45 protein-coding genes and 1 riboswitch (1 of these 46 running past the window's edge) are annotated in these 57,671 nt (G+C 66.2%); of the genes, 18 read left to right on the top strand and 27 right to left on the bottom strand.

Annotated features, from left to right (window positions below; all coding sequences use genetic code 11):
• On the bottom strand, nt 1-431 hold the 5' portion of the coding sequence (locus tag J8I33_RS28825; RefSeq protein ID WP_050016245.1) for a response regulator. 310 nt of this gene lie to the left of the window's left edge; the window shows 431 of its 741 coding nt (coding positions 1-431); it begins with the start codon at nt 429-431; the stop codon falls past the left edge of the window.
• Nucleotides 432-657: 226 nt separating this feature from the next.
• Between J8I33_RS28825 and J8I33_RS28820 the strand changes: the two genes are divergently transcribed.
• Entirely contained in the window at nt 658-1,239 is a 582-nt protein-coding gene (locus tag J8I33_RS28820) for a thioredoxin family protein (RefSeq protein WP_050016247.1), read from the top strand.
• 53 nt (nt 1,240-1,292) lie between these two features.
• Here the strand turns inward: J8I33_RS28820 and J8I33_RS28815 are convergent, their stop codons facing one another.
• The gene (locus J8I33_RS28815) at nt 1,293-1,931 is read right to left on the bottom strand and encodes an FMN-binding negative transcriptional regulator (protein ID WP_050016249.1); all 639 of its coding nucleotides are present in this window, start codon (nt 1,929-1,931) and stop codon (nt 1,293-1,295) included.
• Between the two features lie 123 nt (nt 1,932-2,054).
• Here J8I33_RS28815 and J8I33_RS28810 point away from each other — a divergent pair, with 123 nt between their 5' ends.
• A complete protein-coding gene (locus J8I33_RS28810) occupies nt 2,055-3,545 on the top strand; it encodes a PLP-dependent aminotransferase family protein (RefSeq protein ID WP_209939564.1) in 1,491 nt (496 codons plus the stop codon).
• Nucleotides 3,546-3,687: 142 nt separating this feature from the next.
• Nucleotides 3,688-5,919, top strand: a complete 2,232-nt coding sequence (locus J8I33_RS28805) for a transglycosylase domain-containing protein (protein WP_209939563.1) — start codon at nt 3,688-3,690, stop codon at nt 5,917-5,919.
• 21 nt (nt 5,920-5,940) lie between these two features.
• Here J8I33_RS28805 and J8I33_RS34625 read toward each other — a convergent pair whose 3' ends face one another.
• The 4 genes from J8I33_RS34625 to J8I33_RS28790 all read right to left on the bottom strand — a co-directional run bounded on the left by J8I33_RS34625 (nt 5,941) and on the right by J8I33_RS28790 (nt 10,571).
• On the bottom strand, nt 5,941-6,912 hold the full coding sequence (locus J8I33_RS34625; protein ID WP_348636031.1) for a WG repeat-containing protein: 972 nt from the start codon (nt 6,910-6,912) through the stop codon (nt 5,941-5,943).
• Nucleotides 6,828-7,901 (bottom strand): hypothetical protein, encoded by a 1,074-nt coding sequence (locus J8I33_RS34890; RefSeq protein ID WP_348636030.1) that lies wholly within the window; start codon nt 7,899-7,901, stop codon nt 6,828-6,830. The genes J8I33_RS34625 and J8I33_RS34890 overlap by 85 nt, the downstream gene beginning before the upstream one ends.
• 173 nt (nt 7,902-8,074) lie before the next feature.
• Complete coding sequence (gene add / locus J8I33_RS28795; protein ID WP_209939562.1) at nt 8,075-9,175, bottom strand: adenosine deaminase; 1,101 nt, start codon at nt 9,173-9,175, stop codon at nt 8,075-8,077.
• A 46-nt stretch (nt 9,176-9,221) separates the two neighbouring features.
• Nucleotides 9,222-10,571, bottom strand: coding sequence for an NCS2 family permease (locus tag J8I33_RS28790; RefSeq protein WP_089489677.1), 1,350 nt, complete (start codon nt 10,569-10,571; stop codon nt 9,222-9,224).
• Between the two features lie 94 nt (nt 10,572-10,665).
• On the opposite strand from J8I33_RS28790, the gene J8I33_RS28785 reads away from it, so the two are divergent.
• On the top strand, nt 10,666-11,574 hold the full coding sequence (locus J8I33_RS28785) for a LysR family transcriptional regulator (protein ID WP_209939561.1): 909 nt from the start codon (nt 10,666-10,668) through the stop codon (nt 11,572-11,574).
• 29 nt (nt 11,575-11,603) lie between these two features.
• On the opposite strand, the gene J8I33_RS28780 is transcribed toward J8I33_RS28785, so the two are convergent.
• The 10 genes from J8I33_RS28780 to J8I33_RS28735 form a co-directional block, all read right to left on the bottom strand.
• Nucleotides 11,604-12,656 carry a nucleoside hydrolase gene (locus J8I33_RS28780; protein WP_124631660.1) on the bottom strand — a complete coding sequence of 351 codons (1,053 nt, stop codon included), beginning with the start codon at nt 12,654-12,656 and terminating at the stop codon, nt 11,604-11,606.
• 14 nt (nt 12,657-12,670) lie between these two features.
• On the bottom strand, nt 12,671-13,783 hold the full coding sequence (locus J8I33_RS28775) for a porin (protein WP_050016275.1): 1,113 nt from the start codon (nt 13,781-13,783) through the stop codon (nt 12,671-12,673).
• 161 nt (nt 13,784-13,944) lie between these two features.
• A complete protein-coding gene (locus J8I33_RS28770) occupies nt 13,945-15,231 on the bottom strand; it encodes a L,D-transpeptidase (RefSeq protein ID WP_209939560.1) in 1,287 nt (428 codons plus the stop codon).
• Nucleotides 15,232-15,605: 374 nt separating this feature from the next.
• On the bottom strand, nt 15,606-17,033 hold the full coding sequence (locus J8I33_RS28765) for an MFS transporter (RefSeq protein ID WP_209939559.1): 1,428 nt from the start codon (nt 17,031-17,033) through the stop codon (nt 15,606-15,608).
• 215 nt (nt 17,034-17,248) lie between these two features.
• Nucleotides 17,249-17,704, bottom strand: coding sequence for a hypothetical protein (locus J8I33_RS28760; protein ID WP_209928854.1), 456 nt, complete (start codon nt 17,702-17,704; stop codon nt 17,249-17,251).
• 432 nt (nt 17,705-18,136) lie between these two features.
• On the bottom strand, nt 18,137-18,364 hold the full coding sequence (locus tag J8I33_RS28755; protein WP_124681250.1) for a hypothetical protein: 228 nt from the start codon (nt 18,362-18,364) through the stop codon (nt 18,137-18,139).
• Nucleotides 18,365-18,480: 116 nt separating this feature from the next.
• Entirely contained in the window at nt 18,481-18,873 is a 393-nt protein-coding gene (locus tag J8I33_RS28750; protein WP_209928873.1) for an RHS repeat-associated core domain-containing protein, read from the bottom strand.
• 111 nt (nt 18,874-18,984) lie between these two features.
• Nucleotides 18,985-19,515 carry a DUF1629 domain-containing protein gene (locus J8I33_RS28745; protein ID WP_235356268.1) on the bottom strand — a complete coding sequence of 177 codons (531 nt, stop codon included), beginning with the start codon at nt 19,513-19,515 and terminating at the stop codon, nt 18,985-18,987.
• Nucleotides 19,516-19,662: 147 nt separating this feature from the next.
• The gene (locus tag J8I33_RS28740; protein WP_209928853.1) at nt 19,663-20,061 is read right to left on the bottom strand and encodes an SMI1/KNR4 family protein; all 399 of its coding nucleotides are present in this window, start codon (nt 20,059-20,061) and stop codon (nt 19,663-19,665) included.
• Nucleotides 20,051-24,721: an RHS repeat-associated core domain-containing protein gene (locus tag J8I33_RS28735; protein ID WP_209939558.1), complete on the bottom strand. Its 4,671-nt coding sequence runs from the start codon at nt 24,719-24,721 to the stop codon at nt 20,051-20,053. The genes J8I33_RS28740 and J8I33_RS28735 overlap by 11 nt, the downstream gene beginning before the upstream one ends.
• A 466-nt stretch (nt 24,722-25,187) precedes the next feature.
• On the opposite strand from J8I33_RS28735, the gene J8I33_RS28730 reads away from it, so the two are divergent.
• Nucleotides 25,188-27,650, top strand: a complete 2,463-nt coding sequence (locus J8I33_RS28730; protein ID WP_209939557.1) for a DUF3772 domain-containing protein — start codon at nt 25,188-25,190, stop codon at nt 27,648-27,650.
• A 139-nt stretch (nt 27,651-27,789) separates the two neighbouring features.
• On the opposite strand, the gene J8I33_RS28725 is transcribed toward J8I33_RS28730, so the two are convergent.
• Entirely contained in the window at nt 27,790-29,301 is a 1,512-nt protein-coding gene (locus tag J8I33_RS28725) for an aldehyde dehydrogenase family protein (RefSeq protein WP_124631666.1), read from the bottom strand.
• A 731-nt stretch (nt 29,302-30,032) separates the two neighbouring features.
• On the opposite strand from J8I33_RS28725, the gene J8I33_RS28720 reads away from it, so the two are divergent.
• The 3 genes from J8I33_RS28720 (at nt 30,033) to J8I33_RS28710 (ending at nt 33,701) form a co-directional block, all read left to right on the top strand.
• Nucleotides 30,033-31,517, top strand: a complete 1,485-nt coding sequence (locus tag J8I33_RS28720) for an amino acid permease (protein WP_348636033.1) — start codon at nt 30,033-30,035, stop codon at nt 31,515-31,517.
• Nucleotides 31,518-31,652: 135 nt separating this feature from the next.
• On the top strand, nt 31,653-32,921 hold the full coding sequence (locus J8I33_RS28715) for an FAD-binding oxidoreductase (protein WP_176016384.1): 1,269 nt from the start codon (nt 31,653-31,655) through the stop codon (nt 32,919-32,921).
• A 105-nt stretch (nt 32,922-33,026) separates the two neighbouring features.
• Nucleotides 33,027-33,701 carry a TetR family transcriptional regulator gene (locus tag J8I33_RS28710; RefSeq protein ID WP_012339399.1) on the top strand — a complete coding sequence of 225 codons (675 nt, stop codon included), beginning with the start codon at nt 33,027-33,029 and terminating at the stop codon, nt 33,699-33,701.
• Between the two features lie 69 nt (nt 33,702-33,770).
• Here J8I33_RS28710 and J8I33_RS28705 read toward each other — a convergent pair whose 3' ends face one another.
• Together J8I33_RS28705 and J8I33_RS28700 are read right to left on the bottom strand one after the other, a co-directional pair.
• Nucleotides 33,771-35,555: a phospholipase D-like domain-containing protein gene (locus J8I33_RS28705; RefSeq protein WP_209928845.1), complete on the bottom strand. Its 1,785-nt coding sequence runs from the start codon at nt 35,553-35,555 to the stop codon at nt 33,771-33,773.
• Nucleotides 35,556-35,660: 105 nt separating this feature from the next.
• Nucleotides 35,661-36,419, bottom strand: a complete 759-nt coding sequence (locus J8I33_RS28700; protein ID WP_050016302.1) for a DeoR/GlpR family DNA-binding transcription regulator — start codon at nt 36,417-36,419, stop codon at nt 35,661-35,663.
• Between the two features lie 228 nt (nt 36,420-36,647).
• Here J8I33_RS28700 and J8I33_RS28695 point away from each other — a divergent pair, with 228 nt between their 5' ends.
• From J8I33_RS28695 to nadE, 3 genes are all read left to right on the top strand, one after another.
• Nucleotides 36,648-36,833 (top strand): hypothetical protein, encoded by a 186-nt coding sequence (locus J8I33_RS28695; protein WP_006480515.1) that lies wholly within the window; start codon nt 36,648-36,650, stop codon nt 36,831-36,833.
• Between the two features lie 193 nt (nt 36,834-37,026).
• Nucleotides 37,027-37,896 (top strand): DMT family transporter, encoded by an 870-nt coding sequence (locus J8I33_RS28690; protein ID WP_209939555.1) that lies wholly within the window; start codon nt 37,027-37,029, stop codon nt 37,894-37,896.
• A 249-nt stretch (nt 37,897-38,145) separates the two neighbouring features.
• Nucleotides 38,146-38,994, top strand: coding sequence for an ammonia-dependent NAD(+) synthetase (gene nadE / locus J8I33_RS28685; RefSeq protein WP_089489686.1), 849 nt, complete (start codon nt 38,146-38,148; stop codon nt 38,992-38,994).
• Between the two features lie 75 nt (nt 38,995-39,069).
• On the opposite strand, the gene J8I33_RS28680 is transcribed toward nadE, so the two are convergent.
• The 3 genes from J8I33_RS28680 to J8I33_RS28670 form a co-directional block, all read right to left on the bottom strand.
• Nucleotides 39,070-40,746 carry a peptidase S1 gene (locus J8I33_RS28680; protein WP_089492755.1) on the bottom strand — a complete coding sequence of 559 codons (1,677 nt, stop codon included), beginning with the start codon at nt 40,744-40,746 and terminating at the stop codon, nt 39,070-39,072.
• Between the two features lie 73 nt (nt 40,747-40,819).
• A complete protein-coding gene (locus J8I33_RS28675) occupies nt 40,820-42,409 on the bottom strand; it encodes a S53 family peptidase (RefSeq protein WP_124556279.1) in 1,590 nt (529 codons plus the stop codon).
• Between the two features lie 243 nt (nt 42,410-42,652).
• Nucleotides 42,653-43,273: a LysE family translocator gene (locus J8I33_RS28670; RefSeq protein WP_209939554.1), complete on the bottom strand. Its 621-nt coding sequence runs from the start codon at nt 43,271-43,273 to the stop codon at nt 42,653-42,655.
• 134 nt (nt 43,274-43,407) lie between these two features.
• Here J8I33_RS28670 and J8I33_RS28665 point away from each other — a divergent pair, with 134 nt between their 5' ends.
• The gene (locus J8I33_RS28665; RefSeq protein ID WP_050016315.1) at nt 43,408-43,872 is read left to right on the top strand and encodes an Lrp/AsnC family transcriptional regulator; all 465 of its coding nucleotides are present in this window, start codon (nt 43,408-43,410) and stop codon (nt 43,870-43,872) included.
• 61 nt (nt 43,873-43,933) lie between these two features.
• On the opposite strand, the gene J8I33_RS28660 is transcribed toward J8I33_RS28665, so the two are convergent.
• Nucleotides 43,934-44,851 carry a LysR family transcriptional regulator gene (locus J8I33_RS28660; protein WP_209928835.1) on the bottom strand — a complete coding sequence of 306 codons (918 nt, stop codon included), beginning with the start codon at nt 44,849-44,851 and terminating at the stop codon, nt 43,934-43,936.
• A gap of 134 nt (nt 44,852-44,985) precedes the next feature.
• On the opposite strand from J8I33_RS28660, the gene speB reads away from it, so the two are divergent.
• Nucleotides 44,986-45,942 (top strand): agmatinase, encoded by a 957-nt coding sequence (gene speB, locus J8I33_RS28655; RefSeq protein ID WP_209939553.1) that lies wholly within the window; start codon nt 44,986-44,988, stop codon nt 45,940-45,942.
• A 61-nt stretch (nt 45,943-46,003) separates the two neighbouring features.
• The gene (locus tag J8I33_RS28650) at nt 46,004-47,329 is read left to right on the top strand and encodes an MFS transporter (protein ID WP_176016388.1); all 1,326 of its coding nucleotides are present in this window, start codon (nt 46,004-46,006) and stop codon (nt 47,327-47,329) included.
• 138 nt (nt 47,330-47,467) lie between these two features.
• On the opposite strand, the gene metE is transcribed toward J8I33_RS28650, so the two are convergent.
• Nucleotides 47,468-49,762 (bottom strand): 5-methyltetrahydropteroyltriglutamate--homocysteine S-methyltransferase, encoded by a 2,295-nt coding sequence (gene metE / locus J8I33_RS28645; protein ID WP_209939552.1) that lies wholly within the window; start codon nt 49,760-49,762, stop codon nt 47,468-47,470.
• A gap of 127 nt (nt 49,763-49,889) precedes the next feature.
• Between metE and J8I33_RS28640 the strand changes: the two genes are divergently transcribed.
• Nucleotides 49,890-50,798, top strand: coding sequence for a LysR family transcriptional regulator (locus tag J8I33_RS28640; protein ID WP_050016323.1), 909 nt, complete (start codon nt 49,890-49,892; stop codon nt 50,796-50,798).
• Between the two features lie 22 nt (nt 50,799-50,820).
• Here J8I33_RS28640 and J8I33_RS28635 read toward each other — a convergent pair whose 3' ends face one another.
• Both J8I33_RS28635 and J8I33_RS28630 read right to left on the bottom strand, forming a co-directional pair.
• The gene (locus J8I33_RS28635; RefSeq protein WP_050016325.1) at nt 50,821-51,543 is read right to left on the bottom strand and encodes a CbtA family protein; all 723 of its coding nucleotides are present in this window, start codon (nt 51,541-51,543) and stop codon (nt 50,821-50,823) included.
• A gap of 13 nt (nt 51,544-51,556) precedes the next feature.
• A complete protein-coding gene (locus J8I33_RS28630; RefSeq protein WP_006488502.1) occupies nt 51,557-51,766 on the bottom strand; it encodes a CbtB-domain containing protein in 210 nt (69 codons plus the stop codon).
• Between the two features lie 32 nt (nt 51,767-51,798).
• A riboswitch (cobalamin riboswitch) is annotated at nt 51,799-51,942 on the bottom strand.
• Nucleotides 51,943-51,988: 46 nt separating this feature from the next.
• On the opposite strand from J8I33_RS28630, the gene J8I33_RS28625 reads away from it, so the two are divergent.
• The 3 genes from J8I33_RS28625 to J8I33_RS28615 all read left to right on the top strand — a co-directional run bounded on the left by J8I33_RS28625 (nt 51,989) and on the right by J8I33_RS28615 (nt 55,382).
• On the top strand, nt 51,989-52,579 hold the full coding sequence (locus J8I33_RS28625) for a histidine phosphatase family protein (RefSeq protein ID WP_209939551.1): 591 nt from the start codon (nt 51,989-51,991) through the stop codon (nt 52,577-52,579).
• 165 nt (nt 52,580-52,744) lie between these two features.
• On the top strand, nt 52,745-54,337 hold the full coding sequence (locus J8I33_RS28620; protein WP_050016329.1) for an inorganic phosphate transporter: 1,593 nt from the start codon (nt 52,745-52,747) through the stop codon (nt 54,335-54,337).
• Nucleotides 54,338-54,620: 283 nt separating this feature from the next.
• Nucleotides 54,621-55,382, top strand: a complete 762-nt coding sequence (locus tag J8I33_RS28615; RefSeq protein ID WP_209939550.1) for a 2OG-Fe(II) oxygenase — start codon at nt 54,621-54,623, stop codon at nt 55,380-55,382.
• A 257-nt stretch (nt 55,383-55,639) separates the two neighbouring features.
• Here J8I33_RS28615 and J8I33_RS28610 read toward each other — a convergent pair whose 3' ends face one another.
• Nucleotides 55,640-57,064 (bottom strand): DHA2 family efflux MFS transporter permease subunit, encoded by a 1,425-nt coding sequence (locus J8I33_RS28610; protein ID WP_089489693.1) that lies wholly within the window; start codon nt 57,062-57,064, stop codon nt 55,640-55,642.
• Nucleotides 57,065-57,671: the final 607 nt, after the last annotated feature.

Here is a 57,671-nt window from a genome sequence, read left to right as displayed (position 1 = left end):
TCGCCGAACGCGAGCAGCGCGGCCGTTTCCGTCACCTGCATGCCGGGCGGCAGCATGCGCGCGCGGCGCAGCACCGAGCGGATCCGCGCGAGCAGCTCGCGCACCGCGAACGGCTTGGCCAGGTAGTCGTCGGCGCCCATCTCGAGGCCGATGATGCGGTCGGTTTCCTCGCCGCGTGCGGTCAGCATCAGCACCGGCACCGTGCGGAACTTGCCGGCGCGCAGGTCGCGGCACAGCGTCAGGCCGTCCTCGCCGGGCAGCATCAGGTCGAGCACGATCAGGTCGGGCGCGCCGTCGTCCAGCACGTTGCGCATCTCTCGGCCGTTCGCGGCGAGCGACACGCGCATGCCGTTTTTCTCGAGGTAGTCCGCGATCAGTTCGCGGATCGCGCGATCGTCGTCGACGATCAGCACGTGGTCGATCTTGTCCATGAGTCGGGGGCGGTATCGGGGTTCGGGCGGGCGATGTCCGCTTTTATACCGCACGGCGGGCACGCGTTTGTATCCCAATGTATCGCGCAACCGCGACGACACACAACATTGCACACGCGCGACGGGCCGGACACATCGCAGATACGTCGGCGCCGCCTAATGGGGCCTGTCGAAACACGTCGGGCCGCCGCCCTCGCGCCGCGGCCCCAAAGATCAGGAGAACGCCATGCTGCCCCGACTCAAGACCGCCGCCCTCGTCCTCGCCCTCGCCGCCACGGCCGGGCTCGCCGCGTTCGCCGGCACCCGCGACGACGCAGGCATCCAGGCGTCGCCGGCCGGCATGGCGGCGCCCGCTTTCACCGGCATCGACCGCTGGCACAACAGCCCGCCGCTGACGCTCGACCAGTTGCGCGGCAAGGTCGTGCTCGTCGATTTCTGGACGTACTCGTGCATCAACTGCATTCATACGATCCCGTACGTGAACGACTGGTATCGGAAATATCGCGACCAGGGGCTCGTCGTGGTCGGCGTGCATACGCCGGAATACCCGTTCGAACGCGACGCGAAGAACGTCGCCGATGCGATCAAGCGCTTCGACATCCGCTATCCGGTCGCGCAGGACAACCACTACGACACGTGGCGCGCGTACGGCAACCAGTACTGGCCCGCGCTGTACCTGATCGATGCGAACGGCAAGATCGTCTATACGCGGTATGGCGAGGGCGGATACGACAAGACGGAGGCAGCGATTCGGAGCGCCCTCGCGCAGGCGGGCGAAGAGGCGAAGGGTTCGACGCGCACGCAGTGACCGGTGCGGCGTGCGGGCGCGATGCTCGCCCGCACGCCGTGGCTCTCATACGCTCAAGTGCGCTTCGCGTCGGCTTCGGCCAGCATCGCTTCCCCGATCGCGCGCTTCCCGTCCGCGACCAGCGCTTCGCCGGCGCCGCGGATATCGGCCTCGGCCTTGTTCTGCCCGAGCTTGCGCTTGCCGACGAACCGCGTGATCTCGATCTGCAGCCCGACGATCGATTGCAGCATCGTGTCGATATAGTCCTTCGGCGCGTCGCCCATCTTCCACGGCACCGGCTGCGACGCCTCGTGCGTGCGCGTCAGCCGTGCGACCACGCCGCGCACGAACTTCTCGTCGTCGCGCACCGTGATGCGGCCGTACGCATGCACGACGCGGTAGTTCCACGTCGGCACCTGCCGGTGCGCGACGTGCTTGCTCGGATACCCGTTCGGCGAAATGTACGCGTCGCCGGCGCGGAAGATCACGAGCACCTCGTCGCCGTCCGCGACGTCCTGCCAGACCGGATTCGCGCGCGCGACGTGCGCATGCAGTTCGCCGAGCCCGCCGTCGTCGGGCATCAGCTCGAACGGAAGGTGGTTCGCGTCGAGCCCGCTCCTGCCGTGCGTGATCAGGCTGCCGAACGGGTGCTGCACGATCAGTTCGCGCAGCACGTCGGGATTGGGTTCGTTGAAATCGGCGGGGACGTACATGTCGGCTCCACAGTCGTGCGGGGTGGGAATGGGTGCGGGCGTTGGCCCGTCATGCGTCGATTGTGAGCCGAAACTGGTTTATTCTGTAGAGCCGGTTTGACACAATTTTAGAAGACCAGAATCATGGCAAGAACGGCCCGGATCGTCGAAATCCCGTCGCTCGGCGCGCTCGACCGCGCGGCCGGCGACCTGAGCCGCCAGCTCGCGCAGGCGCTGCGCGACGCGGTGCGCCGCGGCGACGTCCGGCCCGGCGACGCGCTGCCGTCCACGCGGTTGCTGGCGGCATCGCTGCAGGTCGCCCGCGGTACCGTCGTCGACGCGTATGCGCAACTCATCGCCGAAGGCTTTCTCGAATCGCGCGGCGGCGCGGGCACGCGGGTCGCGAACGCACTCGCGGAACCGCCGCCCGTCGACGAACCCGCTCCCGCTGACAGCCGCCAGCACCCGGCGCGCAACGGCCTGCCCGAGCCGGCCGCCACCTTCGCGCGGATCGCCCGCGAATTCAGTCCGCTGCCGGCCATGCCGTTCGCGATCTCGGTGCCGGTCGGCCTCACCGCGCCCGACGACATCTGGCGCCGGCTCGGCAATCGCCTGCGCGCCCGCGGCGCCGGCGCGCCGTCCGGCTATGCCGACCCGCAAGGCGCGCTGCCGCTGCGCGAAGCGATCGCCGATTACGTGCGCCGGTCGCGCTCGGTGCGCTGCGATGCGAGCCAGGTCGTGATCACGAGCGGCACGCAGCAAGGGCTGCATCTCGCGAGCCAGGTGCTGCTCGGCGCACACGACCGCGCGTGGGTCGAGAATCCGGCCTATCGCGGCATCACCGCGCTGCTCGACAGCACCGGGCGGCGCGATGCGATGGTGCGCGTGCCGGTCGACGCGGACGGCCTCGACGTCGACGCCGGCATCCGCGTCGCCCCCGATGCGCGCGCCGCATTCGTCACGCCGTCGCACCAGTACCCGCTCGGCATGCCGTTGAGCATGGCGCGGCGCAATGCGCTGCTGGCATGGGCGCGCGCGCATCGCGCCTGGGTCGTCGAAGACGACTACGACAGCGAATTGCGCTACGAAGGCTATCCGTTCCCGTCGCTGCAAGGTCTCGCGCCCGACCGCGTGATCTATCTCGGCACCTTCAGCAAGATCCTGTTTCCGTCGCTGCGGCTCGGCTACGTGATCGCCCCCGACGATCTCGTACCCGCGTTCTGCGGCGCGCGCGTGCTGATGGACCGCCATGCGCCCACCGCCGACCAGCACGTGCTCGCCGCGTTCATCGCCGAAGGTCATCTCGATCGCCACATCCGTCGCGTGCGCGGCGTCTATGCGGAACAGCGCGCGCTGCTGATCGACACGCTCGGCGCGCGCCTGCCGCGCGAACGCGCGTGGGTACAGCCGGGCGACCAGGGGATGCACGTCGTCCTGTGGCTCGCGCAAGGGATCGACGATCTCGACGTGGTCGCGCGCGCCGCCCGGGCCGGTGTCGCGGTGCGTGCGGTGTCGCCGATGTTCGCGCCCGGCACGGCGCGCGCCGGGCTCGTGCTCGGCTTCGGCGGGTTCGACCGTGCGCAGATGGAAGCGGCCGCGCAGCGGCTCGCGGACGTCGTTTCGTCGGCGGAATAGCGGCCCCGCGCGCGGTAAAAGGTTCGCGGCGGGCAACAAACGTAATCGTCTGTAAATCCTGCAAGCAAACGGCCGTTTCGGGCACCGGCGCCCGGGTTCCGTTTGCTAGGATCGCGCGTCTTCCCTCCGCGCTCCTGCCGCCTTGAATCGCTTCGTGCCGTTTCTCCGAGATGCGTGGCTTCGTTGCCGCGCCCGTGTCGCGCCGCTCGCCGCCGCGTGCCGCACGCGCGTCCGCGCGCTGGGCGCGGGCGCGCTGCATCGCCTGCGCCATCCGACCCGGCGCGGCGTCGCGCTGACGCTCGCCGCGATCCCGGTGCTCGGCCTGCTGGTGCTGCTCGCGTTCGTTCCGTTCACGCCGAGCATCGGCGACATCCGCAAGGCGCGCATCGACCGCCCCGCGCGCGTGCTGTCGGCCGACGGCCAGCTGATCGCCGAATTCCGGCCCGTGAACCGTGAATGGGTGCCGCTCAAGCAGATCTCGCCGCATATGGTCGATGCGCTGATCGCGACCGAGGATCACCGCTTCTACGCGCATCACGGCATCGACTGGCGCCGCACGCTCGCGGCCGGGCTGCATACGTTCTCGGGCGACCGCCAGGGCGGCTCGACGATCACGCAGCAGCTCGCGCGCAATCTGTATCCCGACGAAGTCGGCCGCGCGCCGACGCTCACGCGCAAGCTGAAGGAGCTGATCACCGCGTTCAAGATCGAAGCGGTGTACAGCAAGGACGAGATCCTCGAAACCTACCTGAACACCGTGCCGTTCCTGTACAACGCGTACGGCGTCGAAATGGCCGCGCGCACCTACTTCGGCAAATCGGCCGATCAGCTCGACATTACGGAAAGCGCGACGCTCGTCGGGATGCTGAAGGGCAACAGCTACTACAACCCGGTGCTGAATCCGGACCGCGCGGTCCAGCGGCGCAACATCGTGCTCGGCCGGATGGCGCAGATGGGCATGCTGTCGCCGCAGCAGCTCGCGAAACTGCAGCGCCGGCCGCTGCGCGTCGACTTCGAGCCTCAGACGGCGCAGCCGGGCCTCGCGCCGCATTTCGCGGTGCAACTGCGCAAGTGGCTGATCGCATGGGCCGACCGCAACAACTACGATCTGTACGCGGACGGCCTCGTCGTGCGCACGACGCTCGATGCGCGGCTGCAGGACATGGCCACGCAGGCGCTGACGCGGCAGACCGAACGACTGCAGGCGATCGCCGACGGCGCATGGCGCGGGCCGTCCGGTTGCGGGCTGCGCAACGACCTGTTCGTCGGCTTCATGCGGCAGACGCCCGAGTATCGCCAGGCGCGCGACACGGGGCTCACCGATGTGCTCGCGCTGAAGCAGCTCGGCGCGAATCGCGAATTCATGCGCGCGCTGTGCGAGCGCAAGACGCAGGTGCAGGCCGGCTTCGTCGCGATCGATCCGCGCAACGGTGCGATCCGCGCGTGGGTCGGCAGCCCGGATTTCGGCAGCGAGCCATTCGATCACGTGGTACAGGCGCGGCGCCAGCCGGGTTCGACGTTCAAGCCGTTCGTCTATGGCGCCGCGTTCGCGGACGGGATGCGGCCGGGCGATACCTTCGTCGACCGCCCCGTCGCGATCCCGATCGACGGCCGCGCCGTGTGGCATCCGACCGATGCGGAACCGCCGACCGGCGAGCCGATGACGCTGCGCGACGGGCTCGCGCTGTCGCGCAACCGCATCACGGCGCAGGTCATGCAGCACGAAGGCGCCGCGAAGGTCGCGCAGCTCGCCCGCGCGATGGGCGTACGCGACAGCCCGCTCGATGCGGTGCCGTCGCTCGCGCTCGGCACGAGCCCCGTCACGCTGAAAGAGATGGTGTCCGCGTACGGCACGATCGCGAACCGCGGCGTGTACGTCGCGCCGCAGATGATCACGCGCATCGAGGATCGCAACGGCCGGGTGCTCGCCGCGTTCGGCAGCGCGCCGCCGGAACGCGCGTTGCCCGCGCCTGCCGCGCAGACGCTGGTCGACGCAATGCGCGGCGTCGTCGATTACGGGACCGGCGCGGACATCCGCTCGCGCTACGGGATCCGGATCGACGTCGCGGGCAAGACCGGCACGACGCAGGACAACACGGACGGCTGGTTCATCCTGATGCATCCGCAACTGGTGGCCGGCGCATGGGTCGGCTTCGATGACGGCAGCGTGACGCTGCGCAGCGACTACTGGGGTGCGGGCGCACACAGCGCATTGCCGATCGTCGGTTCGTTCTACGATGCAGCGCTGCGGGCGCGGGCGATCGACCCGCATGAGCAGTTCTCGCCGGACTTCCGGCCGCGCAGCGCACCGGCGCCGAAGCGGCGCGCGCCGCAGCATTCGGGCCTGTTCGACTGGTTGAGGTTCTTTCGCTGATCGGGATAGCTGCGCGCCGGGCTACCGAGGCGTCGTCGTCGCGTGCCCGTCTGCGTACAGCCACACGGGCACGCCGTCGTCGCGCAATGCGGCGACCGGTTCGTCCATGCTCCAGCGCCGCGCGATCTCGACACGGCGAACGAACCACGGCATCAGCGTCACATGCCGTGCATTGTCGTCGCGATCGTCGTCGAACAGCGCATCGTCGCCGATCCGCGTGTAACGCGCCGGATGCAGCACGGTGCCGTCCGCGCGCAGCACCGTCGCCCGCACGTCGTTGCCGCCCTCGTCCTGCACGCAGGCCAGCCAGCCATGATCGGCGCCCCAGAACAGGCCGGCCACATCGTCGTAGCGCCCCTGCGCGATCGTCGCGCCCGTCTCGAGATCGCAGATCGCCAGTTGCACCGGCTCGCCCGGCAGGACGCCGATCGCGTAACGCGTGAACAGCTCGCCCGGCACCGCTTCGTCGTCGGGCAGCCACGACAGCGCGCCCATGTTGACGAAGTCGAACGGCGTGAGCACGCGGCCCTGCCCGTCGACGATCGCGCAACGGCCGTCGTCGCGCCGCACGATATGGCGGATCGTGCCGAGCTCATCGAACATTTCCGCGTGTTCGCCGCCGGTCAGCGGTGCGACTTCCGCGTAATGCGGTTCGACGATCACCCGGCCTTTCGCATCGACGAGACCGACGTGACCGTTACGCCGCGCGACGAACGCGCCGCACTCGGACGACCATTCGAGCGACGCCCACTCGGGCTGTGCGCGCCATTGCCCGTCGCGCCCGATCAGCCCCCATCGCTCGCCTTCGGCTGCCGCCGCGACGGCGCCGTTCACGAATTCGTGCGCGTCGTCGAAACGCGGCGGAATCGTCCACGCGCCATGCGTATCGACGAAGCCCCAGCGGCCATTCAGGCTCGCCGACGCGACACCGCCGGTGAACTCGCCGAAATCGTCGAGCGTCGGTTCGAGTACCCACGCCCCGTCCGTGCGCACGAGCCCGAACCGCTCGCCCACGCGCACGCAGGCGACGTCGCCGCTGAAATCCCACACCGCGTCGAACGCCGGTTCGCGCACGATCCTGACACCGCCGCCCGCGACGCCCCATCGGCAAGCAGCAGGCCGACCTTGCCGTCGCGCGCGGCCCACAACAACCGGTCGTCACGCGCGCCACTGGCCCACAGGTTCGTCCACTCGGGCGGCACGATCACGTCCCACGCGTCGTCGGTTTCACGCCGCACGCCCCACAGGCCGTTGCTTCCGCGAAAGCTGAACGTGTCGTGATCGAGCCAGTTGCCGTGCAGCTCACCGGCGTCGAACATCTCGGCGAACGTCACGCGGCGCGGCGGATTCTGGCGCCGGAAATAATGATGCGACACGCCGCCGAATCCGAAGCCCCACGCCCAGTCGCCCCAGTCAGCGGGCGTATCGATCTCGAGTGCATCGCGCACGCCGCGCACGTCGCGGAAGTCCATGCAGTTCGCGACCTGCCACCACAGGCGCGTGCACGCATCGCGTTCCTCGTCGATGTAGTCGTTCGGATCGCCGTCGTCGAGCCATGACAGTTCGTCGAGGTTCGCGGATAGCCGGGCCGCGCCGTGCGCGTCGCCGAGCGCATCGATCGACTCGCCGAGATGACGCACGACCGCATCGAACTGGCGCGCGAGCGCCGGATCGTCGCCCGGCAGTGGATACGCGGTGACGAACGCCGCGAGCCGGCTGAGGCGCGCAAGCGCGGCGCGTGCATCGCTCATGAGATTCGGCGTGCCGGCATCGCCGAACACGCGTTGATCGGTAATCGCGTCGCCCGCGCCGCCGTCGGCCAACAGCACGCGCCACAGCAGCGGAAAGTGATTATTGGATTCCGCGAACTCGATCGTTCGCGCGTCGTCGCCGTTACCTGGCTGGAGATAAAGCCATGCTCGATTGCCCATCGGAAGGGTCGCCCTCGTTATTATTGTTGCCGTAATCGTGTCGGCGCCCATTATAGAAGCACGCGATGACGCCGGCGGTGGCCGCCTGCGCCGCGCACCATCACCGTCATCGTTCGACCATGACGGCGCGCAGTACGCTATCCGATTTCGACCGCGACTATCTTCCCGATTCGAATGAATCGCCGGCCCGGCGACGTACCGGCCGGCGAGGCACTCGACTGCGTTCAGCCGGCCGCGAGCGTGGCGGCCAGCGCGTCGTATTCAGGCACCCACGCCGCACGCCACGCCGCCTTCGTCGCGTCATCGACCCACGCGCCGCCGATCCCGTTCAGCATGAACTGCTTCAACTCGGCCACGGTGAAGCCGAAATGGCTGAACATCAGCTCCCACGCTTCCGAAGGGTTCACCTTGTGCAACGTCGGATCGTCAGTGTTCGGATGGATCTTCAACCCGAGCCCCGGCATCTTGCGCATCGGATGCAGTTCGGCCCATTGCGCCGGCGGCAGCGTGCGCAGGTAATACGAATTCGTCGGCACGACGGTAAACACGATGCCGCGCTCCGCATAGCGGGCGCACAGCTCGGGGTTGTCGACGATCGTATAGCCATGATCGATGCGGTCCACCTGCAGCAGATCGACGGCCGTCTCGACGTTGCGCCACGGCATCCCGAACTCACCCGCATGCGCAGTCGTGCGGAAGCCGGCCGCACGCGCGCTGCGGTACGCCTTCCAGAACAACTCGGGCGGCCGGTCGTTCTCGCGATAATCGATACCGAGTCCCGCGACTTCGTCCGCGCGATGCGCGCTCATCCACTCGACGATCGCAACCGCTTCGTCGGGGTCCTGCTCGCGGTCGATGCTCGGAATCACGCGCGCGCCGATTCCGAAATCGCGCGCGGCATCGCGAATCCCCGTCACGATCGCAGCCTGCGCATCCGCATACGCGATGCCCGACACGCGCACCGTTCCCGTCGGATTCCAGAAGAATTCCGCGTGCCGCACGTTGTGGGCGGCTGCGTCTTCCAGATACTCATAGGTAATACGCCGCAGGTCGTCGGGTTGCGTCAGCAGATATTTATCGAGCGCGCGCAGCACGTGCAGCACGCCGACCGGTTTCTCGCCGCGTGCGTAGAACGCCTCGATCTCCGCGCGTTCGATCGGTGCGCCGCTGCGTTCGGCCAGCGCGACGAACGTGTCGTGCCGCACCGCGCCGAGCAGGTGGCAATGCAGCTCGACTTTCGGCAGCGCGCGGAAGAAGGCCCGATGGGCCGTCGTGATCTCGATGCCCGTGCGCGCGGCCGGAACGTTGCCTGGTGTTCCCTTCATGTCAGTCTCTTTTTTCGGTAGTGCCATTGCGTCGCGAAGCCGTCTCTCAGTGCGGCTTCACGACGGTCCAGAAGTAATAGCCGAGCGGCAGCGCGAGCACGACGAGCCCCCACGACACGTCGCGCCAGCGCCCAGCCAGCAGCTTGACGAGCACGTAGCACAGCAGCCCGCCCGCGATGCCGGTGCCGAAGCTGTTCGACATCAGCGTGAGCAGCACCATCGACATCACGGGCAGCGCATCGGTAAAGTCGTCGAAATGCGTATGGCGGATCGTCGCGAACATCGACAGCCCGATCAGGATCAGCGCCGGCGCCGTCGCCTCCTTCGGGATCGCGAGCGCGACCGGCACGAACAGCAGCATCGCGGCGAACAGCACGGCCGCCGCCACCGACGACAGCCCGCTGCGGCCGCCCGACTCGACGCCCGCGGCCGATTCGATCAGCGCGGTCAGCGCGGGAATGCCGAACACCGGCCCGAGCGTCGCGGCGAGCGAGTCGACGAGAAACGGCCGGTTGATGTTCGGCAGGTTGCCGTGCTCGTCGAGCAGGTTCGCCTTCGCGCCGACCGCAAGCGCGGTGCCGAGCGTCGAGAAGAATTCCGCCGCGAAGAATGCGAACAGGTACGGCGCGGCGGCCAGGCTCAACGCGCTGCCGATATCGAGCTTGAACGCGATCGGCGCAATGCCGTGCGGCAGCGACATGAACGACGCGGGCAGGTGCGTGACGCCGAGCGGCACACCGGCCGCGGCGGCGACGAGGATCGCGATCAGGATCGCGCCGGGCACCTTGCGCGCCTGCAGCACGATCGCGACCGCGAGGCCGATCAGCGCAACCAACGCGCCCGGCCGCGAGAAGTCGCCGAGCGCGAACGCGTTGGTCTTCGCGTTCGCGACGACCATCCCCGCATTGCGCAGCCCGAGCATCGTGACGAACAGCCCGATCGACGCACCGAGCCCGAGTTTGATCTGCACCGGAATCAGCCGCACCACGACGCCGCGCGCGCCGAGTATCGTCAGCAGGAAGAACAGCACGCCCGACACGCATGCGATGCCCAGGCCCGTCTGCCAGCCGACGTGCTCGGTCGTCGCGAGCGTCACGCCGATGATCACCGAGCCGCCGATACCGGGGCCGACGAGGAACGGCAGGTTCGCGTAGAACCCCATCAGCGTGGTGAACAGCACGAACACGATGATCGTCGCGGTCGTCGCCGCGCCGCGGTCCATGCCGCCCGTCGCGAGCAGCGACGGGATCACGACGAGCAGGTACGCGGCCGCGAGAAACGACGTGACGCCCGCGATCGTCTCGGTGCGCACGCTCGTGCCGCGCGCGGCGAGCGCGAAGCGGCGTTCGAGCCAGTTGGCCGGCACGCGCGCCGGCATCGTGTCAGTCGCTGACATGGTGGTTCTCCTGTGATTCCGAATATTGTCCTGTGTCGGGTCGTGCAGCGCGGTCTTATACTGCCGCGTACCGCATCCCGACCGTCATTGCCCGATGTCCGACCGCTCGTCGCTGCTTCCCGCGCTCACGCTGCGGCAGGTCCAGCACTTCGTCGTCCTTGCACACGCACGCAGCTTCACGCAAGCCGCGCAGGCGCTGTCGCTCACGCAGCCCGCGCTCACCGCGTCGATCCGCCAGATCGAGTTCCTGCTCGGCGGCCGCCTGTTCGCACGCACCGCGCACCGGCTCACGCTGACCGCCGCGGGCGAAGCCGTGCTGCCGCTCGCCGAGCGCCTGCTCAATCAGGCGCGCGGCACCTTCGACGACATGACGCGGCTCATCGGCGAACGCATCCAGACCGTGCGCATCGCGTTCATCCCGTCGGTCGCGGGCCGCCTGCTGCCCGCGCTCAACGCGCTGCGCGCCACGCACCCGACGTTGCGCTTCACGCTCACCGATTTGCCGAACAGCGCGCTCGTCGAAGCGGTGCGCGACGGCGTCGCGGATCTCGGCATCGGCGTGCGCGAACCCGACAGCGACGACGGCACGCTGCGCTATCAGCAGCTGTTCGAGGACGAGATCGTGATCGTCGTGCGGCACGACGATCCGCTCGCCCGCGCGAAGAGCGTCACGTGGGCGAAGCTGGTCGATCGCGATCTCGCGGTGTTCGTGCGCGGCAGCGTCAGCGAATCGCTGCATCGCACCGGCGGCGCCGGAAAGCTGCGCCTGAACGTCACGTACCGGATGGAATACACGGAGCCGCTCTACGCGCTCGCGCGCAACGGCCTCGCGACCGCCGTGCTGCCGAGCCTCTACACGATGCATCTGCACGATCCCGAACTCGTCGCGCTGCGCGTCGACAAGCCGCGCGTCACGCGCGCGATCTCGCTGATCTCGCTCGCCGCCGACGATCGCGGCCCGCACGTGCGCGCGTGCCGCGAGTGGATCGAGCAGCGCATCTGATTCCGTTCGCCGCGCACGGCCGCCCGCACTCAGGGCAATTTCGCGATGCGCTCGACGAGCGTCGCGTAGAAGCGGTCCGCGTCGACCTCGTTGATCCATGTCGCATTCGCTGCACGGCCGCTGCGCCCGTTCCAGTCGACGATCGTCTCGCCGAGCGTCCACTGCCCGGTCGTCTCGACCACCACGTTCACCTTGCGGCCGCCGAACAGCGTCGGATCGACGAGATAGCCGACGGCCGTCGGGTCGTACATTGGCGCGTCTTCAACGCCGCGCCGCTTCTTGTTGTAGGCGAGCTCGGCCTCCATGATGTCGGCGACGATCGCGCCGCAGCGGTTGCCGAGCGCACGGAACGGCGCGACGCGCGCCGGCGTGATCGACGCCTTCACCGCGACGTCGCGCGGCAGCACGACGATCGGCACACCGCTGCCGAACACCACGTCGGCCGCGTGCGGATCGACGTAGATGTTGAACTCGGCGGCCGGCGTGATGTTGCCGCGCTCGAAAAACGCGCCGCCCATCAGCACGATGTCGCGCAACGCGGCGCGAATCTGCGGTGCTTCGACCAGCGCGGTCGCAAGGTTCGTCAACGGGCCGAGCGCACACAGCGTCACGCTGTTCGGCGCCGCGCGGCTCAGCGTATCGACGAGGTACGACACCGCGTGACCGGCGGCGAGCGGCGCGCGCGGCGCATGCAGTTCGACGCCTTCGAGCCCGGTCTTGCCGTGCACGTTCGCGGCCGTCACGAGATCGCGCACAAGTGGCCGCGGGCAGCCCGCATACACCGGCAGCGCGTTCGTGCGGCCGGCCCAGTCGCGGATGATCCGCGCATTGCGTTCGGTCAGCTCGAGCGGCACGTTGCCGGCCACGGCCGTCAGCGCGCGCACGTCGAGCCGGTCCTGCGCGCCGAGCGCGAACAGGATCGCGATGGCGTCGTCCTGCCCCGGATCGGTGTCGATGATCACCGTGCGGCGCGCGGCGTCGCCGCCGGCCGCGAATGCGCCCGTTTCGGGCAGCAACGCGGTGCCGGCCAGCGCGGCGGACAGTTTCAGGAAGGTGCGGCGGGAGGCGATCGGATGGGTCATGGTCGGTCGGGTGCTCAGAACACGTGCCGGACGCCGAGCGTCGCCATCATCTGGCGCGTGCCGGTCGAACGCGCATACGCGAAGATCTGCGCATGGTCCGCGTCGCCGGCCGCCTGCTGCGCGATCACCGTCAGCGCGACGTCGGTGCGTTTGGACAGGAAGTAATCGGCCTGCAGGTTCACCTGATGCCATTTCGGACGCTTGTCGATCACGTCGTACTTGCCGTTCGTGAACGCATACGCGGCGCCGAGAAAGAGTTGCGGCGTCATCGTGTAGACGACGTTCACGCCCAGGTTCTGCAGGTGCAGGTGCGAATTGTCGAGGTAATCGTAGCGCACGTCGGTGAACATCGCCGCGAACTGCGCACGGCCGATCGTGTAGAAGCCGCCCGTGCCCGCGATCCGCTGCCGGCTTGCGTATGCGGCCGGCGACATCGCGCTCTTGCTGAAGATCAGCAGCGGCGACGCATAGTCGTTCGCGATCGCGCCGTCCTGGTTCGTCGCGCTGTACGGATGGTTGTACTGCGCATAGACCACGCTCCAGCGCAGCGGGCCGCGCTCATACCCGAGCCCGAAGCTGTACGCGCTATTGTTCGCGAAACCGGTCGTATTGCTGAAGCCGTACAGCGCGGTGAACTTCAGCCCGTAGTAGACGGGGCTCACGTACTTCACCGAGTTCTGCACGCGGATGTCGTTGTAGCCGTTATCGTTGTCGCCGATGTTCACGCCGTTGCTCGCGATGATCACGGGCCCGATGTAGTCGTGGATCGCATCGTACTGGCGACCGAACGTCAGCGAACCGTAGGTGCGGTCGGCGAGCCCCACGTACGCCATGCGCCCGAACTCGCGACCGTTCTGCGCAGCCGTGCCCGTCATCACGTTGAAGCCGTTCTCGAGCTGGAAGACGGCGGACAGCCCCTGCCCGAGATCCTCCTTGCCCTTCAGCCCCCAGCGCGGGTTCTGGTTCGTGCCGGACAACGCCTGCCACGCGTTCTTGCCGCCCTGGTTCGTCGCGAACCCGACACCGGCCGAGATGAGACCGTACAGCGTGATGCTGCTTTGCGCACCGGCATGGGTCGCGAAGGCGCCGAGCATCGCGAGCGGAGCGAGCTTGTAGAGAGTTTTCATGCGGGTCGTGTGGTCGGTGGTAGTCCAAGCGCGGCAGGGTTCCGCGAAACTGGACTCGACTATACGAACCCGGATCGGATAATAAAAGTTTGCTTTCCTTATATGTCAATAAAACGGATTTATTCTCATCCTCGCGCATTCCGCTGTCGGTGAACCGGCGCTCAGTCCGCCGTGTCGCCGCCCTTCGGCAGCTTCGACCACGCGCCGCGCCCCGGCATCGGTGACCAGGCCGGGCGAGTCTTGCGGGCGCTATCGATCACGACCAGGTAGCGGCCCGCGATCGGCGTGACGTCGCGATCGCGACGCAGCACCCACAACGACTTGCCGGCCTCGACGCGTGCCTGATAGTCGTCGTCGAGCAGGCCGTGCTGGTCGAGGAACGTGTTCAGCGAAGCGGGAATCCGCACGCAGCCTTTCGAATGCCGGATGCCGAGCAGCGCTTCGAGCCGATCGGGGTCGGTCGCATGCATCTGGAAGCGCATCGGCGACACGCCACCCTTGCCCCAGCCGCGCTCGCCATCCACCCAGCCGAAGTCGTAGATGCGCATGTCGCGGTGGCCGTAGCCGCGAATACCGTTCTCGTTCGTCGTGCCTTCCGCGCGGAAATCCATCGTGTCGGGCGAGTGATGAAACACGCCGAGCGGTGTCAGGAAATGGTCGTACTGGCCCGGCAGCCCGGTGCCGACCGGCGATGCGCCAATCATCAACCACGCATTGGCCGGCGTCGCGCGGAAATAGATGAACAGCGCCTGCACGTTCGGCGCGCGATCGACCATTACGACGTATTCGCCGGCGAGATCGCCGAGATCCGCATCGGCGAGCGCTTTCTGAAGGCGGTCCCCGTACGCGCGCTGTTCGTTCGCTGGCACGTTCAGACGTCGCGTGACTTCCTGCGTGAAGCGCTTGCGCATGTCGAGCGCACGGGTCGTCGCGTTTTGCGCCTCCTCGACCGACAGCGGCGGATGCCGGCGCGGCGGAGTGGGTGGAGGCGGCTCGGCCTCGCTGGCGGGCGTGCCGGATGCGGCCGATGCGGGCGCGGCGGCCGACGCGGCGGAAGCCGCGGATGCCCCCGATGTTGCGCTCGCGGATTCCGCGTGATTCGCGTGTGACGCGGCGGATGTTGGCGCGGCAGCCGATGCGCCCGACACTGCATGCGCAGATGAAGCCGGCGGCGTGCGGGACGCCGCTGAAGCCGGCAACGCAGTGGACGAAGACGGCGCAGCGTCGGACGCGGCAAAGGCAGGCTGCTCGGCGAGAACGGAAATCGACATCGCGACAGCGAGCGACACGTATGCGGCGGCTGCACGTTCGAGGCAACGCGGCTTCGCAAAGCGCCGCGCCAGAGGGGCAAGAATCATACGTTCGAAGCCATCGGCCGATCCGGCCGCCGCATGCTGCTGGTGCGAGCGGCGCATCTTCCGCGCAAGCCATCGACACGTCCGGCGCATCGTGCGCGCCCGGCGCCGACGCCTCTTCGCGGCGGAGCCGTCGCTGTGCAACGCGGGCGCTCCGATGGCGGATAATGAGTCGTCAGGCCCTTCATTCTACTCGTCGATACGCGAATCGGCAGCGACCGGAAGCGCGCTTTTACGTGTAATTGCGCTTCGTCACGCTTTGTTTCAACTCGCTGCCGCTTGAGCTTTCGTTGCGTGGCAGGCTGGCGTGTTGGATGTTTTCGGCGCGCTTGCGTGTTTCATTCGGTTCCGATATCGCCTCGCATTTGATTTGCATACCAAATCATTTCGACGATGGCGAACACCGGAACGCAACCGCACCGCACGCATGCCGCACGAACCGTGCGACACGCATGCGCAGATGCCGACTACTTCGAGATGGTTTCGAGTGCGATGCCCTTCGTGCGCGGCCCCATCCCCCCGATCGCGGCCATCACGATCACCATCGCGCCCGCGATGAACGCGAACACGCCGAACGTGCCGAAACCGCGCAGTACGGCGGCGATCATGAACGACGAGAAGATCGCCGAGAAGCGGCTCCACGAATAGACGAAGCCGACGGCCCGCGCGCGAATCGACGTCGGGAACAACTCGGCTTGGTACGCGTGGAAGCTGTACGACATGATGTTGCTCGCGAGCGTGAGGCCGATGCCGAGCACGATCAGGAACGCGCCCACCGTCGTTTGGCTGAACAGCAGCCCGCAGACGACGATCGCCGCCGCCATCGCGACGATCACCGACTTGCGCTCGAAGCGGTCGGCGATCACGAGGCCGATCAGCGGGCCGATCGGCGCCGCGAGCGCGATCACGCTCGAATACATCAGGCTCGACGTGATCGTGATGCCCTGCTTGATCAGCAGCGTCGGCACCCAGTTCGCGAAGCCGTAGAAGCCGACCGTCTGGAACACGTTGAAGATCGTCATCATGATCGTGCGGCTGCGATACGGCGGCACCCACATGTCGCGGAAGCTGCCGCGCGGCGGCACGGGTTCGGCCGGCGCGGGCGGCGGCAGCGGCCGCCCGTATTCGGCCTCGACCTTCGCCTCGAGCGCGCGCATGATGCGGTCGGCTTCGTCGACCCGGCCCTGCTGCGCGAGCCAGCGCGGGCTTTCGGGCAGTTCACGGCGTATCCACCACACGAACAGCGCGCCATGCGCGCCGATCAGCACGACCCAACGCCAGCCGTCGAGGCCGAACGGCGCGTGCGGCACGAGCAGATAAGCGAGGAACGCGACCACCGGCACCGCGACGAACCCCACTGCCTGCTCGCACGCGAACGCACGGCCGCGGATCTGCTTCGGCACGAGTTCGGAGATGTACGTGCCGATCGTGACCATCTCGACGCCGAGGCCGAGACCGACGACGAAGCGCCAGAAGTTCAGACCTGTGGCCGTGTCCTGGAACGCCATCACGACGTTGGCGGCCGTGTACCACAGCAGCGACCACGTGAAGATCGCGCGACGGCCGAAGCGGTCGGCGAGGAAGCCGCACGCGATCGTGCCGATGAAGAGTCCCGAGAACAGCGCGGCGATGAAGCTCGCTACGCCCGTGGTGCCGAACAGGCCGTGCGTCGTCGCGGACAGGATGCCGCTTTTCACGAGGCCGGGCGCGACGTAGCCGCTGTACAGCAGGTCGTAGAGCTCGAAGAAGAAGCCGAGGCTCAGCAGCACGACGAGCTTCCAGACGCTGCGCGTCGGCGGCAGGCGGTCGAGACGGGCCGAGATGGAGCCGGGGTCGATCGCGGCGGGGCGCGCGGCGCCTGCTGCCGTGAGCGGGTCGGGCTGGGTGGATGCCATGGTGGCGAGTCTCCGGATTCTTGATTGTCGTTAGCGCCAGCAGAGGGGAACTGGCGAGCGGCTTCGCGCATTTTAGCGAAGCGCGTGTGCGAGCACATCAATCGGGTGATGGGCGGGGCGGGCCGAATGTCTTCGGAGCGGTTCAACGGGCGGTTTCGCGATGAATGTCTAAACGAGCACTGGTTCATCTCGGCCCTGCCCTCACGGCACACCACTTACATCCCGGTCAAATATTTCGAAACTCCCGGATACTCAGACAAGAACTCTTCCGATTTGATAAACGAAATAACCGTACATCTTACGCTCTCGGGGGCCTTATTCACATACCTCAGCAGCAACCCGAAATCCCCATAATCAAATTCTATTCCAAGCAAAGTGACAGCCCATTGATTTTCAGGAGATCGATCAATCACCCCGCCCAACTCTTGCACGAGGGCCGGATAAAATATGTGACGATCAGCGGCCTCAAGTATATTGCGCGTGCACTCTTGAATACCGAAATCGTCCGCATCAGAAAAGGACCTGAGAAGCTCCACCGCGACCTCGTAGGTCATATTTTTCTCGGCCTCGATCAATAGATTCAAGAATTCATCGGACTTGCTCTCGTCGACGAAGTCTTCACATGCGTACAAGCGTTCACGCCAGCGATCGAAATTGAAACCATCCGGCATTCTCACACCTCACTTTTTCAACAAGCCGCGACATTTCGCAAGTGCAACCATCTCCTGCATTGCTGTATTATATCGACTCGGATCATCGGCAGTACGTGAAACGTGTGATCGCTCCGCTAGGTGTCGCACCCAAGTCGCAGTGGATAGAACCATTTGATGGAATTAGGTGAATATCGATAAAAGTACGCGACACCCAGGTTTCCATATGTGATTCCCTCCACACGAACCCAGTCGTACTTCAACGCAATCGACGCACCCCGATACGTTATATAAAACTCATCAAGTCCATAATTCCGAACAACGCCTAGATTCAGGAGCTCCTGATCGACCGCCTTCCAACTATTCCTACTTGCATCTTCACAAACCGCATCCAGATATTGCTCAAGCCGCGATCAAATCACGAACTATGACCACCCTTTCAGCACCCCTCTTTTATAACTCCTTAATCAAAAAATCTTTCAGCTCCGCCTCCGATAATTCAAACTCAGGCCCCGCATCCATTCCTTTCAGAAAATTCACCACATGTTCTAGACGAGGATCATCAAAAGAATGGTCCAGATAAAACTCGTACGCGTAGCGCGCGACCTTATCTGGAGAATAACCCTCCAGCTTGATGAGGGAATTCAGATCATTGAGAAACCGTTCTTTCATTTCAGACATGATTGCGTTTCCTTATGGGCATCTCGACGTTGCTCGACCAGAGGCCGTAGCCTTACCTTGATCAATATCCGCTTTTGTCGGCGGATAGTGAGGCAAGTCTAGTACCTCGCCACTGTTCATCTTGGGATGAACTCGGTTGACCTCGCCAGCCTGATGTATGTCTCCTCCCACGACCGAACTTGGCCGGTTCCCGGATTCCATTCGGTTACGTGCGAACGTCCGCGCGTAGGCCCCGGCTTTAGAGCAGGGGCTTCGGCATCGTAATACCTGATTCTCCCGTCAGGGAGTTGTCGTGTGCTGACCGCGCTTCCCTGTACCTTTTGGAGCGCGCGCAGCTTACGTGCGAGCTTCTCTGCCGGGCCGTCGCACCTAAGTCCCAACGGATCGATCCACTCGATAGGATTGGGCGCATATTGATACGCATTTAACCCACCCGCCAGACCAATCGGATCCCTACTGACAAAGCACCCAAGAACAGGATCATAGTACCGATACCGGTTATACCTCAGCCCCGTCTCCGCATCCTTCCTGCTGCCCCTGGAACGAGAGGGGCGCCTTTCCGTGCTGCATCAGGTTGTGGCTCAGGTGGAACCGTCCGGGCACTGCCGGTCAGTTCGGCATCAACTGACCGGTGGGATACCAGTAGTGAATCTCACTCCTTTCTTCGTGGCACGCAAAACAGCATCGGCCAATTGATCGCCGACGACAATGTATGTCGGGGAGTCGTATTGCCGGCCAATGCCATTGGCTGGGAAATCGGGGCGCAAGACCATCTTTTTGAAACCGACCTTAGCGTCAGGAAATCCCGAGACTTTCACCATTATCGGCTCTGAAGCATCGTGATCAACCACGTCAACTTTCCTAGTCGGGTTGAGAAGAAAGTACGGGCCATCAATCGCCTCTCCGTTCGATCTAACGACAGCTGGGATGAACTGAACATCATCGTCATTCGCCAGTTCTTCAATCGCAACACGCACCGCTTCACTTACGAGCGGAATCAAGATGTCTGACCAGATGACGCCGTAGTCTCGAATCTTTGACAGCCCTTTCTTGGGAAGCTCGAATAATAAGGGATCGAGTCTTGCGAGGCGCTTTGCCTCCTGCAACTCGAAGCGATCCACCCCATTTTTTGCCTCGTCGTAGAGTGCCATCCGACTTTCCGGATAGTCCGCCTCCGTGGTCCAGATTTTCGTCATACTTCCCCGCTCAGGTCGGACACGCCCATGGTCGATGGTTCTGCCTTCAGTAGCCTTATCGGATCATGACTGATCAACGACTTCAAGCAGGCGGCCTAGAGTTCATCTTTCGCCAAGCGTCAAGCCTTTGAGATTCACCAACAAATCGGTCAGTGAGTCTGCTGATCTCTCCAGAAATTTCGGGTTCATCACCCCCATTCCTACTTCAAATACCTCTCCGCTGGAATTGATCAAAATTGCTTGACCACCACTATCATCCCCAATCATGAAATATCCCGGGAGGTATTTCTGGACTTCATAATCGACATTCCGTTCTGGCAAAATTTCTATCTCGTGCAGAGCCAAGCAGCCCATCGAATTTAGCCCGTTGGTGATTTGAAGAAGGTCAACGTATTCTTTAGGAAAAGACAACCCAATCTTCGTCTCCGCATCATGAATCTGACTAGAGGTCGCTGGAGTTCTCAGTTCGAAATGTTGGCTAAGATACGCTTTATTTAGCATTGAAAGCTCCCAAACAATCGAAATACTTGTAATTTTGCCGTATCGCTCGTCTCACGACACTTTCTGGAACACCGGCCGCCCTCATCTGCCGAGCGGCCTCGTTAAACTCAGTCTGTACATCCGTATTGAAGCCGTTTTGATTTCGGAATGCCCGCTGCATACCGGAGATTTGGGCATGGACGGAGCCCGAAGTGCTCGGCAGCAAAACCGCCGGCGCAGCTCGTGAACTATAGGTCCCGTTAGGAAACACCTGTTGCTTCGCCCATTCCTGCTGAATCGGATGATGCGACTGCACCAGCCCGTCGGCAACCGTATTCGTGTTACCTGGCGCACGATTCGCGTTGGGGCTAAGGTTGCCGTGTTGATCTGCGTCATTCACGCGATAGCCGCCCGGCCGGCGGCACGCCAAACCAAGTGGGTCAATCCAGGCGATCGGGTTTGTCGCGTATTGGTAAGAATTCACTCCACCCAGCAGCCCGATCGGATCTTTGGATACGAACCGCCCGCTACTCGGATCATAGTACCGATACCGGTTATACCTCAGCCCCGTCTCCGCATCCTCCTGCTGCCCCTGGAACCGAATCGGGTTCCTCGGCTCCACGCCCGCCGCCTTCGACACCCGCGCGATCACTTCCCGCGCTTCGCCCCAGGCCCGATACGACGCCTCCCACACCACCTCCCCCACCTCGTCCGTCATCAGCAACGGCGTCCCAATCTGGTCGCAGTGGTAATAGAACAAATGCGCGTCCGACTGTCTTTCCGGCACACGTTGCAGCGGGTCCTTCTCCGGCACGTACGGCTCGCCCTCCTGCCACACCGGCGTCTGGATCCCCGCGACCGGTTGCGCCGTCACATATTGCGCAAGCGGAACGAACGTTTCCGGCTCGTAAACGTACTGCGTCGCACCGGTCTCGTTGCTTTCGTACGCCAATTGATCGCCATCCCACCCGAACACCGTCCGCACGCCATCCACGTCCTTGCCGATCCGGCGCCCGAAGGAATCGTAGAAATACCGCGCCTCATGCTGCCGCCCGGCCTCCTCGACACGCGCCACATGCAACCGGTTGAATCCGTCCCACTCGTATTCCTGCCGCCCCACCGGTGATCGCTTGCCGATCAGGTTCCCGCGCGCATCGTATTCGAAGTGCGTACCCGCATATTCCTTCAACAGATTCCCGAGCACGCGCGGCACTTCCGCCGGCAATGTGCTGTCCACGCTGTCCGGCACAACCGGACTCGCTTTCACGGCCCCCGGCGTACGAGCGTGCCGGGGACTACCGGGGTCAATGATGTTGCTTGCCGGGTCGAAGGCGAAAGTCTCGGTACCGAGCGGCCCGATCGCCGCGATGAGGCGGCCAACCGGGTCATAACGATAGTTGATCAACCCCTTGCGGCTGTCCTCGATATGCTCGAGCTGCCCCACGGCATCGTACCGATACCGGCGCTCGGCCAATGCGGCAGGCGCATTCGCTCGCCGAATGGCCTGCCGGGTGATTCGTCCGGCCGGATCGTACTGCGTCTGCTGCCCGACCTTGCTCGACAGCATCCGCCCGGTTTCTCGATGCAAATCGTCGCGCTCGAACTGGATTCGCTCCTCACCATCGAGCACGAGCCCGTGCACGTGACCCGACCCGTAGATCAACCAGTCCAGCACATGACCATCGGGGCGGACGGTCTTGATCCGCGTGCCGATTTCGTCGTATTCGTGATGCCACACATAGCTGCGCGATTCACCGAACAGCCGATAAGCATGATGTTCGCGCACCAGATTGCCGACCGAATCGAAAAACATCTGCGTCCGGCTGTGGCTGTTAAGCGCCTCGATGAGTCGCCCGCTGGCGTCGTATGCGAATCGCTCCTTGCTCGCACCCGAGGTCCGGCATACGATGCGGCCGGCCTGATCGAATTCGAGTTCGGTCACCTGCCCGCCCTCGTCGATCTTCACCGGCTGCAGCGTGCCCTCGCTGTATCCGTATGTGGTCCGCTTGCCGTCGAACCCGATCTCTTCCAGCAATCGCCCCGCTGGATCATAGTGAAATTGGTAGGTCGCGCGATTCGCATCGGTCAACACCGTCAAGCGACCGAGGCGATCGTAACGATAGGCGAGCGTGTAGCCGAGCGCATCGACGCGGCTGGCCACACGCCCCGCGACGTCGTATGAAAAACGCGTCATGCGCTCGAGCGGATCGGTATGGGACAGCAGACGGCCTTCGGCATCGTGCGTATATCGATAGGTGCCTGCCGGAGACGAGATCTCGCTGACCGCGCCATTCGGGCCGTACCGGTAAACCGTGGCATTGCCAGCCGCATCGATCGACTGCGCCAGTCGCCCGTCGGCATCGTAGCGCCACTTCGTCACCTTGCCCGAGCAGTCGGTGTACTGAAGCAATTGTCCCGCTTCATCGTAGACAAGTACCTTCGTACCGCCCTTCGCATCGACCATCTTGACCGGCATCCCGGCGGCGTTGTACGCATACTTCGTCTCGTGCCCGAGCGGGTCCTTCTGCACGATCAGGTTCCCCGCGTCATCGTACGAGCGCTCCCACACATAGCCTTCGGGATCCTTGAGACGAACGAGTTGATCGCGGTCGTCGTAACCCATCTCGACCACAGCCCCGTCGACGCGGTAATGCTTCGTCATGTTCCCGCGTGCGTCGTAGTCCATCTCCTCGATGCCGCCGTCGCGATGAACATGCATGACCAGGTTGTTGTCCTGGTCGCGCCGCATCCACTCCTCGGTGCCATCCGGATACGCGATCCGGTACATGTATCCGCGGATGTTGTAGTAGTACCGCGTGACGTTGCCCAGTGCATCGGTGACATAGGTCAGGCGGATGTTGGGGTGCCACATGAGACGAATGTCGTGGCTGCCGTCGTCGGCATATTCGCGCACGCACCGAGCATTCGTGTTGTCGTCGCGCTCCGCCCCTTCCCACTCGAGGTTCATGCCGCGGCCGGTGCGATCGGTATAGCGCGTGATCAGATGACGGTCGTAAGCATACTGGCGCACGTTGCCGTAACGATCCGCCGCACGCACGAGATCGCCGTTCTTGTCGTACTGGTATTGGGCAAGCGTGGTGCGCGTGTTCGCGTCGACGATCTGCTCGATCGTTGCGATACGTCCGCGGCTGTCGTGGCGAAACGCGAGCGTATGGCCGGCCGAACTGACGAGCCGCGCCAGACGATTCGCGTCATCGTAATCGAGCGCGATCGTATTTCCCGCGCGATCCTTCTGCAACGCGAGACGGAACGAATCGCCGCGCTTCTCGTACACGTGCAGCAAATCGTGACCGTACGCGACCGTCGTCCACGTGTCGTCGAGCCGGCTCAGTGTCACACCTTCCACGCGGTCGTCGTGAACCGCACCTGCCGCGAGCGCCGGATATTCGATGTTGCGGCCGGTCGAATCGCTGTAGATCCATTTGCCGTCCCCAACATCGATGCGCGTCATGTACGGCGAGAGCCAGCGCGCGCCCAGTTCGCCGGCATCGTATCCGGCCAGCCGGGACCGATAGACGCGTATCCAGACGACGGGCATCGCACCCGGCAATTCGAAATCGGCATGAGAAAACGTCTCGTCGCCGAACGCGTAGCTGATCGAACCGCCCGACGCGCCGACCCCGCACTCTTCGCAGTGGTCGACACCGGAGCCCTTCGCTCTCGCCTCCTTCTTCGTCGCGGCAACGGGCACCTGCGGCCGCCGGGCCGTCGCTTCCGTCGTGCCCTGCGATTTGATCGATGCGGCCCGCATCGCGTCGCGCTTGTGCCGCAACGCATTGACCAGCTTCAGCAGCAGCCACATCAGCTTGCCTTCGTCGCTGCCCTTCAGCTCGTTGATCTTGCCGACCACCACTGGAGCGAGCGTGCGCAAGGACACGGCAATCTGGCGAATCGGTGCGACGTATTCCTCCGAAATAAGCCCGGTCGCCGTGCTGGTCGCGGCGTTGGCGCCGCGCTTGACGAGCGCCGTCCTGGACTCGGCCAGATACCCCCACGCCCCCGTTACCAGATCCTTGCTGAACCATCCGCTCTTCTTCATCTGCTGACGATACTCGGCGGCCCGCCGCTCGTTCTCCGCAGGATCGAACAGTTGCCCCGCCAACACTGCATCGATGCCGTCCGCGAGACTTGTCAGGATCTCCCGTGCTTTCGCCGCGCAGTGATCGATCACATCGTTGAGCACGGCCTGCAGCTTCGTCAGGAAATCCTCGATCTCGGTCGCGCATGACGCCTGGACATGCGTGACGACGATCGATATGAGCGCGGCGCCGATGTCGCGCTTGTGAATCAGGATTTCATTGCGAATCAGCGCCAGAAGCGGCCGCGCCGTGAGGCGCATGGGCGCCAGTACCGGCGGAAATGGAATCACGCCGATCAGGTTGATCGCGAGTCCGAGATAGTCGAGCAGTTCGCCGCCGCGCTTGCGGATGATCGAGACGATGTCGGTGAGCGCATCGGCCAGCGCCATCAGGTTGTTGAGCACCGGAATCATGCTCGCGACCGTTTTCAGTCGATCGACGTCCACGTAGCCATGCGTCACGCTGATCAGCCACGCGTTGAAGCCTTCGCCGGATGCGACGACGTCGTCCGGATGAACATCGGTCAACCACGGGGTGGCCTGCTCATACTCCGCGCCCGGAGGGAGTTTTTGATCTGCCATGCTCTCAGGATTCTTCTGGTTGTTCGGTTTTCGACGTGCGGCGACGGCCTCGCCTTCTCGTGTCCCGGATGATCGGCCAACGGCTCGCGGCATTGTACCGACGATTGGGCGACGGGAAAATGAAAGGTCCGGTTTCCCCGTAGCCGCCCGGTTCTTCGCACCCCATTTATCGCGGCTCGCGGTCGCACCGACTTTATGTAAATTTCGTAACCGTCTGTCGCGGTGACAACGGCCGCCCGACGCTGAAAACGGCGCCCTTCCGGGGCGTGGCTCGATCGACACGGCCCCGATGCGACGGGATAAACAGGACTTCCGCCGGTCCGTCGCCCATGCCCGCGTCGCAGACATCGCGGAAGCAGATTCGAAAGTCGTTCATCTCCGCGCCCCGGTAACATGCTACCGGGCCAACTACCGGCTTCCGGCTGCCTTTCGGCAACCGGCATTGTCGGCAAATCGTAAGCATTCCATGTCCATACAACGACTATCCACGTACGCCCGCCGGATCGCGCTGATCGCGCTGCTGCAGTTCGCGGCGATCGCGACGGCGTCGGCGTTTCCGGCGGCCGCTTCCGCTCCCGTCGCGAGCGGCGTCGGCGCAACCGTGCCGGCCATCTCGCTGCCCGACGCCGTCGCGCAGCTCAAGCAGATGCAGGCCGAGCTGGACCGCATCAAGCAGCAGACGTCGACCGCGTCCAACAGCAAGGAGCTGGACGGGCTCGACGACTCGGCGCAGGAGCTGAGCGCCGATGTCGCGAAACTGCAGAGCGATCTCACGCCGCAACGCGCGCAGGTTCAGGCGCAACTCGATGTGCTGGGCCCGCCGCCGGCCGAGGGGGCCGCGCCGGAAACGCCCGCCGTCGCAAAGCAGCGGGCCGCGCTGGACGCACGCAAGACGCAGATCGATGCGGCGCTGAAGCAGGCCGCCGACCAGAAGACGAGCCTCACGAACCTGACCGAGCAGTTCGCGAAGCTGCACCGCAGCCTGCTGAAGAACCAGCTCGCGTTCCGTTCGGGCAGCATCTTCAGCGCGCAGTTCTGGCTGCCGCTGTTCCACCTGTCGCCGGACGACCGTCAGCGGCTCGACGATTTCAACGGCGAACTGTTCGACATGCTGCGCTCGTCGTGGGTGCCCGGACAACGGGCGATCACCACGCTGCTGCTGATCGCCGCGTTCGCCGCATGGCTCGGCGGCCGCCGGCTCATCGAGCGCGGGCTCGCGTGGATCGCGCTGAACCGCCTGCCGCCCACCCGCTTGCGCCGCAGTGCGCTGGCGCTGTCGACCGCGCTGTCGACCTTCCTGGCGACGGCCATCGCGATTCAGATCCTCTACCTCGCCGTCGCGCGCCACTACGAACTCACGCCGTCGCTGACCGATCTGTGGGACCAGTTCGCGAAACTCGCCGCGACCTGCGCATTGATCGCCGGGCTCGGCCGCGCACTGCTCTGCACGAAGCATCCGTCGTGGCGCCTGCCCGCGCTCGCCGATCCCGTCGCGCTCGCGATGAAGCCGTTCCCCGCCGTCCTGGCCGGGCTGCTGCTGGTGTCGGGCACGCTCGAATCGATCAACCGGATCGTCGACACCAGCCTGTCGGTCACGCTGTTCGGCCGCGGCATCGTGTCGCTCGTCGTCGCGCTGACGGTCGGCGCGTCGCTGTTGCGCGCGAACCGTGCGCGCAGCGCCCTCGCGGCGGCAGGCGAGGCGCCCGAGCAGCGCTCGACGCTTGCCGGGCTAATCCATGCCGGCGTCACGCTCGCGATCGTCGCGTCATTGATCGCACTCCTGATCGGTTACATCACGGTCGCGCGCTTCATCACATACGAGCTCGTGTGGTTCGAGATCGTGCTGTGTGCGACCTACATCCTGATCCAGTTGACGCGCGACGCGAGCGAAAGCCTGTTCTCGTCGAGCCTGTCGACGGGCCAGCAGATCAAGCATCTGTTCGCGCTCGAAGATCGCCACCTCGACCAGGCGCGCACGGTCCTGTCCGGCTTCGGCACGAGCCTGCTGATGCTGATCGCGGCGATCGCGCTGCTGACGGGCGGCTTCGGCACGACGCCGGGCGACCTGCTCGACAGTGCGGTCGCGATGATCGGCAGCCAGCGGCTGCAGAGCCTGAACATCATGCCCGACCGGATCTTCAACGCCGTGATCGGCTTCGCGATCGGCTTCTACCTGCTGCGCTCGCTGCGCCGCTGGCTCGACGGCGAGTTCATGCCCGCGCTCGGCATGGATACGGGCATGCGCGTGTCGCTGATCACGCTGTTCACCAACGTCGGTTACGTGCTGCTCGTGCTGATGACGCTCGGGCTGCTCGGCGTCCGGTGGAGCAATCTCGCGTGGATCGTCAGCGCGTTGTCGGTGGGTATCGGTTTCGGCCTGCAGGAAATCGTGAAGAACTTCGTGTCGGGGCTGATCCTGCTGACCGAGCGCCCGGTGAAGGTGGGCGACATGGTCAGCATCGCGGGCGTCGAAGGCGACATCCGCCGCATCAACGTGCGCGCGACCGAGATTCAGCTCAGCGACCGCTCGACCGTGATCGTGCCGAACTCGCAACTGATCTCGCAGAACGTGCGCAACGTGACGATGGGCAACAGCACGCAGGGCGTCGCGACGCTGGTGCTGACGTTCCCGCTGAACACCGATCCCGAGCAGGTGCGCGACCTGCTGCTCGATGCGTATCGCGAGCATCCGGCGATTCTCGACAAACCGGCGCCGTCGGTGACGTTCAGCCAGCTCGCGCCGGACGGGATCACGCTGAGCGTGACGGGTTACGTGTCGAGCCCGCGGATCGCGAGTTCGACGAAGAGCGACCTGCTGTTCGAGATCCTCAAGCAGTTGCGCGCGGCGGCGATCACGCTGTCGAGCCCGCAGATGCTGGTCGTGCAGAACATGCCGACGAACGATGGTCCGACGCCGCACGAATCGTAAGCAAGCCATCGAGCGGGTACGCTCGCGATCGATCGGCGTGCCGCACGCCTCGCAATAAACGACAAGGGCCGGTTACCGCTTTCGCGACAACCGGCCCTGTTCATTCGACCGTCGATGCGCCCTGGCCGGGCGCCCGCCCTCACACGTCGAACTTCACCCCCTGCGCCAGCGGCAGTTGCCGGCTGTAATTGATCGTATTCGTCGCCCGGCGCATATACGCCTTCCACGCGTCCGAACCCGACTCACGCCCGCCGCCCGTTTCCTTCTCGCCGCCGAACGCGCCGCCGATTTCCGCGCCGCTCGTGCCGATGTTCACGTTGACGATCCCGCAATCGCTACCGGCCGCCGACATGAACTGCTCGGCCTCGCGCATGTCGTTCGTGAAGATCGCCGACGACAGGCCTTGCGGCACCGCGTTGTGCACGTCGATCGCATCTTCGAAGTCGTCATAGACCATCACGTACAGAATCGGTGCGAACGTCTCGCGCTCGACCACCGCGGATTGCTTCGGCATCCGCACGATCGCCGGACGCACGTAGTACGCATCCGCGTGACCGACGTCGATGCGCTCGCCGCCCTTCACTTCGCCGCCCTGCTCGCGTGCATCGGCCAGCGCTTTCTGCATCGCGTCGAACGACGCACGATCGACTAGCGGGCCGACCAGCGTACCTTCCTCGAGCGGGTTGCCGACCTTCACCGACGCGTAGGCCTTCTCGATGCGCGGCAGCAGTTGCTCGACGAGGCTGCGATGCACGATCAGGCGGCGCAGCGTCGTGCAGCGCTGGCCGGCCGTGCCGACCGCCGCGAACGTGACCGCGCGCACGACGAGGTCGAGATCCGCGCTCGGCGCGACGATCATCCCGTTGTTGCCGCCGAGTTCGAGGATGCCGCGCGCCAGGCGCTGGCTCAGCACCTTCGCGACTTCCTGGCCCATCCGCACGCTGCCCGTCGCGCTGACGACCGGCACCTTCTTCGACGCCGTCAGCACCTCGCCGACATCGCGCATGCCGAGCACCAGCTGGCTCAGCTCAGCCGGCGCGACGCCCGGATGCGTCTTCTCGAACTCACGGAGCGCCTTCTGGAGCAGCACGTGACATGCGATCGCGGTAAGCGGCGTCTTCTCGGACGGCTTCCACACGACCGAATCGCCGCACACGAACGCGAGCGCCGCATTCCAGGCCCACACCGCGACCGGGAAATTGAACGCCGAAATCACGCCGCACACGCCGATCGGGTGCCACGTTTCCATCATCCGGTGGCCCGGGCGCTCGGACGCGATCGTGAGGCCGTAAAGCTGGCGCGACAGACCGACCGCGAAATCGCAGATGTCGATCATTTCCTGCACTTCGCCGAGCCCTTCCGACGTGATCTTGCCTGCTTCGAGCGTGACGAGGCGGCCCAGCTCGGCCTTGTGCTCGCGCAGCACGTTGCCGAACACGCGCACGAGTTCGCCGCGCACCGGCGCCGGCACCGTGCGCCACTTGAGGAACGCGTCGTGCGCGGCGTCGATCTTGCGCTCGGCGTCGGCGGGCGTGTCGACGGCCAGCGTCGCGAGCGTCGCGCCGTCGAGCGGCGAGCGCGCGGTCAGCGCATTGCCTTTCCACTGGGCGAGATCGATGTCGAGCGCGGCAAGAATGTCGTTGAATTGCATCACTTCCTCTTCAGGGACAGATTGATCGGTGCGGCGGCAGCGCCGCCCGCGTGATTCGATTGGAGCGCGTTCGAGCGCCTCGTGCAAGCGGATGCGCCGCGCGGCGGGCCCGGTGCGCCATCCGGCGCATCGCGCGGCGCCGCCGCCGGCAAGCCCGGCCGGACGGCGCGCCCCAGCCTCGCGAGGCACGATCCATGAAACACATTGTCGATGGCCACAAGTCGGGCCGCTATTGATATTAACTCACGACTTCATTCCCAAAACGCAAGAAGTCAGCCGCGCAGCCGCGCCTTCGCCTACGCTGATATCAGACGGTTCCAAAGCCCGCGGACGGGCACGCGGACGCGTCCCGGCCCGACGCAAGTTGATGACGATCCCGCATCACCCTGTGCGGAAATATCGTTTGCCGCCCGTGCATCGGACCCCACACAATCGGTGCGACGTCGAGGTGCAACGCACCCGGCGCGCCGCCGGCCGCCACGACCGCCGCCGGACGACCGACGAACGCGACACGCACCACGGCCCGGGTCAGCGGGCCCGCTTCGCACCGCATCACCGCTGCCCGGCCCACGGCCGGCAACGCGTCGCGCTTCGTCACCGAAAAACAATCCCGGAGACAGCGCCCAGCGCCCGCCATGCATTCAGACGCCCGCCCCGATTCGTCCCGCCCGTCCGGCTCGCCGCCCGCGAAGCCGTCCCTCCACCGTGCGCTGCAGGCGCGCCATCTGCGAATGATCGCGATCGGCGGCTCGATCGGCACGGGCCTGTTCGTCGCGTCCGGCGCGTCGATCTCGCAGGCCGGGCCCGGCGGTGCGATGCTCGCGTACATGATGATCGGCCTGATGGTCTATTTCCTGATGACGAGCCTCGGCGAAATGGCCGCGTTCATGCCGGTATCGGGCTCGTTCGCGACCTACGGCGCGAAGTTCGTCGACGAAGGCTTCGGCTTCGCGCTCGGGTGGAACTACTGGTACAGCTGGGCCGTGACGCTGGCGGTGGAGCTCGTCGCCGCGCAGCTCGTGATGCACTACTGGTTCCCGAACGTGCCGGGCGTCTGGTGGAGCGCGCTGTTCCTCACGCTGATCTTCGCGCTCAACGCGCTGTCGGTGCGTGGCTTCGGCGAGGCCGAATACTGGTTCGCGCTGATCAAGGTGCTGACGGTGCTCGCATTCGTCGGCGTCGGCCTGCTGATGATCTTCGGAATCATGCAGGGCGGCCCGAGCGCCGGCTGGGGCAACTTCACGATCGGCGACGCGCCGTTCGTCGGCGGCTGGGCGACGATGCTCGGCGTCGCGATGATCGCGGGCTTCTCGTTCCAGGGCACCGAGATGATCGGCGTCGCGGCCGGCGAATCGGAGAATCCGCGCACGACGATTCCGCGCGCGGTGAGCCAGATCTTCTGGCGCATCCTGCTGTTCTACGTGTTCGCGATCTTCGTGATCGGCGTGCTGGTTCCGTACACCGATCCGAGCCTGCTGAAGAGCGACGTGACCGATATCGGCGTGAGCCCGTTCACGCTCGTGTTCCGCCACGCTGGGCTGGCCTTCGCCGCAGGCGTGATGAACGCGGTGATCCTGACGGCCGTGCTGTCGGCCGGCAACTCGGGCATGTACGCGTCGACGCGCATGCTCTACAACCTCGCGGTCGAAGGCCGCGCGCCGAAGCTGTTCGCGAAGCTGTCGCCGGGCGGCGTGCCGCGCAACGCGCTGTATGCGACCACCGCGATCGGCGCACTGTGCTTCCTCACGTCGCTGTACGGCGACAAGACCGTCTACCTGTGGCTGCTGAACACGTCGGGCATGGCCGGCTTCATCACGTGGCTCGGCATCGCGGTCAGTCACTACCGGTTCCGCAAAGGCTTCCTGAAACAAGGCTACCGGCTCGACCAGTTGCCGTACCGGTCGAAGTGGTTCCCGTTCGGCCCGCTGTTCGCGTTCGCGCTGTGCGCGGCCGTCGCGCTCGGCCAGGACTATCAGGCGTTCCTCGCCGACAAGATCGACTGGACCGGCGTCGCCGCGACCTACGTCGGCCTGCCGTTCTTCCTCGCGATCTGGCTCGGCTACGCGCTCGTGCGCAAATGCCGGCTGGTGCGCTACGAGGACATGGACATCGCGCCGTGGATCGAACGCAACGCGACGCATGAAGCGACCGAAAAGGCCGACGCCGGCTATCCGGCCTATGTCGCCCGTCCGGCCAACCCGACGCCGGGCGCCTGACGCCCGGTCACGCGCCGGCAGCCGCCCCTTCGCGGCGGCCGCTGCGCTGAAATCCCCATTCGACGCGGCGCGCGCGTTCAGGCAAGATCGACGCGCGCCGTCCGCCTTTCCGCCGTCACGAGTCACCGAACACGCATGCAGAACTTCTACGAAGCCACCGTTAGCCGCCAGCCCTACCCGCAACTGACCGACACGATCGATACGCAGGTCTGCATCGTCGGCGGCGGCCTCGCCGGGCTGTGCACGGCGCTCGGCCTCGTCGAGCGCGGCGTGCACGACGTCGTCGTGCTCGACGGCGAACGGGTCGGCTTCGGCGCGTCGGGCCGCAACGGCGGCTTCGTGTTCGGCGGCTACAGCCTCGACAACGCCGACCTGCTGCGCACGCTCGGCCGCGACGAAGGGCGCCGGCTGTACCGGCTCACCGTCGACGCGGTCGACCTGATCCGCGCGCGCATCGCCCGCTACGGGATCGACTGCGACATCGTCGACGAAGGCGTGATGCTCGCGAACTGGTTCGACGATCCGTCGCGGCTCGACGGCGTGCGCACGCTGATGAAGCAGGAATTCAACGTCGACTGGGAACCGGTCGCGACCGACGCGCTGCGTGCGCGGCTGAAGACGCAGCGCTATTACGGCGGCCTGTTCGAGCCGAACGCATTCCACTTTCATCCGCTGAAGTACGTGCTCGGCGTCGCGGCGGCCGCGTCGCGCGGCGGCGCACGCGTGTACGAACGCTCGGCCGCGCTCGGCATCGCGCGCGACGGCGCCGGCTACGTCGTGCGCACGGCGCAGGGCGCGGTGCGTGCGAAGGACGTCGTATTCGCCGGCGGCGGCTACGCGCGCGGCGTGTCGCCGCGCATCGAGCGCGCGGTGCTGCCGATCGCGACCTACGTGATCGCGACCGAACCGCTCGGCACGCGCCTGCCCGACGCGATCGACGCGCCGTACGCGATCTACGACACGCGTTTCGCGTTCGACTACTACCGTCCGCTGAAGGACACGCGGATTCTGTGGGGCGGCCGGATCTCCGTGCTCGATCGCGGCCCCGACGCGATCGCGCGCCTGCTGCGGCGCGACCTGCTGCGCGTGTATCCGCAACTGGACGGCGTGAAGGTCGACTACGCGTGGGGTGGGCTGATGAGCTATGCGCGGCACAAGATGCCGCAGATCGGCCGCGACACGGACGGCGTGTGGCACGCGATCGCATTCGGCGGTCACGGGATGGCGCCGACCACCGTCGCCGGCGAGGTACTCGCCGCCGCGCTGGCGGGAGAGCGTCCGGTGCCGAACGGCTTCGCCGCGTTCGGGCTCACGCGCACGTTCGGGCTGGCCGGCCTCGCCGCCGCGCAGCTCACGTATACGGCGTACCAGGCCCGCGACGCGCTCGCGTCCTGCCGCCGCTGAGCGCCCGCCGCGGCCTTGCCGATTAGAGCGGAAGGTCGGCCGGGCGGGCATTTCCCACATGCTAGAATGCCTTTTCCAAGCCGCCGCGAACCAGAACAAAGTCACATGAAAGCAGGAAGCAAGGCCGCCACGTCCGACCCCCGCGCGCTTGCGTCCGACGCGCGGCGCAAATACGATCCCGAGCAAACCAAGCGCAACATCCTCGACGTCGCCACGCAGGAATTCTCCGCGATGGGCCTCGCCGGTGCGCGCGTCGACGCGATCGCCGAGCGCACGAACACGACGAAGCGGATGCTCTATTACTACTTCGAAAGCAAGGAAGGCCTGTACGAGGCCGTGCTGGAGAAGGTATACGGCGACATCCGCGCGCTCGAGCAGGAACTGCACGTCGGCGACATGGAGCCGCGCGAAGGCATGCGCCGTCTCGTCGAATTCACGTTCGACTATCACGACAAGCATCGCGATTTCGTCCGCCTCGTGTCGATCGAGAACATCCACGGCGCGAAGTATGTCGAACAGCTGAAGTCGTTCAAGAACCGCAACGTCAGCATCATCAAGACGCTCGAGGAACTGGTCGAGCGCGGCGCGGCCAGCGGCGTGTTCCGCAAGGACATCGACGCATTCGATCTGCACCTGCTGATCAGCTCGTTCTGCTTCCACCGCGTGGCGAACCGCTACACGTTCGGCGCTGCATTCGGCCGCGACCCGTCGGCACCGCGCCTGCGCGCGCGACATCGCGACACGATCGCCGACGCGGTGCTCCGCTACGTCGCCGCGTAAGCGGCGGTAGTCGCCGGCCGGGGCACGCGACATCCGTGCCCCGCGAACTTCATTCAGCACTTCAGCGCATCAGTCCGTCGGCGCGGTCGACGCCAGCGCGATCCGCGCCTTCCGTTCCGGGCTCCCCGCCACGTAATACTTCTTCGCCCAGCTCGAATCGGGCGCGAGCGCGAGCCGCGCATGCGTACCCGTGCCGTGCTGCTGCTTCGCATGGATCGCCAGCGCGCGGGCGCGGTAGTGCTCGTACAGCCGCAGGAATTCCGCGAGATAGATCGCCGCGATCCGCTTGTCGCGGATCTCGAGCACGTTCTCGTCGTTGTACTGCTCGGAATTGCGGCTCATGTTCGCCGAACCCGTATAGACGACCGGATTCGCGCCTTCCGCATCGATCACGATGAACTTGTGATGGATCACGACGGGCGGGAAAACCGGCGCCGGTTCGCCCGGGAAAAGCCGCAACTCCGGCTCGAAACCCTGCGGCACCGTGGCCGGCGAGAAATACGACGCGTCGATCACGTCGTGGTTGTCGCGGCTGCGGTGGTACAGCTCGAGGTTCGCGAGCGTCGCCGCATCGAGCGTCTGGCCGTCGTGCTGCGCGGTATCGGCCTTCGTCGCGCTGCCGACGCTGATCTTGTTCACGAGGCCGAACATCATCAGCCCGCGGTCGCCAGCCGCGAAACACGCGTCGCGCAGCGCCGCGTCGGTCGGCATGAACAGGCAGAACGACACCGAATGCTTCGCGGCCGCGATCGCGGCGACGATCGTATCGATCTCGGTACGCTGCCCCGCGGGCTCCGGCGAGTACGCGACGCGCACCTGCGCGCTGCCGATCGTCATCGGCGCCGACCAGCCCGGCGACAGCCGCGCGGTCTCCGCAATCGACGGATTCCCGGCCAGCGCATGCGCGCGCTCGTTGTACAGCGCGGCGAGCGCAGGCGAGTCGAACGCATGCAGCACGTTGGCCTGCTCGGTCAGCCCCTCGGTCGTGAAGTTCGCGGAGCCGGTCAGCACGCGCGCGGGCGCCGGGTTCGACGGCGCATCGGTCACGATGAACTTGTCGTGCATGATGTGCGTCTTGTCGCGCGGCGCGAGCGTCGCGAGGCCCTGCAGCGCATCGACGGCCGGCTGGTTCGGCGACGGCAGCGGCGGCTTGCCCTTGCGCGCCGTCGTGTGCGCGTCGTAGACGATCGCGAGCGACGCTTCGCCGTGCTGGCGGCCGAACGCGTCGAACGCGGGCAGCGCCCACAGCGTGTCGGTCAGGTGATAGACGGCCGACACCGCGCGCGATGCCGGATCGAGCATCTGCGCGAACACCTGCTCCATGTCGTTCGCGAGCCACGTGCGCAGCTTCAGCGCCTGCGCGGCGCTCGGCGCCTCGTTCGGCGCGAGGCCGAGCGCCGCGACCTGCTTCGCGAACGCCTGCGAGCTGACCACCGCGCGGTTGAACCACGTGCCGATGCCGTCCTCGATGTGCGCGGGCAGCACGACGTCGCACACGCCGGCTTGCGCGTCGAGCACCTGCAGGTTCGCCGGCGTGCCGACGACCGGATAGACGTCGTAGCGGAACGACGCACCGCGGTCCTGCGGATCGATGCGCGCGTCCCACCACATGAATTTCTGGATCGGCGCCTGATCGGTCGGCGCATCGCCCTGCGTGTCGGCGGCCGGGCCGTCGAACGTCAGGCGGTTGGGCAGCCAGCTGTCCGGCGCACGCGTCTTGCCGTCGGCCGACCAGAAACCCGGCGTGCGCCGGATCGCGAAGCCGAGGAAATCGGACCGCGACGCCGCATCGGGCCAGTCGAAAGCCAGCAGGACCAGGGTGGGGGAAAGATAGCTGCGCACGCTGACGGTCATTCGTTGCTCCCTGGCCCGGCGGCCGGTCGAGATGAATGCGTCAGTCTTGATGGCGGTTCTTCCCGCGCGATGACCGTTCGATGAACCCTGTATGTCGGACGCGCGTCAGTCGCACACGAGCAGCTCGATCCCGCGCGCCGTCAGCGCGCGGCGCACGGCCTTGTCGGGTGCGCGTTCGGTCACCAGATAGCGGGCGGCGGACGTGCCGTTGATCCGCACCGGCGTCACGCGGCCGAATTTCGAATGGTCGGCGACGATGATCGCCGTGCCCGCCGCCGCAATCATCCGGCTGCGCACTTCGGCCGCGAGCCGCGAGTAGTCGGTGCACTCGCCGTCGGGCGTGATGCCGCCGGCGCCGACGAACGCGAAATCGACGTGGTATTGCGCGAGCTGGTGGATCGTGTCGAGCCCGAACGTGGCGTCCTCGTCGTCGGACAGCTCGCCGCCGAGCAACGTCACGCGGTTGCCGTTGCGCCGCGCGAGCACGAACGCGGTACGCCAGTCGTTCGTGTAGATCGACAGCCGGTGCCGGTCGGCGAGCGCCAGCGCGACCGCATGCGGCGTGCTGCCCGAATCGATCAGCACCGATGCGTCGTCGGGCACGAATTCGGCCGCGCGCCGCCCGATCGTGCGCTTCGCGTCGGCGTTCGCGGCTTCGCGCTCGGACAGGCTCGGCTCGCGGCGATCCGCGGCCAGCGCGCCGCCATGTGTCATCACGAGCAGGCCGCGCGCGGCCAGCGCGTTCAGGTCGCGCCGCACCGTTTCGCGCGACACGTCGAGCGAACGCACGAGTTCCGCGACCGTCAGCGCGCCCGAGCGTCCGAGCGCCGACAGGATGTATTGATGACGTTGTTCCGCGAGCATCGCGTGTGCGCCCGAGGCGACTGGTAATGGGTAAGCCGGCCATTGTATTACGGACGTTTGACGACCATTTGACCGGGCCGGGTAACACGGCCGGGCGGCGGCCGCGCGCGTTGCCCGAAAGCGAAATTCTGTATTGCCCGGCGCGCGCGAATCCGCGCGGCGCCGGTTGCTACACTTTGCGCTTCGCCGAACGACCGACCAAGACCGACCAATAAAGGGGCTCGCGCCATGTATCGCAAAGGCAGTGTGATCGAAATCCAGTTTCCGCCGGAACGCCTCAACGACGCGGCAGGCGATCCGTACTGGATCGACCTGACGCTCGACGAAGCGCGTCGGCTCTACGAACAGCTCGCCGCGCGCTTCGCGACCGACGCACGCGCCAACCAGCCGCTCGATACGTTCTCGATCGACTGAGCGTCGCTGCTGCGCGCCCGCCCCGCGCGACGGGCGCTCGCTCCCACCACACCGCACCCCTGGCGCGCGATGATCGCCCGCACCGTCACGCGCCGCGCGGCATGAGTGCAGGATTCGACAAGACGCCAGCGTCGCTTCGCCCGATACTGGCCGACTTTCCGGATCTGTCCGGCCGCGTCGCGGCCCGTCACGCATGCTCAACTCGATCGTCGCCGCCGTTTTCGTCGCGCTCTGGTCCACCGGCTTCATCGTTGCACGGGCAATCAAGCCCTACGCCGATCCGAACCTGTTCCTGCTCGTGCGCTTCGCGGGCACGGCCGCGCTGTTCGGCGTGGTCGCGCTCGCCGCGCGCGCGCCGTGGCCGGCCCGCCGCGAATGGCCGCGCCACCTGATCGCCGGCGCGCTGTTGCAAGGCGTCTATCTCGGCGCGAGCTACTGGGCCGTCGCGCAAGGGTTGAATGCGGGCGTGATGGCGCTGCTCGGCGCGCTGCAGCCGCTTGCCACCGCCGTGCTCGCGGTTCCGCTGTTCAACGAACGTCTGCCCGCGCGCGGCTGGCTCGGGATGGCGCTCGGGCTGGCCGGCGTCGCGCTCGTGCTCGCGCCGAAAGTCACCGGCGGCGTCGCGCCGCCGCCGGGCGCCGCGCCTGCGTGGCTCGTCGTCACCGTGTCGGTGCTGGCGGTCGGGGCGATCACCGCCGGCTCGCTGTACCAGAAAGGCAAGCTCGCGCAGAGCGACCTGCGCACGGCGGTCGCCGTGCAGAACTTCGGCGCGGCGCTCGTCGCGGCCGTCTTCGTCGTGCTGCTCCATGAAACCCGCTGGATCGACGCGCCGGCGCTGTGGGTGTCGCTCGTGTGGGGCGTCGTGTTCCTGTCCGGCGGCGCGGTCACGATGCTGATGTGGATGCTGCGGCACGGCAATGCGGCGCGCGCGACGTCGCTGCTGTTTCTCGCGCCGCCGCTGGCCGCGCTGCAGGGCTACGCGCTGTTCGGCGAAACGCTCGCGACGATCCAGCTCGCCGGCTTCGCGCTCGCGCTGGTGGGCGTCGTGCTCGCGCGGCGCTGACGGGCGAAGACGCACGCGGGATCGAGCGGCCACGCCATCATCGGGCCTCCATCCCTCCTCGCTGAAGCCGCGCGCACGGCCGCCCTTCGCGCAGCATCTCCTGCACCCGCCCGGCGCACCGCGCACCACGGCGATGCGGCGCGTCTCGCCGATGCAACGCGAAACCGCCGGAAACGCCTGTCCGGCGCGGCGGCGCGCCGCGATTGCGCTTATGATGAGCGCCTTGCATTTCGTCCCGGAACTTTCCTCATGACATCCGCCGATTACGCCAGCCGCCAACGCGCGATCATTGCCGAACTGAACGTCGCCCCGCACTTCGACGCCGAGGCCGAAATCGACCGCCGCGTCGATTTCCTCGCGCAATACCTTCGTTCGACCGGCCTGCGGACCTACGTGCTCGGCATCAGCGGCGGCGTCGATTCGTCGACGGCCGGCCGGCTGGCGCAGCTCGCGGTCGAAAAGCTGCGCGCCGGTGGCTACGACGCGCGCTTCATCGCGATGCGCTTGCCGAACGGCGTGCAGAACGACGAAGACGATGCGCAGCGCGCGCTCGCGTTCGTGCGCGCGGACGAGGTATTGACGGTCGACGTGAAGCCGGCCGCCGATGCGATGCTCCGTTCGCTGGTCGCGTCCGGCCACGCGTTCGAAAACCCCGCGCAACAGGATTTCGTGCACGGCAACATCAAGGCGCGCGAGCGCATGATCGCGCAGTACGCGGTGGCCGGCGCGCGGCGCGGCATCGTGATCGGCACCGACCACGCGGCCGAATCGCTGATGGGTTTCTTCACGAAGTTCGGCGACGGGGGCGCGGACATCCTGCCGCTCGCGGGCCTGAGCAAGCGTCGTGTGCGCGGGGTCGCACGCGCGCTCGGCGGCGACGAGCTGATCGTGATGAAGGTGCCGACGGCCGACCTCGAGGAACTGCGCCCGCTGCGCCCCGACGAGCACGCGTATGGCGTGACCTACGACGAGATCGACGATTTCCTCGAAGGCAAGCCGGTCGCCGACCGCGTCTACGAAACGGTGCTGCGCTTCTACGACGGGTCGCGCCACAAGCGCGCGCTGCCGTACACGATGTTCGACTGGCCGACCGCCTAAGCCGGCCGCCCGGCTACCGACATACCGCCGCGCGCACCGTCACGGCTGCGCGCGGCACATCGGCGCCGGGCAACGCTATGCGTTCCCGCCCGTCTTCTTCGCCTGCAGCGCACGAATCCGCAGCCGCGCGCCCGTATCGCTGACCGTCGCGTCGTACATCGTCGCGAGGTCGCGCTTGAGCGCGGTGCGCGAGCCGCCGTCGAGATACACCATATGCCCCGACGGGTAGAACCGCGCGGACAGGTTCTGCCGCACCTTCTGGTCCTCCAGCGGCATCTGCTGCAGATCGATCACGGTCTGGTAGAACGGCGTGACGAAATCGTAGAGGCCGTTCGCCGACAGCACCTTCAGGTCGACGTTCAGCGCCATCACCGCGGCGAGATCGCCGGCCGTGTAGAGGATCACGTTCCCCTGCGCATCGATGCCCTGCTGCGCGCCGGTCGGGTCGATGTGGCTGAAATCCCAGTTCTTGAAGGCCTGGTCGTTCAGGTCCGTGAACGCCGAGTTCGACGTGAACTTCAACTGCTCGTTCAGGTAGCTGTTCCACATCGCCGTATAGACGCCCGTCACGGCCGTCATCGTCGGATCGTTGCCGCCCGAATTCGGGTCGATCTTGCCGGCGATGCCCGACGAGATCCCGGTCACGCGGCCGTCGTACGAACCGAGCGCGAGCCCCTGCGCATGCAGCAGCGTCGTCAGGAACAGCGAATTGCCGCGCGTGTCGTAGCCGGCGATGTCGAGCCCCCACGATTGCAGCGTCGCCGTATCGATGCCCGTGTATGCCGACAGCTTCTGCACGGTGGCCGGGTTCGCATGCGGCACCGCGCGCAGCGCGCTCAGGTAGTCGGTGCGCGCGAACTGCGCGACTTCCTCGACGAACGCGCCGAGATCGCTCGGCGCCGGCTTGATGCCGAGCTTCTTGTGATACCACGCATCGGCCGCGGCGGTCGGCAGCGCGCCGACCGGGTTGCCGGCCTGCCGGTAATCGAGGATCGACGATTGCAGCGTGACGCCGTTCAGGTCGACGCCGTCCTCGTGCAGCTTGTACGCGAGCACGCAGCTGCGCGCGGTGCCGTACGATTCGCCGAACAGGTATTTCGGCGAATTCCACCGGTTGTTCTTCGTCAGGTAGCGCTTGATGAACTGCTTCAGCGAATCCGCATCCTGGTCGACGCCCCAGAAGTCGCGGTTCTTGTTCGGCGCGACGGCCGCCGAATAGCCGGTGCCGACCGGATTGATGAACACCAGGTCGCTGTGGTCGATCATGCTGTCCGGGTTGTCCTCGATCTGGTACGGCGCGGGCGGCGTGAACCCCGGCATCGACGTCTTGATACGCTTTGGCGCGAACGAGCCGAGCAGCACGAACACCGACGACGAACCGGGCCCGCCGTTATAGAAGAACGTCACGGGCCGCGTTTCCTCTTTCGCGCCGTCGGCCGTGAACGCGACGTAGAAAATCTTCGCGGCCGGCTGCGAACTGCTCGGATCGACCGTCACCAGGTGGCCGACCGTCGCCGTGTACGCGATCCGCTTGCCATCGATCAGGATCGTGTGGTGCGTGATCGCGGCCGCCTCGGTCGTGTCCGTCACCGAGTCGTCGGGGCCGTTGCCGTACGCGACCGGATCGAAGAACGGCTGGTCGCGGCCGTGGCTCAGCGCGACCGGGTTGATGGTCGGCGGCACACCATGCGAATTGTGGTCGCCGTGATGCAGCGGATACACGCCGCCGGAAGATGCGGAATCGATGCCCATCGTGCTGCTCCTGGAGGTGAAAAAAGACGCGGGCAGACCACCCGCGTCGAACGGAAAGGCGTGCGCCGGCGCGTCAGCTCGACGGCTTGCGCGCGAGGATCGTGGCGAGTTGCGCACCGTTCGGGCTGCCGAGGCCCGTGCACGCGTCCCAGCCGGACGCGGCCGCATACGTGCCGTTCGATCCCTTCGTGATGTCGCGCAGCGCGCCCGGATGCTTGTACAGCACCGGATTGATCCAGCCGGCCGGCGCGCCGGCCGTCGCATTGATCCGCGCGATCAGCGCGGCCCACAGCGGCGCGACCGCGCTGGTGCCGCCCATCACCGAAGGCGTGCCGGCGACCGACACTTCGTAACCCGTCTGCGGCGACGCGTCGCCGGCCACGTCCGGCACGCCGCGCTTCGCGAGCGGCGTGGTGGTGCCGTCGGCGCGCGCGACCTTCAGCCCCTGCTGCCATGCCGGCAGGTCGAACAGCGAACTGACGCCGCCGCCGCCCGCCCCGCCGCCGGACGCCTCGTCGTTCCACGTGACCTCGCTGCGAATGCCCTGCCCGGGCAGCGCGTCGAGCTGCGTGCCGCCGCAGCCGAGCACGTACGGGCTCGACGCGGGGAAATCGACGTGATCGGCGCCATCCTGCAGCCCGTCGCCCGAGCCGCTGTCGCCCGACGCCGCGCAGACGGTGATGCCCTGCGCGGCGGCCGCCTGCAGCACGCGGTTGAACGCATGGGCGGACTGCGCCTGCCAGATCGCTTCCGGGCCGCCCCAGCTGATCGAGATCACGGAAGGCCGATTGGTCTTGTCGGTGACGGCGGCGTTGACGGCCTGGATGAAGCCCGCGTCGCTGTTCGGCGCGAAGTAGACGGCGATCTTCGCGGCCGGTGCGATCGCGCCGGCGATCTCGATGTCGAGCGCGACTTCGCCGTCCGGGCCGTTCGGCTCGCCGGTCGGCGCATTGCGGCCGGTGCCGACGTTCACGTCGACGAGCGTCGGCGGCGTCGTGATCCCGAGCCCGCGGAAATACTGCTGGATGTCGGCCGCGCGATAGCCGCCGCCGAGTTCGACGATCGCGATGCATTGCCCGGCGCCGTCGCCGGCCGGAAAGTCGTACAGCGACGCAAGCTGGATCGGCGTGAACGTGACGGCCGCCGCGCCGCGCGCCGGCTTGAACGGCGGACGGAAGCGAAAGTGCGGCCGCGCCTGCGGCCGGCTGTCGAGGCCCAGCACGGCCGTCACCGCATCGCCGAGCTCGTCGGGCAGCGTGATCGGGCCCGAACGGCCGCGATACTGGCCGATCGACCGATGCTCGAAACGCTCGAGCTTCACGCTGAACGCGGCTTCGAACTGCGCGATCGTGCCGGACACCACGACGACGCTTTCGACCGGGTCGACACGATCGACCGTCAGTTGATGACGGTGCGCGAAGTCCTCGGTCTTGCGGATGTCGTCGGGATTGGCGGAGAAACGCTGCGCGAATGCGTCGCGCGACAGCGGTTTTGCACCGGCGTCGCCGCTGGCGAGCTGGTGGACCAATGCATCGAGTTGCCCTTCTTCCTGCCGCCGCAACATGATCGTGACGTGGATGCGTTCTGCCGGATCGCACTGGCCGAGACACTTGGACTCGGCGACGATACGGGGTTCACGGTCGGCTTGAAGATGCCTTGCCATGTTCAGACCCTCCTTGGTACCGCGTTGCACGGAACAGCCAGGAAATCGGACATAGCCCGCGGAAGACGGTTCCGTTCGGTCAGTCGATTCGCGACGGCGCGTTTGCGACGGCGCGAAGGTAGAGGAAGTTTAGAACAGTCAGACGATTTGCGCGCACGCCCTTCTGCGGCAAGCGTGCGCGCGAAGGCCGGCATCGCGCGCGGCCTGCCTACCCGCGCGGCGACCATGCGGCGGCGCTCGGTCTCAGTCCATCGACAACCGCAGCGCAAAACCGATCAACGCAGCGGAAAAGGTCCAGCGCTGCACCGTCTGCGCGAGCGGATGCGCGCGCATCCACGCCGCGATGCGCGACGCGCCGAACACGCACGCGAGGTCGAAGCACACGCCGGCCGCCACCAGCAGCGCGCCGAGCGCGAACATCTGCCAGACGATCGGCCCGGCCTCGGGCCGCACGAACTGCGGCAGCAGCACCGAGCAGAACAGCAGCGCCTTCGGGTTCAGCAGGTTGGTCAGCAGCCCCTTCACGAACGATTGCCGCAACTCGCCCGCCGCCGCGTCGCCGTCGCCGAGCGCGAACACCGGCGAGCGGAACACCTGGATCGCGACGTACGCGAGATAGAACGCGCCGCCGTAGCGGATCACCTCGTACAACCAGGGCGCGCTGCGGATCAGCGCCGCGACACCGCACGCCGACAGCGTCACGTGCGCGGTGCGCGCGAGCGACAGGCCGGCCGCCGCGGCCATCCCCGGCCGCACGCCGCGGCCGATGCTGGTCTGCAGCACGAGCGCCATGTCGGGCCCGGGCACCGCGTAAATGGCCGCCAGCGCGGCGAGATAAATCAACAGCAAATGCGTGGAAATCATGGTCTGCCCCCGTCCTTCAATGACGATATGTTGCCGCTGAAGGCGGAGGGATTATTGGCCAACTTTGGCTCAGGAATGGCGATTCATAGGGGAATCCGCCACAATCACGAAACTGTAAAAAGGATTCCACCAAAATGACCGAGCTCGACAAAACCGACCGCGCAATACTCGCCGCGGTGCAACGCGACGGCCGCCTGCCGATCGCACGGCTCGCCGAATCCGTCGGCCTGTCCGAGACGCCTTGCGCGCGGCGCCTGAAACGTCTGGAAAACGACGGCTACATCGAGCGCTATCGCGCGCAGCTGTCACGCCAGGCGCTGGGCTTCGGCGTGGTCGCGTTCGTGCTCGTGCGGTTCGCGACGCACGACCGCAAGGTCGCCGACCGGTTCGAACGGGAAGTGCTCGGCATCGAGCGGATCCTCGCGTGCCACAACGTAGCAGGCACGGCCGATTACCTGCTGCAGGTGGTCGCGCGCGACCTCGACGACTACGGCACGTTCCTGCGCGATTCGCTGCGGATGCTGCCGGGCGTGACGTCGATCGAATCGGCGCTGTCGTTGCGCGAGGTGAAGCACGACGCGGGGTTGCCGGTGCCGTGACGCACGCCGGGCCGACAAGCCGCGCGCGCAACGCTTGTTCACATTGTCGGCCGCGCCGGCGTCACACCGCGTCGAGCGACTGATGCGCGCGTTCGAGATCCTCGAGAAACGCTTCGACGACCGGATCGCCGCGCCCGTCGCGCGCCACGACCATGTGGAACGTGACTTCATAGTGCAGCTGCTCGGGATTGAGCGGCGCGAGCAGCCCCTGCGCGACATACGGCGCCGCGAAGTGCTGCGGCAGGTAGCCGAGGTGATGACCGGACAGGATCAGCAGCGCGACGGCCTCCATGTTGTCGGCGGTCGCGGTCACGCGATCGGGCGTCGTCGACATCTGCGCCTCCGGCAGCGGATACGAGCGCCAGGCCCACTCGAAGCCGGCGACGTCGGCCGGCGTCAGCGTGCCGGCGCGTTCGAACAGCGGATGGCCGCGGCCGCAGTACGCGACCTGCCGCTCGATGAACAGCGGCGTGTAGTCCAGCGTCGGCACGCGATGCCAGAAATAGCCGACCGCGATCTGGATCTCGTTGCTCAGCAGCTTTTCCTCGAGATCGCCCGGCGCGCGCACCGAAATCGAGAAGCGCACGGCCTCGTCGCGCGTGCGGAACGCGGCGATCGCCTCGGCGATCCGCGCATTCTGGCTGACCGGCGTATGACCGATCAGGCCGATGTTCAGCGTGCCGACCAGTTGGCGGTCCATGTGCCGCGCGGCCATCCCGAACTCGTCGAGCGCCGCGAGCAGCCTGCGGCTCATCGCGTGGAACCGCTCACCCTTCGGCGTGAGCCGGAAGCCGCTGCGGCCGCGCTCGCAGAGCCGGTAGCCGAGCCGCGTCTCGAGCGACGACAGCTGCGCGCTGATCGTCGACTGGCCGACGTTCAGCATCGCCTGCGCGGCCGACACGCCGCCCGCGTCCGTGACCGCGAGAAACACGCGGATCAACCGCAGATCGAGGGTCGACAGATTCCCCAGCACGTTCATCCCCTTCCATACATCGATGAAGATCGATGTTTACGTCGATATCTTCGCATTCTTCTTTCCCGGCCGAGCGCGTAAAACTGTGCGCCAGGCCGCGTCGCATGATACGGCAACCCCACACCGGAAGAGACGACCCCATGAACGACCCCATCCATTTCCAGCCGCTCGGCGGCAATGAAATGCCGCGCTCCGGCGGCATCGCGACGATGATGCGCCTGCCGCACGTGTCGAGCGCCGAAGGCCTCGACGCCTGTTTCGTCGGCGTGCCGTTCGATCTCGGCACGTCGAACCGCACCGGCGCGCGCTTCGGCCCGCGCCAGATCCGCACCGAATCCGTGCTGCTGCGCCCGTACAACATGGCCACGCGCGCAGCACCGTTCGATTCGCTGCAGATCGCCGACATCGGCGACGTCGCGATCAACCCGTACAACCTGCACGATTCGATCGCCCGCATCGAAGCCGCGTACGACGCGATTCTCGAGCACGACTGCAAGCCGATCACGCTCGGCGGCGACCATACGATCGCACTGCCGATCCTGCGCGCGATCCACCGCAAGCACGGCAAGGTTGCATTGATCCACGTCGATGCACACGCCGACGTGAACGACACGATGATGGGCGAAAAGATCGCGCACGGCACGCCGTTCCGCCGCGCGGTCGAGGAAGGGCTGCTGCACGGCGACAAGGTCACGCAGATCGGCCTGCGCGGCACCGGCTACGCGGCCGAGGATTTCGACTGGTGCCGCGAGCAGGGCTTCCGCGTGGTCCAGGCCGAGGAATGCTGGAACAAGTCGCTCGCGCCGCTGATGGAAGAAGTGCGCGCGCGCATCGGCGACACGCCCGTCTACGTCACGTTCGACATCGACGGCATCGACCCGGCCTACGCGCCGGGCACCGGCACGCCGGAAATCGCGGGCCTCACGGTGCCGCAGGCGCTCGAGATCATCCGCGGCGCGAAGGGGCTGAACATTGTCGGCTGCGATCTCGTCGAAGTCGCGCCGCCGTACGACCCGTTCGGCACCACCGCGCTGCTCGGCGCGAACCTCGCGTACGAGCTGCTGTGCGTGCTGCCGGGCGTCGCGTATCGCGACTGACGACCGATCCCGCTACACGACCTATTCCAAATCAGAGGATTCCAGAGGAGTACACAGAAAGATGGGGACTTCCGTCAAGCAACCGAAGCGGGCGGCGCTCGCGTCGTTCGTCGGCACCACGATCGAGTGGTACGACTTCTATAGTTATGCGACCGCCGCCGCCATCGTGTTCGGGCCGCTGTTCTTTCCCGGCGAAAACCGTTTCATCAGCCTGCTTGCATCGTTCGGCTCGTTCGCGGTCGGCTTCTTCGCGCGGCCGCTCGGCGGCGTGATGTTCGGCTATCTCGGCGACCGCTTCGGCCGCAAGCGGTCGCTGCTCGCGACGCTGATGCTGATGGCCGTGTCGACGGTCGCGATCGGCCTGCTTCCCACGCATGCGCAAGCCGGCGTGATCGCACCGATCCTGCTCGTGCTGATGCGCGTGCTGCAAGGCATCGCAGTGGGCGGCGAATGGGGCGGCGCGGTGCTGCTGGCCGGCGAGCATGCGCCCGAAGGCAAGCGCACGTTCTTCGCGTCGTTCGCGCAGTTGGGCAGCGCGAGCGGCCTGATCCTGTCGATGCTCGCGTTCGGCGCGATCAGCACGCTGTCGAAGGACGACATGATGAGCTGGGGCTGGCGCGTGCCGTTCCTCGCGAGTTCCGTGCTGCTGGTCGTCGGCTTCGTGATCCGTGCGAGCGTGTCGGAATCGCCCGAGTTCGAGGAAGTCAGGAAGAGCGGCAACATCGCGCAAAAACCGCTGCGCGAGGCGCTCAAGGCCTGGCCGCTGCTGTTGCTCGCGATCGGCGCGAACGTGTACGGGATCGCCGGCGTGTATTTCAGCAACATCTTCATGATCAGCTACGCGACCCAGTTCCTGTCGCTCGACCGGTCGATGGTGCTGCATTGCATGACGATCGTCGCGGTGCTGCAGTTCGTCGTGCAGCTCGCGGCCGCGTTCCTCGCGCAGCGCTTCGGCACCACGCGCGTGCTGCTGATCACGGGCGCGTGGGCAATGATCGTCCCGTTCGTGATGCTGCCGCTCGTGCATATGGGCACGCCGGTGTCGATCACGGTCGGCGTCGGCCTCGCGACGCTCGCGGAATCGGGCTACTACTCGGTCGTCGCGGGCTTCGTCAGCGGCATCTTCATCGCACGGATCCGCTATACGGCAATTTCGATCGCGTACCAGGTGTGCGGCGCGCTCGCCGGCGGCCTCACGCCGCTCGTCGCGACGCTGATCGCGCAGAACGCGGCCCCGCAATGGTGGCCGCTCGCGCTCCAGTACACGAGCGCCGCCGTGCTGTCGTCGCTGTGCGTGTGGTTGATCTCGCGCCGCGTCAGCATCGACGATGCGGGCGCGCCCGGCAAGACGCGCGAAGCGCTGCCGCGCGGCGCACGCGCCGCGTAGCGCTCGACGCGTAGCGCCTGTCGCACATGCATGCATGACGTAAAACGACCCGCTTTCGCGGGTCGTTTTCTTTGCCGCCCGATCGATGATCGATGATCGACGATCGGCGACCGCTACCGCCCTGCATTCGCTGCGTGGTTACCGCACCTGGCTACGCAGCGTCTTCGCCGCGGCGACCATGTTCGTCAGCGCCGGAATCACTTCCTCCCACTGACGCGTCTTCAGCCCGCAGTCCGGGTTCACCCACAGACGTTCCGCCGGAATCCGCTCGGCCGCCTTCCTCATCAGCCCGACGATATGATCCTGCGTCGGGATGTTCGGCGAGTGAATGTCGTACACGCCCGGCCCGATTTCATTCGGATACTTGAAGGTGTCGAACGCATCGAGCAACTCCATGTCGGAGCGCGACGTCTCGATCGTGATCACGTCCGCGTCCATGTCGGCGATCGACGCGATGATGTCGTTGAACTCCGAATAGCACATGTGCGTGTGGATCTGCGTATCGTCCTGCACGCCGTTCGCGGTGATGCGGAACGACTCGACCGCCCACTTCAGGTAGTCGCTCCATTGCGCGCGGCGCAGCGGCAGCCCTTCGCGCAGCGCGGCTTCGTCGATCTGGATCACGCGCACGCCGGCCTTCTCGAGATCGAGCACTTCGTCGCGGATCGCCAGCGCAAGCTGGTAGCACGACACCGAGCGCGGCTGGTCGTCGCGCACGAACGACCAGTTCAGGATCGTCACAGGGCCGGTCAGCATGCCCTTCATCGGCTTGTCCGTCAGCGACTGCGCATAGGCGATCCATTCGACCGTCATCGCCTTCGGGCGGCTGATGTCGCCGAACAGGATCGGCGGCTTCACGCAGCGCGAACCGTACGACTGCACCCAGCCGAACTGGCTGAACGCATAGCCGTCGAGTTGCTCGCCGAAGTATTCGACCATGTCGTTGCGCTCGGCTTCGCCATGCACGAGCACGTCGAGTTCGAGCGATTCCTGTTCGCGCACGCTGCGTTCGATCTCGGCCTGCATCGCCGCGCGATAGCCGGCTTCGTCCAGCGCGCCGGCCTTGAACCGGCTGCGCGCCTGGCGGATGTCGGCGGTCTGCGGGAACGAGCCGATCGTCGTCGTCGGGAACGCCGGCAGGTTCAGGCGCGCCGACTGCTTCGATGCACGCTGCGTATACGGGCTCGCGCGGTTGCCGAGCGGCGCGTCGATGCGCGCGAGCGCGGCCTTCACCGCCGGGTTGTTCACGCGCGGCGAGCGGCGCCGCGAATCGATCGCGGCGGCATTCGCGGCGAGCGCGTCGGCCACCTTGTCGCGGCCTTCGTTCAGTGCGGTCGCAAGCACCTTCAGCTCGTCGAGCTTCTGCAGCGCGAACGCGAGCCACGAGCGGATTTCCGCGTCGAGCTTCTCTTCGCTCGCGAGATCGACCGGCACGTGCAACAGCGAGCATGACGGCGCGAGCCACAGCCGGTCGCCCAGTTGCTTCGCGAGCGGCTCGAGCCAGTCGAGCGCGGCGTTCAGGTCGGTCTTCCAGATGTTGCGGCCGTTGATCGCGCCGACCGACAGCACGCGCTCCGGCGGCAGTTCGCGCACCAGCGCGTCGGCTTCGTCGCGTGCGTTGATCGCGTCGATATGCAGGCCGTTGACCGGCAGCGACGCCGCGAGCGTCAGATTGTCCTGAAGCTGGCCGAAGTACGTGGCGAGCAGCAGCTTGATGCGGCGCGTTTCCAGCGCCTCATACGCGATGCGGAATGCCTGGCGCCATTCGGCATCGAGCTCGGTCACGAGAATCGGTTCGTCGATCTGCACCCATTCGACACCCTGCGCGGTCAGCGTGTCGAGCAGCGCGCCGTACACCGGCAGCAGCTTCGGCAGCAGCGCGAGGCGGTCGGAATCGTCCTTCGCCTTGCCGAGCCACAGGTACGTGACGGGGCCGAGAATCACCGGTTTCGCATTCACGCCCTGCGCGGTCGCTTCGGCGAGTTGCTGGAGCAGACGCGACGGATCGAGCGAGAAATTCGTGTCCGCATGGAACTCCGGCACGATGTAGTGGTAGTTCGTATCGAACCACTTCGTCATTTCACCGGCCGCGATCCCGCCGCAGCACGCGGCGTGCTCCTCCGTCGACTGCGCCGAACGGCCGCGTGCGACGCGGAAATAATTGTCGAGCGCATCGCCGTGGAAATCCTGCACGCGCTTCGGCAGGTTGCCGAGCGTGAAGCTCATGTCGAGCACCTGGTCGTAGAACGCGAAGTCGCCGATCGGCGCGAGATCGAGATCGCGCTGGTCGTGCCAATGACGTCGGCGCAACTCGGCGCCAAGCGCCTTCAGTTCGTCGCGCGACGATTCGCCCTTCCAGTAGCGTTCGAGACCGAACTTGAGTTCGCGCTTCGCGCCGATGCGCGGAAAACCGAGGTTGTGTGTCGTGACCATGAAGCTGCCGTCCAGAAGAAAGTGTAGATCCGGCAGCCATCATAGGGATTTCAAACCATGAAATAAAATGGCATTATTTCATTCATCCATTAACATTTTTCATGCATCTGCCCGATGCACGCAATCCATGCTGGAACGATTCCATCTCGTCGTCATACGTGAAGTCGAGCGCCAAGGCTCGCTGACCGCGGCGGCCAATGCGCTGCACCTCACGCAATCGGCGCTCAGCCACACCGTCAGGAAAGTCGAGCAGCAGCTCGGCACGGCGATCTGGGACCGCGAAGGCCGCGGCCTGCGGCTCACGCAGGGCGGGCACTATCTGCTGAAGCTGGCGAACCGGCTGCTGCCGCAGTTCGAGCTCGCCGAGGAGCGGATGAAGCAGTACGCGAAGGGCGAGCGCGGCACGCTGCGCATCGGGATGGAGTGCCACCCGTGCTATCAGTGGCTGCTGAAGGTCGTGTCGCCGTACCTGTCGCGCTGGCCCGACGTCGACGTGGACGTGAAGCAGCGCTTCCAGTTCGGCGGCATCGGCGCGCTGTTCGGTTACGACATCGACGTGCTCGTGACGCCCGATCCGCTGAACAAGCCGGGGCTGCGCTTCGACCCGGTGTTCGACTACGAACAGGTGCTGGTGGTCGCGGATTCGCACCGGTTCGCGAATGTCGACTACGTGACGCCCGAACAACTGACCGACGAGATCCTGATCACGTACCCGGTCGAGACCGACCGGCTCGACATCTACAACCAGTTCCTGACGCCGGCCGGCATCGTGCCGAGGCGGCACAAGTCGATCGAGACGACCGACATCATGTTGCAGATGGTCGCGAGCGCGCGCGGCGTGGCCGCGCTGCCGCGGTGGCTTGCCGACGAGTATGCGGACCGGATGCCGGTCGTGCCGGTCAAGCTCGGCAAGAACGGCATCGCGAAGCAGATCTTCCTCGGCATCCGCGAAGCGGACGCAGCGATCGACTATCTGGCCGCGTTCGTCGCGCTGGCGCGCGAATCGACGTGGAGCGCGCCGCGCATGCTGCGCTAGGCGCGCCCGGTTGCCCCGCGCGTCAGGCGGCGCGCAGGCCGGCGCGTTCGCCGCGCTCGACCCACGCGCCGAACAGCAGGCCGATCGTCGTCCACATGATCACCTGCATGCCGATGGCCGCCACGCGGAACTTCCACAGCAAGGTCGCCGGAAAATCGGCCGGCAACTCGCTGACCGACGGCAGCCCGATCTGCACGGCCGCGATGATCGCGACGAACACGAGCCCGGCGACGATCGATGCGTTCCACGGGCCGAGCTTCGCCAGCAGATGGCGGCGCACGCCGACCGAGAACACCATCGTCGCGACCGAGATCGCGATCATCAGGAAGAACAGGCCGGTGCGATAGCCGATCGTGTCGGGGTCGCCGACCGACGGCGGATTGGCCGGGTACTTGAGGTTCGGCACGATCACGAGCGCGACGAACGCCGCCAGCGCGAGCCACGCGGCCAGCGGCCGTGCCGGCAGGCGGCTGCCGCGTCCGTACGCATACGCGAACACCAGCGAGAACAGCCCGCCGAATGCCGCGCCGTACGTCACGACGCCCGTCAGCAGCCCGAGGCCGGCCTGCGTGTGGCGGCTGACCAGCTCGGGTTCCGGCGCCTCGCCTTGGGCGGCGGCGGTTTTCTCTTCGACGGCGATCGCCTGATCGACTTGCGGTTCGCCGACGATCCTGGCGAAACCGAACGTGAGGAGGCCCGCGGCGATGCCTGCGAGCATCCCGCGCATGAGCAGCTTTCCAACCATCGCAGGCTCCGCGTCAGTGGCAGGGAAAGCCGAGCAGATGGCGGCCGTCGTGGACGAATTCGTGGACATACATGCCCGGCACGAGCGACGTCGCGCCCTGTTCCGCACCGACGAAATACAGCGCGAGCAGCAGGATCAGGCCGACGAACACGGCCCAGGGCAACAGCTCGCGGACGGGGATGGGTGCCGGCACGACCGCCGGCTTCAGCACTGCTTCGCTCATGGATGCACCTCAGGGGAATCGCGCCCCGACAAATGATGGATGGGTACGAAGGCAGGTCTGGCTTCCGGGATCGTCGATTCCCCGGTTACAGTGGCGCGACCGCGCCGGAATTGCACCGGCTTCCGCGCTTCGTATCGGGCGAATTGTACGCGCGAACGTTCGCGTATTGAAGCGATGACACACGGGTAAGCGCGTCCCGCTCCGGATCATCCGACAACCGACATGACCAAACCTGCCTCGCTCTGCCTGATCGCACACGCATCGACCCGCGCGATGCGCACCGGCACGTTTCCCGACGACGACCTGCTCGACGCGCACGGGCTCGCCGAAGCCGCTGCGCTGCGCGGCCGGTTGACGGGTGCTGCCGGCTCGCTCGTGCTGTGCAGCCCGGCACGCTGCGCAACGCAGACCGCCGATGCGCTCGGGTTGCACGCCGACATCGACGACGCGCTGCGCGACATCGACTACGGCAACTGGCGCGGCAAGCGGCTGCACGATCTCGCGCGCGACCTGCCCGACGAACTGGCCGCGTGGATCGGCACGCCGTCCGCGTCGCCGCATCGCGGCGAATCGTTCGACGCCGCCGCGCATCGGGTCGGCACATGGTTGAGCACGCTGCCGACGGATCGCGATGTCGTCGCGATCACGCATGCGCCGATCGTCCGCGCAACCCTCGCGCACGTGCGGCGGATGAGCCTCGAGGCCGCCGCGCGTCTCGACGTCGCGCCGCTGTCGCGCACGACATTCGTCGCGGCGCCGAGCGGCTGGACGTTGGCCGCGACGGCCGCCAACGTGCGCGACACCGGCGCGTAAACTCACTGTCCTGCTCACTATGTGAGCGAACGATGCGCGCCGACGCGTCGCATGTCGCCGCTCGCCTTACATCCCGTAAGACACACCGTTCGTCATCCCGACTGTCATCAAACTGACTGCTAGCCGCAGCTAGGATCGGACGCGGTTCCCTCACGAGATGCCGTCATGAATCAACCTGCTTCATCCGCCCCGAACAATCCGGGCTCCGTCGCACGCACCCGGCAGATCGGCTATGCCGCGTTCCTGCTGGTGCTCGTGCTCGGCGCCGTCTATATCGCCACGCACCTGATCGACGATCTGGCGCCGGTCCGCGAAGGGACGTTGTTCCCGTACCTGCTGCTCGGCGCCGCGCTGCTGATCGCGCTCGGCTTCGAATTCGTCAACGGCTTCCACGACACCGCGAATGCGGTCGCGACCGTGATCTATACGCACTCGCTGACGCCGAACGTCGCGGTGATCTGGTCGGGCATGTGGAACTTCCTCGGCGTAATGGTTTCGAGCGGCGCCGTCGCGTTCGGGATCCTGCAGTTGCTGCCGGTCGAGCTGATCCTGCAGGTCGGCAGCGGCTCGGGCTTCGCGATGGTGTTCGCGCTGCTGATCGCCGCGATCGTCTGGAACCTCGCGACCTGGTATTTCGGGTTGCCGTCGTCGAGCTCGCACACGCTGATCGGGTCGATCATCGGCGTCGGGCTGATGAACCAGCTGCTGCACGGGCCGTCCGGCACGAGCGGTGTCGACTGGGGCCAGGCGCTCGGCGTCGGCAAGTCGCTGCTGCTGTCGCCGATCGTCGGCTTCCTGTGTGCGTCGCTGCTGCTGCTCGTGCTGAAGGCCGCCGTGCGGATTCCTGAGTTGTACAAGGAGCCGCCGAAGGATCAGCCGCCGCCGTTCTGGATTCGCTGCCTGCTGATCCTCACCTGCACCGGCGTGTCGTTCGCGCACGGGTCGAACGACGGGCAGAAAGGGATGGGCCTCATCATGCTGATCCTGATCGGCACGGTGCCCACCGCGTATGCGCTGAACAAGGCCGTCACGCCCGCCGAATCGCAGACCTTCGTGGCGGTCGCGAACCAGGCGGCCGCGACGTTCGGGAAATACACGAACGGCGTCGCGCCGTCCGCGAACCCGCGCGCCGATGTCGAACACTACGTGCAGCATCGCGAACTGACGCCCGCCGTGCTGCCGGCCGTCGCGCAGCTGTCCACGTCGCTTGCGACCGCCGTCGGCGCGTCGGGCTCGATGGCGGCCGTGCCGCAGCGCGACGTCGACAACGTGCGCAACACGATGTATCTGGTGTCCGAAGCCATTCGTCTGATGGAGAAGTCGGGCCAGCCCGCGTTCGCCGCCGACGACAAGCTCGCGATCGACAACTATCGCAAGCAGCTCGACCACGCGACGAAGTTCATTCCGACGTGGGTGAAGGTCGCCGTCGCGATCGCGCTGGGTCTCGGCACGATGGTCGGATGGAAGCGGATCGTCGTGACCGTCGGCGAAAAAATCGGCAAGCAGCATCTGACGTACGGACAGGGCGCATCGGCCGAACTGGTCGCGATGCTGACGATCGGCGCCGCCGACATGTACGGGCTGCCCGTGTCGACGACTCACGTGCTGTCGTCGGGTGTCGCGGGCACGATGGCGGCGAACGGCTCCGGGCTGCAATGGAGCACGGTGCGCAGCCTCGTCCTCGCATGGGTGCTGACGCTGCCGGCGTCGATCGCGCTGGCGGCTGGGCTTTACTGGTTGTTCCGGTCGCTGGCGTGATCGTGTACGCGGCGGGGGGCGGGCGATAGCCGGCTACCTGCTGCGGTAGGTTGGATGTGGCGCTTCGCTGCCGCTCCGCTTCTCCGCCTTTCCGCTTCCCTCGCCGCTCCGGCCCGTCGCCACATTCAGTGTGCCGATGCCGCGCCTTCAACGTTTCCCCGTTTCCTGGCCGGAATTAAAGCGCAAGATCTGGAGCGTGCCGGCGCCCGGACGCCGCTAGACTGGGTTCGTCAACTTTCATCGTGGATTCGACCGTGCGTGACCGCACGGCGCCACACCGCCGATGCCCCGAGGTACGCCCGTGAACATTCTCGATCTGCCCCCTGCCGTCGAACCGCCGGACATCGCGCAACGCGTCGACTCTCTCGACTGGCCGAGCGTCGATGCCGAGCTCGATCGCTACGGATGCGCGCGCGTGCCGGGCCTGATGTCGGCAAGCGAGTGCGATGCGCTCGCGTCGCTCTATCCCCGCGATGCGCTCTATCGTTCACGTGTCGTGATGGCGCGACACGGCTTCGGCCGCGGTGAGTACAAATATTTCGCGTATCCGCTGCCTGCGATCATCGCCGAGCTGCGCACGACGATCTACCCGCATCTCGCACCGATCGCGAATCGCTGGAACCAGGCACTCGGGATCGACGTCCGTTATCCGAAAAACCATGCGACGTTCCTCGATCGCTGCCACGCGGCAGGACAGACGCGATCGACGCCGCTGATCGTGCAATACGGCGCCGACGACTACAACTGCCTCCATCAGGACCTGTATGGCGAGCACGTGTTTCCGCTGCAGGTCGCGATCCTGCTGTCGGCGCCGGGCCGCGATTTCAGTGGCGGGGAGTTCGTGTTGACGGAACAGCGGCCACGCATGCAGTCGCGTGCGGAAGTGGTGCCGCTGACGCAAGGCGACGCAGTGATCTTCGCGGTACACGGCCGGCCCGTGCAGGGAACCCGCGGCGTCTATCGCGTCAACCTGCGCCACGGCGTGAGCCGGATCCGAAGCGGCCATCGCCACACGGTCGGCATCATCTTCCATGACGCGCAGTAGCGGGAGCGGGGACAGTTGCGCTGCTGCCGCGCCACTTATTGCGCATTGCATTCATGCTCGTCTCGGCACCGCATGCCATCGTGAGGAAAGCGGTCCAACCGAGCATGGCCGGCCAGAACACCGCTCGCCCGCGGCGGCCGAAGACCGATTGCGCTGACCGTCAAGCGATCGCGGTCGCAATGAATCAGCGCTTCCGGTGAGCACGACGAAACACGCTTACTCACCTGTCGCTCCGCGAACATGATTTGCAGTCCAGCCTATCCTCGCGCCACGCTGGCCCGCAGCCGGTCGCCGGCATCGAGCGCCAGCCGTGCGTAGCCCGGCAACGTCAGCAGCGCGAGCACGCCCGCCGCGACGAACGCCCAGCGGAAATCGTCGAGCACGTAATGCATGCCGGCCGCATCGCCGCGCCCCCATGCCGCGAGCCGCAGCGACAATGCACCGAACGCGATCCCCATCCCGATCGTCATCTGCTGCGCGGCGCTCCACAGCGTGCTGGCCGCACTCGTCTGCTGAGCCGGGATGTCCGCATAAGCCAGCGTCGCGAGCGTCGTGAACTGCATCGACCGCGTGAGCCCGTAGACGAATACGACGAGCAGCGTGATCGCCAGCGGCGTCGACGCGGTCAGCCAGCCGCATGCGATCGTGAAGATGCCGACGATCGTCACGTCGACGAGCGCAACGCGCCGAAAGCCGTAACGGTCGAGGATCCACGACGTGCCCGCCTTCATCCCGAGATTGCCGAGCGCGCTCGCGAGCAGCAGCAGCCCTGACTGGAACGGCGACAGCCCGAAACCGATCTGGAACAGCAGCGGCAGCAGGTACGGGACGGCGTTGATCGCCATCCGCGTGATCGAGCCGGTGATGACCGTCACCGAGAACGTCGGCACCTTCAGCGTCGTGAAATCGAGCAGCGGATGCGCGCAGCGTCGCGCATGCAACCATGCAGCGATGCCGAACAGCACGCTCGCGCCCACCAGGACAACCGCGCGCGCGAAGTCGACATCCTGCTGACCGGCCGCTTCGGTGCCGATCAGCAGGCAGGTCAAGGCGCCGCCGGCCAGCACGAAGCCGACCCAGTCGAGCGGCCGTTGCTCGTCGGTCCGCGTATTCCGGACGATCAGCCAGGTACAAACGAGCGCGGCCAGGCCGAACGGGACGTTCAACAGGAAGATCCATCGCCACGATGCATAGGTCGTGATGAAGCCGCCGATCGGCGGCCCGACGACGGGCGCGACGATGCCCGGCCACGTGATCGTCGCGATCGCACGCATCAGCTTCGCCTTCTCGGTACTGCGCACGACGATCATCCGCCCGACCGGCACCATCATCGCCCCGCCGACACCTTGCAGCAGCCGGGCAGCCGTGAACGACATCACGCCTTCGGACAGCCCGCACAGCACCGACGCACCGGTAAAGACGACGATCGCACTCGCGAAGACGGTGCGCGAACCATAGCGATCCGCGATCCAGCCGCTGATCGGAATGAACACCGCCAGCGCCAGCATGTAGGCCGTCATCCCGAGGCTCAGTGCGTTCGGCCCCACACCGAACGAGCGCGCCATTTGCGGTAGCGCGGTTGCGATCACGGTCGTGTCGAGATACTCCATGAAGAACGTCGCGGCGACGAGATACGGCAAGAAGTCGGTCGTCCGACCACCTTGGGCAGGGCTGTCAGTCATGAACGATGCGGGAGACGAAATGCAAAAAGCGCCGATCGCGGGCGGATGCAGGCAAGCACCCGGGAATCGGGACGAACGGTGATATTACCCCGAAGGGTTGGCTCCCCGCTCTGCCGCGCACGTCGCGCGAATGAACTTTATGCGCATAGATTTTTGTGAGGATTTCGCGCTGCGTTCGCCGAGTGATGCGCATGACGCGGTACCTCGAGGAACGCGCAGATGCGGAGATTTTCGCCAGAAAGCGGTATTTATCGATCATTGTCGCTCAATATCGCGCATCACCGGCCATCACAACATCGTCACCCGAAGTATGGCGTGGGACGGAATCGATCTGAAGATGGATGGGTCCGGTTGGCGGGAGGGGTGAGAGATTCAGACGGCACAACCGCGGAGTGCTCGAGAACGGCAGAGCGCTGAATGAGGGGCTCGCTCGCTGCGATGGATTGCGTAAGCGGAAAGCGGAGTCGCCTCGGTCACGCTTCGCCACATGCTTTTGGGGACGCCGAAATGCAAAAACCCCCGCCTTTCGGGCGGGGGTTCTTGGCTTAGGGAGCCTGACGATTACCTACTTTCACACGGGAATCCGCACTATCATCGGCGTAGAGTC

This window comes from Burkholderia sp. AcTa6-5, from assembly GCF_017815075.1.
Lineage (GTDB): Bacteria > Pseudomonadota > Gammaproteobacteria > Burkholderiales > Burkholderiaceae > Burkholderia > Burkholderia sola.
The sequence above is the reverse complement of the archived record's forward strand: the minus strand, read 5'-3'. Positions and strand labels throughout refer to the sequence as shown.

What these genes read in the sequence shown, in the direction of transcription:
- J8I33_RS28820 (WP_050016247.1), top strand. Translation starts at nt 658, where the DNA reads ATGCTGCCCCGACTCAAGACCGCCGCCCTCGTCCTCGCCCTCGCCGCC.
- J8I33_RS28815 (WP_050016249.1), bottom strand. Translation starts at nt 1,931, where the DNA reads ATGTACGTCCCCGCCGATTTCAACGAACCCAATCCCGACGTGCTGCGC.
- J8I33_RS28810 (WP_209939564.1), top strand. Translation starts at nt 2,055, where the DNA reads ATGGCAAGAACGGCCCGGATCGTCGAAATCCCGTCGCTCGGCGCGCTC.
- J8I33_RS34890 (WP_348636030.1), bottom strand. Translation starts at nt 7,901, where the DNA reads ATGGGCGCCGACACGATTACGGCAACAATAATAACGAGGGCGACCCTT.
- add (WP_209939562.1), bottom strand. Translation starts at nt 9,175, where the DNA reads ATGAAGGGAACACCAGGCAACGTTCCGGCCGCGCGCACGGGCATCGAG.
- J8I33_RS28790 (WP_089489677.1), bottom strand. Translation starts at nt 10,571, where the DNA reads ATGTCAGCGACTGACACGATGCCGGCGCGCGTGCCGGCCAACTGGCTC.
- J8I33_RS28785 (WP_209939561.1), top strand. Translation starts at nt 10,666, where the DNA reads ATGTCCGACCGCTCGTCGCTGCTTCCCGCGCTCACGCTGCGGCAGGTC.
- J8I33_RS28780 (WP_124631660.1), bottom strand. Translation starts at nt 12,656, where the DNA reads ATGACCCATCCGATCGCCTCCCGCCGCACCTTCCTGAAACTGTCCGCC.
- J8I33_RS28775 (WP_050016275.1), bottom strand. Translation starts at nt 13,783, where the DNA reads ATGAAAACTCTCTACAAGCTCGCTCCGCTCGCGATGCTCGGCGCCTTC.
- J8I33_RS28770 (WP_209939560.1), bottom strand. Translation starts at nt 15,231, where the DNA reads ATGCGCCGGACGTGTCGATGGCTTGCGCGGAAGATGCGCCGCTCGCAC.
- J8I33_RS28765 (WP_209939559.1), bottom strand. Translation starts at nt 17,033, where the DNA reads ATGGCATCCACCCAGCCCGACCCGCTCACGGCAGCAGGCGCCGCGCGC.
- J8I33_RS28760 (WP_209928854.1), bottom strand. Translation starts at nt 17,704, where the DNA reads ATGCCGGATGGTTTCAATTTCGATCGCTGGCGTGAACGCTTGTACGCA.
- J8I33_RS28755 (WP_124681250.1), bottom strand. Translation starts at nt 18,364, where the DNA reads ATGTCTGAAATGAAAGAACGGTTTCTCAATGATCTGAATTCCCTCATC.
- J8I33_RS28745 (WP_235356268.1), bottom strand. Translation starts at nt 19,515, where the DNA reads ATGGCACTCTACGACGAGGCAAAAAATGGGGTGGATCGCTTCGAGTTG.
- J8I33_RS28740 (WP_209928853.1), bottom strand. Translation starts at nt 20,061, where the DNA reads ATGCTAAATAAAGCGTATCTTAGCCAACATTTCGAACTGAGAACTCCA.
- J8I33_RS28735 (WP_209939558.1), bottom strand. Translation starts at nt 24,721, where the DNA reads ATGGCAGATCAAAAACTCCCTCCGGGCGCGGAGTATGAGCAGGCCACC.
- J8I33_RS28730 (WP_209939557.1), top strand. Translation starts at nt 25,188, where the DNA reads ATGTCCATACAACGACTATCCACGTACGCCCGCCGGATCGCGCTGATC.
- J8I33_RS28725 (WP_124631666.1), bottom strand. Translation starts at nt 29,301, where the DNA reads ATGCAATTCAACGACATTCTTGCCGCGCTCGACATCGATCTCGCCCAG.
- J8I33_RS28720 (WP_348636033.1), top strand. Translation starts at nt 30,033, where the DNA reads ATGATCGCGATCGGCGGCTCGATCGGCACGGGCCTGTTCGTCGCGTCC.
- J8I33_RS28715 (WP_176016384.1), top strand. Translation starts at nt 31,653, where the DNA reads ATGCAGAACTTCTACGAAGCCACCGTTAGCCGCCAGCCCTACCCGCAA.
- J8I33_RS28710 (WP_012339399.1), top strand. Translation starts at nt 33,027, where the DNA reads ATGAAAGCAGGAAGCAAGGCCGCCACGTCCGACCCCCGCGCGCTTGCG.
- J8I33_RS28705 (WP_209928845.1), bottom strand. Translation starts at nt 35,555, where the DNA reads ATGACCGTCAGCGTGCGCAGCTATCTTTCCCCCACCCTGGTCCTGCTG.
- J8I33_RS28700 (WP_050016302.1), bottom strand. Translation starts at nt 36,419, where the DNA reads ATGCTCGCGGAACAACGTCATCAATACATCCTGTCGGCGCTCGGACGC.
- J8I33_RS28695 (WP_006480515.1), top strand. Translation starts at nt 36,648, where the DNA reads ATGTATCGCAAAGGCAGTGTGATCGAAATCCAGTTTCCGCCGGAACGC.
- J8I33_RS28690 (WP_209939555.1), top strand. Translation starts at nt 37,027, where the DNA reads ATGCTCAACTCGATCGTCGCCGCCGTTTTCGTCGCGCTCTGGTCCACC.
- nadE (WP_089489686.1), top strand. Translation starts at nt 38,146, where the DNA reads ATGACATCCGCCGATTACGCCAGCCGCCAACGCGCGATCATTGCCGAA.
- J8I33_RS28680 (WP_089492755.1), bottom strand. Translation starts at nt 40,746, where the DNA reads ATGGGCATCGATTCCGCATCTTCCGGCGGCGTGTATCCGCTGCATCAC.
- J8I33_RS28675 (WP_124556279.1), bottom strand. Translation starts at nt 42,409, where the DNA reads ATGGCAAGGCATCTTCAAGCCGACCGTGAACCCCGTATCGTCGCCGAG.
- J8I33_RS28670 (WP_209939554.1), bottom strand. Translation starts at nt 43,273, where the DNA reads ATGATTTCCACGCATTTGCTGTTGATTTATCTCGCCGCGCTGGCGGCC.
- J8I33_RS28665 (WP_050016315.1), top strand. Translation starts at nt 43,408, where the DNA reads ATGACCGAGCTCGACAAAACCGACCGCGCAATACTCGCCGCGGTGCAA.
- J8I33_RS28660 (WP_209928835.1), bottom strand. Translation starts at nt 44,851, where the DNA reads ATGAACGTGCTGGGGAATCTGTCGACCCTCGATCTGCGGTTGATCCGC.
- speB (WP_209939553.1), top strand. Translation starts at nt 44,986, where the DNA reads ATGAACGACCCCATCCATTTCCAGCCGCTCGGCGGCAATGAAATGCCG.
- J8I33_RS28650 (WP_176016388.1), top strand. Translation starts at nt 46,004, where the DNA reads ATGGGGACTTCCGTCAAGCAACCGAAGCGGGCGGCGCTCGCGTCGTTC.
- metE (WP_209939552.1), bottom strand. Translation starts at nt 49,762, where the DNA reads ATGGTCACGACACACAACCTCGGTTTTCCGCGCATCGGCGCGAAGCGC.
- J8I33_RS28640 (WP_050016323.1), top strand. Translation starts at nt 49,890, where the DNA reads ATGCTGGAACGATTCCATCTCGTCGTCATACGTGAAGTCGAGCGCCAA.
- J8I33_RS28635 (WP_050016325.1), bottom strand. Translation starts at nt 51,543, where the DNA reads ATGGTTGGAAAGCTGCTCATGCGCGGGATGCTCGCAGGCATCGCCGCG.
- J8I33_RS28630 (WP_006488502.1), bottom strand. Translation starts at nt 51,766, where the DNA reads ATGAGCGAAGCAGTGCTGAAGCCGGCGGTCGTGCCGGCACCCATCCCC.
- J8I33_RS28625 (WP_209939551.1), top strand. Translation starts at nt 51,989, where the DNA reads ATGACCAAACCTGCCTCGCTCTGCCTGATCGCACACGCATCGACCCGC.
- J8I33_RS28620 (WP_050016329.1), top strand. Translation starts at nt 52,745, where the DNA reads ATGAATCAACCTGCTTCATCCGCCCCGAACAATCCGGGCTCCGTCGCA.
- J8I33_RS28615 (WP_209939550.1), top strand. Translation starts at nt 54,621, where the DNA reads ATGCCCCGAGGTACGCCCGTGAACATTCTCGATCTGCCCCCTGCCGTC.
- J8I33_RS28610 (WP_089489693.1), bottom strand. Translation starts at nt 57,064, where the DNA reads ATGACTGACAGCCCTGCCCAAGGTGGTCGGACGACCGACTTCTTGCCG.